Genomic DNA, 55795 nt, shown 5'->3' with positions numbered 1-55795 from the left:
CACCAGGCGCACGGATTTCTTCTCGTCCCCGAGGAAGAACTCCACCGAGCCGCCTTGCACCACCGGGATTTCGAACTGGCTGATCTGGTAACCCTTGGGCAGGTCGGGGTAGAAATAATTCTTGCGCGCGAACACGCTGCGCGGCGCCACATGGGCGCCAATGGCCAGACCGAACTGGATGGCGCGCTCGACCGCGCCCAGGTTCATCACTGGCAGCGTGCCGGGCAGGGCCAGGTCCACCGCGCAGGCCTGGGTGTTGGGCTCGGCGCCGAAGGCGGTGGCGGCGCGGCTGAAGATCTTGGATTGCGTGGACAGCTGCGCATGGGTCTCGAAGCCGATGACGACTTCGTAGCCCTGCACCAGCGGCGCGTAAGGGGTGCTCTTTGCTTGGGATGACATGGTGTGACTCTGCCTGTCGCTCAAATGCCTGCGGGCTTTTGGGCGTGGAAATCGGTGGCTTGCTGGAAGCGGTGGGCCGCGTTCAGCAGCTTGGCCTCTTGTAGGTAGTTGCCCAGCAGTTGCATGCCCACGGGCATGCCGCCAACGCCCGCGCCGACCGGGATGCTCATGCCCGGCAGGCCGGCCAGCGAGCCGGGCAGCGTGAAGATGTCGGCCAGGTAGTTGGCCACCGGGTCGTCGGATTTTTCGCCCAGCTTCCAGGCCACCGTGGGCGCCACCGGGCCTGCTATCACGTCGCACTGCGTGAAGGCCTGCTGGAAGTCGTCGGCGATCATGCGGCGTATCTTCTGCGCCTGCAGGTAGTAGGCATCGTAGTAGCCGTGCGACAGCACGTAGGTGCCGATCATGATGCGGCGCTTGACCTCGTCGCCGAAGCCTTCGGCGCGCGTCTTCTTGTACATGTCCAGCAGGTCGGTGTACTTGTCGGCACGGTGGCCGAACTTGACGCCGTCAAAACGGCTCAGGTTGCTCGACGCTTCGGCCGGCGCAATGATGTAGTACACCGGGATGGACAGCTCGGTGCGCGGCAGGCTGATGTCCACCAGCTTGGCGCCCAACTTTTGGTACTCCTTCAGCGCGGCCTCTATCGCCGCACGCACGTCGCCCGCCAGGCCTTCGCCGAAGAACTCTTTCGGCACGCCGATGCGCAGGCCTTCCAACGAATCGTTCAGCTTGGCGGAGTAGTTCTCCGCCGGGATGTCGAGCGAGGTGGAGTCGCGGTCCAGATCCGGCCCGCACAGCGTGGACAGCAGCAGTGCGCAGTCCTCGGCGGTGCGCGCCATCGGGCCGGCCTGGTCCAGGCTGGAGGCGAAGGCGATCATGCCGTAGCGCGACGCGCGGCCATAGGTGGGCTTGATACCGGTGACGCCGCAAAACGCCGCCGGTTGGCGGATGGAGCCGCCGGTGTCGGTGCCGGTGCTGGCTGGTGCCAGGCGCGCCGCCACGGCAGCGGCGCTGCCACCCGAGGAGCCACCGGGAATGCGCGTGGCGTCCCACGGGTTCTTCACCGTGCCGAAGGCGGAGTTTTCATTCGACGAGCCCATGGCGAATTCGTCGCAATTGAGCTTGCCCAGCGTGACCGCGCCTTGCTCGGCCAGCTTGCGCACCACGGTGGCGTCAAACGGCGAGTGATAGCCCGCCAGCATCTTGGAGCCGGCGGTGCTGGCGTAGTCCTTGGTGACGAAGATATCCTTGTGCGCGATGGGCACGCCTGCCAGTGCACCGGCATTGCCCTGGGCCAGAAGCGCGTCGGCGGCGCGGGCCTGCGCCAGCGTGACGTCGTCGTTGATGTGCAGAAAGGCGCCCAGCTCGGCATGGGCCTTGGCACGGGTGAGGAAATGCTGCGCGGTCTCCACGGCGGAGATGTCGCGCGCGCGCAGGCGCTCGGCCAATTCGGTGACCGTCAGGTCATGCAATGCGGAAGGATGGCTCATAAAACTCTTACTCGATGACCTTGGGCACCAGGAACAGGCCGCGCTCCACGGCGGGTGCGCTTTGCTGGTTGGCTTCGCGTTGGTTGGGCTCGCTGGCGATGTCTTCGCGCAGGCGCAGCGCCACGTCTTGCACGGTGGCAAACGGGTGCGCCAGCGGCTCCACGCCGGTGGTGTCCACGGCGCTCATTTTTTCGACAATGTCAAAAAAGCCGTTGATTTGGGTGAGCATGCGCTCGCTCTCGGCCGGGGTCAGCTCCAGCCGGGCCAGGTTGGCAATGCGCGCAATGTCTGACGAGTTCAGGGACATGTGGGTTTCAGAAAAGGAAACCGGGTGTAAAACGCGCGGTTTAGGGCGCGCCCACTCGGGTTATGCACAGGGGATAGGGTATTATCCCGCCTTTGGTGCAACTTCCGCGATCAGGCGGTATTTGGCACCCAAAGTGCGGTTTTGACCTGAAGAATTGGGCGACGGCTGGTCGAAGTGCGAGCCGTGCCATGAGAGGATTTAGTAATGTTTGGAGCTTTCCGTCGGTATTTCTCCACCGACTTGGCCATTGACCTGGGCACCGCCAACACCCTGATTTTCGTCCGCGACAAGGGCATTGTGCTTGACGAGCCGTCAGTGGTAGCGATACGCCACGAGGGTGGCCCCCAGGGTAAAAAGACCATCCAGGCCGTGGGCCACGAGGCCAAGGCCATGTTGGGCAAGGTGCCCGGCAACATCGAGGCCATACGGCCCATGAAGGACGGCGTGATTGCCGACTTCACCGTCACCGAGCAGATGCTCAAGCAGTTCATCAAGATGGTCCATCCGCGCGGCGTGTTCAAGCCCAGCCCGCGCATCATCATCTGCGTGCCCTGCGGCTCCACCCAGGTGGAGCGCCGCGCGATTCGCGAGTCCGCCCTGGGCGCCGGTGCCAGTGATGTGTACCTGATCGAGGAGCCCATGGCAGCCGCGATCGGCGCCGGCCTGCCGGTGTCGGAAGCCAGCGGCTCCATGGTGGTGGACATTGGCGGCGGCACCACCGAGGTGGGCGTGATCTCGCTCGGCGGCATGGTCTACAAGGGCAGTGTGCGCGTGGGCGGCGACAAGTTCGACGAAGCCATCATCAACTACATCCGCCGTAACTACGGCATGCTGATCGGCGAGCCGACGGCCGAATCGATCAAGAAGAACATCGGCTCCGCCTTCCCCGGCAGCGAGGTGAAGGAAATGGAAGTGCGCGGGCGCAACCTGTCCGAAGGCGTGCCGCGCAGCTTCACTATCTCTTCCAACGAAATCCTGGAAGCGCTGACCGACCCGCTAAACAACATCGTCTCGGCGGTGAAGAACGCGCTGGAGCAGACGCCGCCGGAGCTGGGCGCCGACATTGCCGACCGCGGCATGATGCTGACCGGCGGTGGCGCGCTGCTGCGCGACCTCGACCGCCTGCTGGCCGAAGAAACCGGCCTGCCCGTGCTGGTGGCCGAAGACCCGCTGACCTGCGTGGTGCGCGGCTGCGGCATCGCGCTGGAGCGCATGGACCGGCTGGGCTCCATCTTCACCAGTGAATAAGAAGAACAAGTTCTAGGACACAGCGATGCCACTGGGTACGCTGGACCGATCCCCCCCTCCGTTCTTCCGCCAGGGGCCGTCGTCCCTGTCCAAACTGGCTGTCTTCAGCGCCCTGGCCATCTTCCTGATGGTGGCTGATACCCGTTTCAAGGTCACCGGCCCGCTGCGCGTGGCGCTGGCCGGCGTGCTGACGCCGGTGCGCTGGCTGGTGATGCAGCCGGTGGACGGCATCCTGTACGGCAGCCGCTTTTTCGGCTCGGTGTCCAGCTCCAAGAATGCCGAGGAAGAAGCGCGCCGCAAGCTGGGCCTGCAGTCCCTGCGCGCCAGCCAGGTGGAGCAGCTGCTGCTGGAAAACGAGCGCCTGCGCAAGCTGATGGCCCTGCGCGAGCGGGTGGGCGCGACCGGCCAGGCGGCCCAGGTGTTGTACGACGCCGGCGACCCCTACACGCGCAAGGTGATCGTGGACAAGGGCCTGTTGGACGGCGTCAGCGACGGCTCGCCGGTGCTGGACGAATCCGGCGTGCTGGGCCAGGTCACCCGCGCCTACCCCACGGTGAGTGAGGTGACGCTGGTGACCGACCGCGACCAATCCATCCCCGTGCTGAACACCCGCACCGGCGCGCGCAGCCTGGCCTTTGGCGACCAGGGCTCGCACGGTGGGCTGGAGCTGCGCTTCATGGCCGCCAATGCCGACGTGCAGACCGGCGACCTGCTGACCACCAGCGGTGTTGACGGCGTCTACCCGCCCGGCCTGCCGGTGGCCCGCGTGGACCAGGTGGACCGGCGGGTGGACACCGCGTTTGCCCGCATCCACTGCGTGCCGGTGGCGGCGGTGGCGGCAGCGCACCATGTGATGGTCTTGAAGCCCGTGTCGGCGCAGATTCCGCCGCGCCCGGTGCCAGACCCGGCACCGGTGACCAAAGAGAGCAAGCGGGCGGCGGCCAAGTCATGAACATCGAGCGAACCATGACGCAGCGAGGTGCCACATGATCATGCGCCCCGGCCAGCAGCTGTTGTTGCCGGCCAACCCCGGCTTCATCTGGGCCACGCTGCTGATGGCCTTGCTGGCCAACATGCTGCAAAACATGGGGCTGTGGGGCCGTGTGGCCTGGGCGCCCGATTTTCTGGTGCTGGTGCTGGCGTTCTGGAGCGTGCACCAGCCGCTGCGCGTGGGCATAGGCACGGCCTTTTTCTGCGGCATCCTGATGGACGTGCACCAGGGCGGCGTGTTGGGCCAGCACGCGTTGGCCTACACCGTGCTGTCCTACCTGTCCATCATGATCCACCGCCGGTTGCTGTGGTTCAGCGTGCCTTCGCAGGCCATGCAGGTGCTGCCTTTGTTCATGATTTCGCACATCATCGAGCTGGCGGCGCGCATGCTGTTGGGCGGTGGCGTGTTTCCGGGGCTGACGTTGCTGTTGGCGCCGGTGCTGGAGGCCGTGCTGTGGCCGCTGGTCAGCGTGGTGCTGTTGGCGCCGCAGCGCCGCGCCCCTGATCCGGACGCCAACCGTCCCCTGTGATGGTTTCCAGGTTAGTCGCATGACCGAACTGCGCAACGTCCAGGCCGACCTGTCGCGCTTTCGCGCGCGCATCCTGGTGGCCAGCCTGGTGGTGGTGGGTTGCCTGCTGGTGCTGGTGCTGCGCCTGGGCTACCTGCAGATTTACCGCCATGCCGACCTGCTGGAGCAGGCCGAGAACAACCGCACCGCCATCGTGCCCATCGTGCCCAACCGCGGGCTGATCCTGGACCGCAACGGCATCGTGCTGGCCAGCAACTATTCGGCCTACACGCTGGAGATCGCGCCGGCCAAGGTGGTCAGCCTGGAGCAGACCATCGATGCGCTGTCGCAGGTGATCGACATCGCGCCGCGCGACCGCCGCCGCTTCAAGAAGCTGCTGGATGAGACCAAGAACCTGGAATCGGTGCCCATCCGCACGCGGCTGACCGACGAGGAGGTGGCCAAGTTCGCCGCCCAGCGCTTCCGCTTTCCCGGTGTCGAGGTGAAGGCGCGCTTGTTTCGCAACTACCCCTACGGCGAGCTGGCCAGCCACGTGATCGGCTACATCGGCCGCATCAACCAGGCCGAGAAGGAAAGGCTGGACGATTCCGACGACGCGGCCAATTACCGCGGCACCGAATACATCGGCAAGCTGGGCGTGGAGCAGAGCTACGAGGCGCAGCTGCACGGCACCACCGGTGTGGAGTCGGTGGAGACCTCGGCCGGCGGGCGCGCGCGCCGCCGGCTGAAGAGCAGCCCGGCTACGCCCGGCAACACGGTGAAACTGTCGATAGACATCAAGCTGCAAAAGCTGGTGGAGGACCTGTTTGGCGAGCGTCGCGGCGCGCTGGTGGCCATCGAGCCCAGGACCGGCGAGATCCTGGCCTTCGTCAGCAAGCCCACCTTCGACCCCAACCTCTTTGTCGACGGCATTGACAGCGACAACTGGGCGGCGTTGAACGAGTCGGAGGACAAGCCGCTGCTGAACCGCGCGTTGCGCGGCACCTACCCGCCGGGTTCCACCTACAAGCCCTTCATGGCGCTGGCCGCGCTGGAGAGCGGCAAGCGCGCGGCCAACCAGGTGTTCGGCGACCCGGGCTTCTTCATGCTGGGCGGCCACCGCTTCAACGACGACAAGCAGGGCGGCCACGGCCCGGTGGACATGTACCGCTCCATAGTGGTGTCGTGCGACACCTACTACTACACACTGGCCAACGAGATGGGCGTGGACCTGATCCACGACCAGTTGCAACGCTTCGGCTTCGGCGAGTTGACCGGCATAGACATCGAGGGCGAGGTGCGCGGCCTGCTGCCCTCCACCGAATGGAAGCGCAAGGCTTTCAAGCGGCCGGAGGAGCAGAAATGGTATGCCGGCGAAACCGTGTCGCTGGGCATTGGCCAGGGCCGCAACCACTTCACCATGCTGCAATTGGCCTCGGCCGTGGCCACGCTGGTGAATGATGGCGTGCGCATGAAGCCGCACCTGGTGAAGGAGGTGGTGGACGTGGTCACGCGCACCAACAAGCTGACCGAGCACCAGGCGGCGCCGCAGCCCATCGCCAAGGCGGAAAACATCGCCATTGTCAAGAACGCCATGGTGGGCGTGAACATCGAAGGCACGTCGGCGGTGGCTTTCCGGGGCGCGCCCTACACCAACGGCGGCAAGACCGGCACCGCGCAGGTGGTGGGCCTGAAAGGCGAAAAATACAACGCCGCTGCCACGCCCGAGCGCTTGCGCGACCACGCGCTGTTCACCGCCTTCGCGCCGGCCGACCATCCCACCATCGCGCTGGCCATGATCGTGGAAAACGCCGGCTTCGGCGCCGCCAACTCGGCACCGATTGCGCGGCGCGTGTTCGACTACTGGTTGATGCACCAATACCCCAGTACGGAAGACATCGCCGCCGTGCAAAAAGCCCAGGCGCCCACACCCATCGGCAAACAGCGCATCGTCGATCAGATGGCGTGGCCGCCAGACGCTGCCACGCCGACCATTCCGGCCGCGCCAGCCTCTGCTGCGTCAGCGTCTGGCAACTCGCCGCATGCGATGGCTGTGGCGGCGCGAGGGGCTGCCAGTGCTGCTCGTGTTGCTGCTTCGACCGCCCGTCCGGTCGCTTCCTCAGCATCCGCTGCGCGCTGATTCGTCCTTCTCCGGCTGCGGCGTCGGATGCGCGGTGCTGGCCTGAACTGGGGTCGCTGGCAGTTGCCGACGCCGCTGGTGCGCGTGGCTACGCGAATGTCCCCCGGGCCTTCGGCCCTCCTCCTTGATTTCGCTCCGCCACACGCCCCAGCGACGCCGGCAGCGTGACCACGTTGGCACGCATGCAATCCATTCGCGCACCAAGCACGTTCGCTGGATCAGGTCGTCATGGCGTTCAGCGCAGCGGCATCAAGGAGGAGGGCCGCAGGCCCGGGGGACAGCCGCGGAGCTGAGCGCCGTGGCGGCCTGATCTCGCCAACCGACATTGCGTTACGTACCGCAGGGCGTCAGCGCAGGAACCCGTCGTAGCCTGTCTTCAGGATCAGCGCGCTGACCACCAGGATGAACACGCCGCGCACAAAGCCGGCGCCATGCTTCAAGGCCATGCGGGTGCCCAGCAGGCTGCCAATCACGTTGGCCACGGCCATGGTCAGCGCCACATGCCACCACACATGGCCCTTCAGCGTGAACAGGATCAGTGCCGCCAGGTTGGTGGCGGTGTTCATCAGCTTGGCCGAGGCCGAGGCGTTCAAAAAGTCGTAGCCCAGCAGGCGCACGAACAAAAAGACGAAGAAGCTGCCGGTGCCGGGGCCAAAGAAGCCGTCGTAAAAGCCCAGCACCACGCCAATGGCGCAGGCCACCCCCGTCTCATGGCGGCCGGCAAAGCGCGGCGCGTGGTGGCGGCCCAGTTCTTTCTTGGCCAGCGTGTAGCCCAGCACCGTCACCAGGATGAAGGGCAGGGCCTTGCGCAGGTAGTCCGGCGACACCATGGACACCGTCCAGGCACCCAGCAGCGAGGCGACAAAGCCGCAGGCCGCCGCTGGCGCCAGTGCCGCCCAGTGCAGTTGCACCTTGCGGCTGAACTGCACGGTGGCCATGGCTGTGCCCCACAGCGATGCGCCCTTGTTGTTGCCCAGCAGGGTGGCCGGGGGGGCGGTGGGGTAGGTGGCAAACAGGGCGGGCACCAGGATCAGACCGCCGCCGCCCACAATCGCATCCACAAAACCAGCCAGCAGCGAGGCCAGCGTGACAATCACGACATCCATGGCGGGCATTGTCGCATCGGCCCTAGGCGCCTTTGTTGTGTTGCTGAAGCCCCAATAAAAATGGCACCGGTGTGTGCCGGTGCCATCGAGGTTGAGTCCGCGCCAGCCGGTTAAGCGGGTCGCGGCTCAACATTTGATTTTTGTTGGAAGTAGAGCGTCTCCTGGGGCCTCTCAAGTTGGCCGGCGGGTGTTGAAGCCCGCCGCCGAGTCCCCGAGAATGTAACGATTTGTGCCTGCCCTGGCATCGGGATTTACCCTTCTGCCGCCGATTGCCAAGCCCTGTCCGGCGCGGACGCGGACAGTCAAGCGGACACTGCGGACACCCTGCAGTCTAAAAAATCCTTTACAAATCAATGACATAGAGCTGGCACGGCTTGTGCAAAGGGTATGGCTATTCATTTGGACCCTGCATGATCCGCGATACCTCGTCCCAAGACACCGCGCTGGCGGCCAACCCGGCTCAGCGGCTGAAAAAGCGCCTGGCCCTGGCGGCGGCGGGCGTGGCTGTCGTGGGGTTGGCGGTGTTCCTGTTGGCCGGCTGGCGCGGCAGCGAAGGCTCGGTGAACGCCGAGCGCCTGCGCATGGCACCGGTCACCACGGGCACGCTGGTGCGTGATGCCTCGGTCAATGGCCGGGTGGTGGCGGCCGTCAGTCCGACGCTGTTCGCCACCGCCACCGGCACTGTGGTGCTGAAGGTCAAGGCTGGCGACACGGTGAAGAAGGGTCAGGTGCTGGCGGTGGTGGATTCACCCGACCTGAACGAACTGTTCAAGCGTGAGCAGTCCAGCTTCGAGCAATTGCAGGCCGAGGTGTCGCGCCAGCACATCCTGGCCAAGAAACAAAAGCTGATCGCCCGGCGCGACGCCGACCAGGCCGAGATCGAACTGATCTCGGCCCAGCGCGCGGTGGAGCGGGTGGAGCCGGCCTACCAGGCCGGCGTCTACCCTAAGGTGGATTACCTGAAGGCGGTGGACACCCTGCGCTCGGCTGAAATCCGCAGCAAGCACGCCGGCCAGGCCGCCGAACTGGAAGGTGAGGACGTGGGCTTTGAGCTGCAGACCAAGATGGCCCAGCTGCAGCGCCAGCGCGTGACGCTGGCCAACGCCCAGCGCCGCGTCGACGAGTTGATGCTGCGCGCGCCGGTGGACGGCTTCATCGGCACGCTGTCGGTGTCCGATGGCACCGTGGTGGTGGCCAACGCGCCGCTCATGACGTTGGTGGACCTGTCGCGCCTGGAGGTGGAGCTGGAGGTGCCCGAATCGTATGTGTCCGACCTGGGCCTGGGCATGGCGGCCGAAATCCAGGTGGGCAGCGCCAAGGCCATGGGCAAGCTGTCGGCGCTGTCTCCCGAGGTGGTGAAGAACATGGTGCTGGCCCGGGTGCGCTTTGACGGCACGCAACCCGCCGGCCTGCGCCAGAGCCAGCGCGTGTCGGCCCGGCTGCTGATCGAGGACAAGCCCAATGTGCTGCTGCTGCCGCGCGGCCCGTTCGTGGAAAACGAGGGTGGGCGCTTTGCCTACGTGGTGGAGGGCGGCATCGCCCGCCGCCGGCCGATACAGATGGGTGCCACCAGCGTGACGGCGGTGGAGATCGTCTCCGGCCTGAAGCCGGGCGAGCAGGTGGTGATTTCTGGCACCGACACCTTCAACAACGCGGCCACCGTGGCCATCCACTGATTCCATTTTCAACAGGAGAGAACCCCATGTTGCGCATGCAGAACCTGAGCAAGGTCTACCGCACCCACATGATCGAGACGCACGCGCTGCGCGGCTTCGAGATCCACGTGAAGCAGGGCGAGTTCGTCACCGTCACCGGTCCCTCCGGTTCGGGCAAGACCACCTTCCTGAACATCGCTGGTCTGCTGGAGGAGTTTGACGGCGGCGAGTACCTGTTGGACGGTGTCTCGGTCAAGGGCCTGGACGACAACGCCCGCTCGCGCCTGCGCAACGAGAAGCTGGGCTTCATCTTCCAGGGCTTCAACCTGATTCCCGACCTGAACCTGTTTGACAACGTGGACGTGCCGCTGCGCTACCGCGGCTATGGCCGCGCCGAGCGCAAGCAGCGCATTGAAGAGGCGCTGGCCCAGGTGGGCCTGGCCTCGCGCATGAAGCACTACCCGGCCGAGTTGTCGGGCGGCCAGCAGCAGCGCGTGGCCATCGCCCGCGCGCTGGCCGGCAGCCCCAAACTCCTATTGGCCGACGAGCCCACCGGCAACCTGGACACGCAAATGGCGCGCGGCGTGATGGAGCTGCTGGAAGAGATCAACGCCCGCGGCACCACCATCCTGATGGTGACGCACGACCCCGAGCTGGCGGTGCGCGCGCAGCGCAACGTGCACATCATCGACGGCCAGGTCAGCGACCTGGTGCGCAAGACACCCAACCTGGCGGTTGCCGCCTGAGGCGAGGAGGCCACAGCCATGCTTTCGCATTACTTCCTGCTGGGGCTGCGCACGCTGCGCCGCAGTCCGATGCTGACCGGCTTGATGGTGCTGACGCTGGCCGTCGGCGTCGCCGCCAGCGTGTCCACGTTGACCATCCTGCACGTGATGGGCGGCAACCCCATTCCGCACAAGAGCAGCCGCCTGCTGTCGCCAGTGATCGACGTGGCCCCGGTCAAGGGCTGGGTGCCCGGCACGCCGCCTGGCGACCCGCAGGTCACCTACAAGGACGCGCAGGCTTTCCTGAAGAGCGGCCAGGGCGAGCGGCGCACCGCGTTGATCACCGTGGGCACCTCCATCCAACCCGAGCGTGCGGACCTGGGGATGGTGCGTGCCATGGGCCAGGCGCCCACGCGCGACTTCTTCGACATGTTCGAAGTGCCGTTCAAGTACGGCAGCGCCTGGTCGCCCGAAGCGGACGCCAGCGGCGTGGACGTGGTGGTGCTGGGCCACGCCATGGCGGAAAAGCTGTTCGGCGCGAACGTCAATCCCACGGGCAAGCGGGTGCGCATGTTCGACAGCGACTACCAGGTGGTCGGCGTGACCCAACCCTGGCGACCGATACCGAAATACTACCGGGTCATGAGTGGCAACGGCGGCGCCTTCGGCGACGAGGAGGCTTTCTACATTCCGTTGGCCTCGGCGATACGCCATGAGCAGAACAACAGCGGCAACACGCAGTGCACCGCCAGCGCCCAGCCGGGCTACCAGGGCAAGCTGGATTCCGAGTGCACCTGGCTGCAGTTCTGGTTCGAGACCGGCATCCTGGGCGGCCGCGGCAAGATCCAGGATTACCTGAACGCCTACCAGGCCGAGCAGCAAAAGCTGGGCCGCATGCAGCGCCACAGCCCGCCCAAGCTGTACGACGTGATGGAGTGGCTGGACTACCTGCGCGTGGTCGGCAACGACCGCAAGCTCACCGCCTGGCTGGCTTTCGGCTTCCTGCTGCTGTGCATGGTCAACACCGTGGGCCTGCTGCTGGCCAAGTTCTCCACGCGTGCGCCAGAAGTGGGCATACGCCGGGCGCTGGGTGCGTCGCGCGCCGAGATCTTCCGCCAGTTCCTGGTTGAAACCAGCGTCATTGGTCTGGTGGGTGGCATGCTGGGCCTGGTGCTGAGCTTCGGCGGTTTGTGGCTGATCGGCCGGCAGTCCCAGGATCTGGCTGCCGTCGCCCACATGGACTGGGTGATGCTGGGCGTGACCTTCGGGTTGTCGGTCGCCGCCAGTCTGTTGGCCGGCCTGTTTCCGACCTGGCGCGCCTGCCAGGTGACGCCCGCCATCCAATTGAAGTCACAGTAAACCGCAGGCTCACAACATGCCGACCATGGACGCCACCACCACACTGGCCAAGTTGTTGAGCCGCCGCGGCGCTGTGCTGGCCTCGGTGGTGCTGGCGCTGGCCAGCCTGGTGCTGGCGGCCTGGCTGCTGCCGCGCCTGCAGGTCAGCATCACGCCGGCCGGTCCGCAGGGCAGTTGGGTGGTGACGCTGGCGCTGCAACCGTCTTGCGCCGCCGGCCCGCTGACCGTGCTGCTGAAGTCCCTGACCTGATCGATTCCCCTGAACACGCCGAGCCAACGCCTTAGGAGCCCCGCCATGGAATTCCGCCCCATCATGTCCACCCTGCTGCGCAACAAGACCGGCGCGCTGCTGATCGCGCTGCAGGTGGCCATCAGCCTGGCCATCCTGGTCAACGCCTTGTACATCGTCAACATCCGCCTGGCCGTGGCCGACCGTCCCAGCGGTGTCACGGACGAGAGCACGCTGTTCACCATCCTGGCCGTGCCGATGAGGAAGCAGGACCATGCCGCGCAGATGACGCAGCAGCGCGCGCTGCGCGAGGCGCTGCTGGGCGTGTCGGGGGTCAAATCGGTGGCGTTTACCAATCAAATGCCGCTGGCCCGCAATGGCAGCACGAGCGGTGTGGCCACCGACCGCAAGCAGTTGAACAGCACCGCCGAGGTGGCCAACTACTTCTCGCCCGAGGATATCGTTGGCACGCTGGGCCTGAAGATCGTCGACGGGCGCAACTTCACGCCGGCCGACATCGACGAGATCGATGCCATGAACAGCAACGCCGATGGCCGCACCGTCATCATCACGCAGGCGCTGGCGCAACTGATGTACCCCGGTGCCGCCAGTGTGATCGGCAAGCCGCTGCTGCTGGGCACCGGCGACGATGCCAACGAGTTGCGCATCATCGGTGTGGTCGAACGCTTGCAAACCTACTCGGCCCAGGCCGGTCCGAAAGCCGAGTACTCGATGATCCGCGGTACGCGCGAGAGCTACGGTGCCGCCATGTATGCGGTGCGCACCGCCCCCGGCGAACGGGAGCGGGTGATGCGCGACGCCGAGGCGGCTGTGCAAAAGGCCGCGTCGGGGCCGGTGATCATCATCAAGAAAAGCATGGTGGAAGACCGTGAAAGCCGCTACCGCAATGACCGTGGCCTGGCCTGGATGTTGATCACCGTGTGCGTGCTGTTGCTGATGGTCACCGCCAGCGGCATCGTCGGCATGACCTCGCTGTGGGTGTCGCAGCGGCGCAAGCAGATCGGCGTGCGCCGTGCCCTGGGCGGCCGGCGCCTGGACATCATGCGCTACTTCATCACCGAGAACTTCATCATCATCAGCATCGGCGTGACGCTGGGCCTGCTGCTGTCGCTGGCGCTGAACCAGCTGTTGGTCAGCCAGCTGGAGCTGCCGCGCCTGCCGGTGGCCTACATGTTGGGCGGTGTGGGGGTGTTCTGGGTGCTGGGGCTGCTGGCGGTGTATGGGCCGTCGTGGCGCGCAGCCAGCATTTCGCCCGCCATCGCAACGCGCAGCGCCTGATCAGGTTGCTGTTTGCCTGCCTGCGGGGTGCCGGGTCGGCGCCGCGCTATGCTAGCGGCTGCCCTTGTTTTGCAGCCGCGCCCAACACCCCATGTCCACCGTCCTGATCATCGACGACAACGCCGCCGTGGCGATGGCGCTGGAGGTGCTGTTCTCGCTGCGTGACATCGAGACGCTGCATGCGCCCACGCCGGCAGCGGGCCTGGCGCTGCTGGAGCGCGCCACGGTGGACCTGGTGATACAGGACATGAACTTCTCCGCCGACACCACTTCGGGCGAAGAGGGCATTGCGCTGTTTCGCGACATACGCCAGCGCCACCCCGATCTGCCGGTGATCCTGCTGACCGCCTGGACGCACCTGGACGCCGCGGTGGACCTGATCAAGGCCGGCGCCGCCGACTACCTGGCCAAGCCCTGGAGCGACCACCGGCTGCTGGCCAGCGTGACCAACCTGATCGAGCTCAGCCAGGCCAACCGTGCGCTGCGCCAGCGCGTCACGCGCGAACTGCGTCAGCGCCGCGAGCTGGAGCAGCGCTTCGACTTGCGCGGCCTGGTGTGGGAAGACCCGGCCACCGAGCGCCTGCTCAGCATGGCCTGCCAGGTGGCGCGCTCGGATGTGCCGGTGCTGCTGACCGGCCCTAACGGCGCCGGCAAGGAGCGGGTGGCCGAGATCATCCAGCGCAATTCGGCGGTGAAGGATGGCCCCTTCGTCATCCTGAACTGCGGCGCGCTGCCTTCCGAGCTGATCGAAGCCGAGCTGTTCGGCGCCGAGGCCGGTGCCTACACCGGCGCCAACAAGGCACGCGAGGGCAAGTTCGAGGCGGCCGATGGCGGCACGCTGTTTCTGGACGAGATCGGCAACCTGCCGGGGGCCGGCCAGATGAAGCTGTTGCGCGTGCTGGAGACCGGCCGCTTCGAGCGCCTGGGCTCCAACCGCGAGCGCCAAGTGAAGGTGCGGGTGATCAGCGCCACCAATGCCGACTTGCCGGCGATGATCCGCGCCGGCAGCTTTCGCGAAGATCTGTATTACCGGCTCAACGTCATCGAGCTGCGCCTGCCGCCGCTGGCCGACCGGCCGGGCGACATCCTGCCGCTGGCCGAGCATTTTCTGGGGGCCGGCAAGCGGCTGGACGCCTCGGCCCAGCGCGCGCTTCAGCAGCATGTGTGGCCCGGCAATGTGCGTGAGTTGAAAAACGTGATGCAACGCGCCGCCTTGCTGGCGCAAGGCGAGGTGATCCACGCCGCCGATCTGGGCCTGGCGACGGCCACTCTGCCGCGCAGCGCAGAGGCGGAGCCTGACCGCGAGGCCATCGAGGCCAGCCTGGCGCGCGCCGGGCGTGTGGTGGCACGCGCCGCCGCAGAACTGGGCCTGAGCCGACAGGCGCTCTACCGCCGCATGGAGCGGCTGGGCATAGGCAAGTGATGGATGCGCGCACGGGCGGCGCAAGGCGTTCGCTGGTGGCACGTTGGGCGGCGTGGGTGGCCCTGCTGGTGGCGCTGGCGGTGGGCTGTGCCCTGCTCCTGGCCTGGCTGCTGCCAGGCGAATGGCTGCTGGCCGCCGGCTTGAGCTTGGGCCTGCTGCTGCCGCTGGTGCTGCTGCTGGTGCGCCAGCAACTGCAGTCGCAGCTGTCGTTGTTCCGGGCGCTGACGGGCACCGTCACCAGCTACCGCGATGGTGACTTTTCCTTTGGCCTGCACTGGCCACGCAATGACGAACTGCGCGACCTGGTGGCGGCCCACAACGCGCTGGGCGACGTGTTACGTGAGCAGCGGCTGGAGCTGGTGCAGCGCGAGTTGCTGCTCGACACCATGGTGCAGAACACACCGGTGGCCATGCTGTTGGTGGTCGAGGACGGCCCGGTGGTGTATGCCAACATTGCTGCGCGCCAACTGCTGAACCAGGGCCGCAAGCTCGAAGGCCACGCGTTGGCAGACATCCTGCAGCGTGCCGCGCCGCCATTGCGCGAAGCGGTGGAACGCGGTGGCGACGGCCTGTTTTCCGTCACGCTGGAGCAGGAGGAGGAAACCTTCCACTTGGCGCGGCGCAGCTTCACGCTGAACGGCCGCAGCCACGAGCTGCTGTTGCTGCGCCAGCTGACGCTAGAGATGCGCCGCCAGGAGGTGCAGACCTGGAAGAAGGTGATACGCGTGATTAGCCACGAGCTGAACAACTCGCTGGCACCCATGGCCTCGCTGGCCAACTCAGGTGCCGAGCTGGTGCGCCGGGGGCAGACCGAGCGCCTGCCGCACATCCTGCAGACCATCGAAGAGCGCGCCCGGCACTTGGACAGCTTCATTCAGGGCTATGCGCGCTTTGCCAAGCTGCCCACGCCGCGGCTGGAGCTGACCGACTGGCCCAGCTTCGTCGCCCGGCTGGCCGCGCAACTGAATTTCAAGCTTGGCGGGCCGCTGCCGGCCGAGGCGGCGTGTTTTGATCTGGCGCAGATGGAGCAGGCGCTGCTGAACCTGATCAAGAACGCACACGAATCCGGCTCGCCACCGCAAGAGGTGGGCCTGGGTGTGCGCCGCATTGCCGGTGGTTTTCGCGTCGAGGTGTGGGACCGCGGCAGCGGCATGAACGACACCGTGTTGACCAATGCGCTGGTGCCGTTCTATTCCACCAAGCGCAGCGGCACCGGCCTGGGCCTGGCGCTGACGCGCGAGATCGTGGAGGCGCATGGCGGCTCCATCACGCTGAGCAACCGCGAGGGTGGCGGGCTGGTGGTGGCGCTGACGCTGCCGGTGAGCCCGGGCACACAGCGCTAGGCTGCCTGGCGCTACCGGGTTTCCTTGCCGGCCAGCGGCACGGCCAGCCCCACCTTGACGCGGTCCAGCACCACCAGCGAGCGGAAGCGCTTGATGTTGGTGTTGTCGAAAAACAGGCGGCGCGTCAGCGCCTCGTAGTCGGCCATCGTGGGCACGGTGACCACCAGCACAAAGTCGGCGTCCCCGGTGACGTAATAGCACTGCTGCACATTCGGTGCGGCCGCGAAGCTGGCCTTGATGGCGTCGATCAGGTCGATGCGCTCATTCTCGACCTGCACTTCCACCAGGATGGTGATGGCCTGCCCCACGGCGGCCGGCTCGACCACTGCCACCTGCGCCGCGATCACGCCCGCCGCCTGCATACGCTTGATGCGGCGCTGCACCGACGGGGCCGACAAATTCACCGCCTCACCGATCTCGCGCTGCGGGGTGGCATTGTTTTTTTGAAGGATGGCGAGGATGGCCAGGTCAAAGCCGTCCAGCGCTGCAACGTCTTGGCTCATTGGTATCCGAGAACGAAACAAAAATTCATTTTAGGCAGCGAATCAGGGCGGATCGCTCGGGCACTGCAAACTAATATTTCACCTCTATTCGTTACGGAGACCGGCTTGTTCTTACTGAATACCCATGCGCTGCATGGCCAACCGCTGGAGGCCGTGGACGCCGAACCGCTGGGGCGCCAAGGCGCGCTGCAAGCGCAGCGCTTTTTCCAGGGGCTGGCGCAGTTTCAGCCTTCGCCGCTGCGTTCGCTGGCCGATTTGGCGCGCGCCAACGGGCTGGCGGCGCTGCATGTGAAAGACGAGAGTGACCGTCTGGGCCTGCAAAGCTTCAAGGCGCTGGGCGGTTTGTACGCCGTCATGCGGCTGGTGCTGGAGCAGGCCGAGCGCGCGCTGGGGCGCACGTTGGCGCCAGCAGACCTGCAATTGCCCGAGGTGCGGGCCGTTGCCGCTGCCATGACCTTCGGCTGTGCCACCGATGGCAACCACGGGCGCTCGGTGGCGGCCGGTGCGCAGCGGGTGGGTGCCCGGGCGCAGATCTTTGTGCATGCCGGTGTCAGCGCCCAGCGGGTGACGGCCATCGCCCGCCTTGGCGCGCAGATTGTCCGGGTGCCCGGCTGCTACGACGACGCGGTGGCACAGGCCACCCAGGTGTGTGCGCAGCAGGGCTGGCATCTGCTGTCGGACACCGCCTGGCAGGGTTATGAGCGGGTGCCCGCCATCGTCATGCAGGGCTACACGGTGCTGATGCACGAGGCGCTGGCGCAGTTGCCGCAAGCGCCCACGCATGTGTTTGTGCAGGCGGGGGTGGGCGGCCTGGCGGCGGCGCTGGCCGCCTACCTGCACATGGCCCTGGGTGCGCAACGCCCCAAGCTGGTGGTGGTCGAACCCCGCCGCGCTGCTTGCGTGTTCGAGAGTGCACGCGCTGGCCGGCTGGTGCAACTGACGCCCGGCGAGCCCACGCTGATGTCTATGCTGGAGTGTTTCACGCCTTCGTCGGTGGCCTGGCGGATTCTGGTGCGCACCGCGGACGCCTTTGTCACAGTGGATGAGGATGATGCCGTGGCCGCCATGCGCCAGTTGGCCTGGCCGCAGGCCGCAGACCCCGCCATCGTGGCGGGTGAAAGCGGCGCTGCCGGGCTGGCTGGTTTGCTGCGGGTGGCCGGCGACGCCGGCCTGCGTGCACAGCTTGGCCTGGGCCCACAAGCGCGGGTGCTGGTGATCAACACCGAAGGCGCCACCGACCCGGCGCGCTACCGCGATCTGCTGGGCCCCGAACCGCAAGGGCCGCAAGAACGGCCTCTTTATTCCACCGCAACTTTGAAAGGCTTGACGTGAACACCATGATTGACCACGTATCCATTGGCTCCCACGACAGCGATGCTGCCGTGGCGTTTTACACCCGCTGCTTTGACACGCTGGGCTACAGCCTGCAGCACCGCGACGCCACGCAGGCGATCTTTGGCGTCGACGGCCAGTGGATCTTTTGCATTTACCCGGCTGAGGCCGGCAGCGCGCTGGTGGGGCACCGTTCGCACTTGGCCTTCAGCGCACCTTCAAGGGAGGCCACCCAGGCCTTCTTTGACGCCGCCACTGCGCTGGGTGCCGCGCCGTTGCGCGCGCCCGGCCTGCGGCCAGACATCAATGCCGAGTACTACGGCACCATGGTCAAGGACCTGGACGGGCACACGCTGGAGGTGGTGTTCTGGGACCGGTGAAGGGTCGCCATTCGTGGCTTTTAGATGGCAGTCGCCCATTGGCTGCAAGGTCTGCGAGGCGCCCTACGGCGGTTGGGGGGCTGGTTTCAGGTATTGAAATCGACTTCACGAACTTCGCATTTCGACCAATAGCTGATATTGGGTTTACGGTCAACTTCCCCGCCCGAGGCTCAGAGCAGTTCTTCAGATTCAAATACTGGGCATCTGCTTCCGACCACTGCCGTCTGTCGGAGTTCGGCAAAGCGGACGCTTATGCCACTGGCAATTGCTAGATCACAGATCGAAGTTTACGGCGGCAAATTGGTTCACCAAGGCGGCGAATTCAGCGCTTCGAAGTATGCTGACGCCGTGACCGCATTTCTCGAAACGATGCGCGTGGCCCCGCCTGGCCAAAGCGAGAAATGTAGGCTCTCCCCGCACCATGCCCGCGTCCTGGTCACCATTGACGAACAGCATAGGGGCAGAGATCGCTGCCAAATTGCCTAGTGCGTCGAAACTGCGGATGCCAGCCACCGCTGGGCCAAAGACGCGCAGGGTCAGGCCAGCGTTCACAAGGGACTGTATGTCTCGCGGGGCAATGCCTTGGCGCCGCAATGACCGGGGAACCCACTTGCGGACAAGCTGCGGTTCGCCGAAACAGGCCATCAATAACCGAAACAGCCCGACCGTTGCCAGATAGGGCAGGGCGTGGACGCCCTTCAAGATGGCGGTCGACCCACCGAGCACCAAGCCCTTGAGCTGTGCCTCGGGGATCCACGGCGCGGCCGCCTGCGCGACATAGCCCCCGAGCGAGTCCCCCACCAGAATGACGGGGGCGTCCTCAGTGCTGGCAACGCTCGCCCGCACAGTTTCGATCGAGGCCGCGAAACTGAACGGCTCCGCGCGCCGGGAGCCATGCCCCGGCAGATCCGGTGCGATGATTCGGAAGCTGGGCCTCAAGTGGCGGCGCACGGCATCCCAGGCGTGGGCGTTCATCGTCGCGCCGTGCAGTAGAACCAGGGTGGGGACGGTGGGGGTTGTCATTGGGCGCGTTGAAACCCGGCGACATAGTCGTCCCGGGCGACTGCCCAGGCCGTCTCCACCTCGCTGCGTTCCCATCCGAGCGCAATCTGCACGCCCAGCCCTCGCACGGTTGCCAGCACCGCATCCACGCGGCGGGAAAAATCCGGTGATTGGCCTATGCGGCCGCCGCAGGCATCGGCGATCAGCTGGTATTGGCGCTCCCGGACACGATGTTCCAGCGGCAGCAGCATGGCACGCAGTTCGGCGTCGGTGCGCGCGGCCATTCGAATGTCGGCAATGGCGGACATGGCCCCGGTTTGCGTTGCGAGCCAGATCTGGTCGAGTACGAAGGCGGTCCTGCTCGGGCCTTGTGACATTCCCACTGCCTGGGGCAAGAAGTCTTCAAGCACCCGCTTGCTGAGTATTTCTAGAGCCGCGGCAATCACGTAGTTCTTCTCTGGGTAGTGATGCTGCAGCGCGCCCCGAGAAACGCCCGCCAGACTGGCGATGGTGGAAAAGCTGGTGCCCGCGTAACCCAATGTTGTCAGGCTCTCCAATGTGGCCTCAAGCAGGCGGCCGCGCATGTCAGAGCTGCGCTCATCTTGCGTCTTTTTACCGCGTCGCCGACGCGCGGCAATGGCTGCTGCAGTGATGGGGGAGTTGTGTGCCGAGGTGTCGATGCCGGTCACGTCGATGTGAGCGTCAAGGTTGGCTGTGCGTGGAGCTGGCATTGGTTCGGTATGGCATTTACAAGATATTCGTATTGTAGTTGTGTCAACCCGTGCTGGGCGTCTGTGCAGTGCTCTGCCCCCGGGTTTCCACGTAGATCAAAGGTTGGAAATTTTTTCATCTCAGCATATACAATCTTATCATATTGTAATTGGCATCCAATAATAACGTAACAGCGGTGGACACCAGGCAATCACGCAAACAGACCAACTATATGGAGACAAGTCATGAACCGGATCAACTTCGCATCGCGCTCTCTGGGCTCTCAAAGCTTAGCGGGCAGGCAAACTGTAGTGGCGCTGGCTGTCACCGCCACCATCCTTAGCCTCCAAGCAGCGCCGGCGCTGGCGGCTGATCCAGTGCCAGCAGTCGCTGCCGCGGCCATGCCGGCTGCCGCGGCATCTGACGCTGCTAATGACAGTGTGCAACTGGGCCGAGTCACCGTTTCAGCGCAAAAGCGCGAGCAGGCGTCCATCGACGTGCCTGCGTCCGTGACTGCCATCAATACGGCCCGCTTTGTCAGCGGGGGCTTCAAGCGGATCGAGGACTATGCGGCCGAGATTCCCGGGATGTCGTTTTCCTCTCAGCGACAGGGCATGACGCAGGTCACCTTGCGCGGCATCACCACCGGGGTGACACAGGCAGCTCCGACGACCTCGTTCTATATCGATGAAGCGCCGATCGGATCAATGAATGCCTACGCTGCCGGCAGCACGATCACGCCGGACATTGACCCCGCGGACCTGCGCCAGATTGAGGTGCTGAAAGGTCCGCAGGGGACGCTCTACGGCGCAGGCGCGCTGGGTGGCATTGTGCGCTATGTCACGCAGCCGGTTGACTTCGAGAAGTTCGGTGGCAGCATCACCTTGGGGAGCAATGCCGTCGAGCACGGTGGCAATGGCTACGTGGGCCGCGTGTCGATGAACATTCCGCTGGACGGCAAGTCCATGGCGCTGCGTGTCAGCGCGTTCGGACGCGATGACGCGGGCTTCATTGACAACCCGACCACTGGCCAAAGAGAGGTGAACAAGGCTCACGCGGAAGGAGGGCGGGTTGCGTTTGGCTGGAAGCTGTCAAACGACTGGTCATTGCAGGCCTCCGCGCTGGCCCAGAAAATCAAGTCTGACGGAGCGAGCGAAGTCGATGTCGACCATGCCACATTGGCACCGCTCAGCGGCGCCTTGAGTCATTCAAGTTACGTGCMCGAGGCCGGGTTGGTGGACATGAAGGTCTACAACGTGACGCTCAAGGGCAATGTCGGCAACTACAGCCTGGTCTCGTCAACCACCTACGAGACGATCAATTCCTCCAATGGGCTGGACGGCACGCCGTTTTATGGCGCGCTGCTCGGTCCGTCGCTGCACATTCCGACGCTGGGCGTGAGTGCCACTACGCTGATTGACACCAAGCGGTGGACGCAGGAGTTCCGGCTCCGTTCGTCGGCATTCAGCGACAAGTTAGAGTATGAGGGCGGCTTGTTCCTGACAAAGGAGAAAAGCTCCTTCCTCATACCGGGCTTCATGGCGTTCGATACGGCCACGGGCGCCGCTCTGCCGTTGCCGCCAATTGTGAAGGCGTCCATCGTGTCAGAGTACCGCGAAGCTTCGCTGTTCGCCAACGCGTCGTACGCCATCACGCCGTCCATCGACATCCAGGCCGGCGTGCGCTATGGCCAGGACAGCCAGACCTACGGACAGGTCTATGAAGGCCTGCTCGTCGGCCCGGTGCCGGTGACGCTCAACAAGACCTCGGACGACAGAAAGGCGACCTGGCTGCTCAGTGCACGCTGGAAGCCCACAGCGGATGACTCGGTCTATGTGCGCGCGGCGAACGGCTACCGGCCTGGCGGCCCTAATGCAGTTCCGCCCGCGGGCGTGACGGGTGCCCAGCAAACGTTTGAGCCTGATTCGCTGGTCAGCTACGAGCTTGGCTTCAAGTCGATTTTCGCTGGCGGGCACGCATCGTTCGAGGCTGCCGTGTTTTACACGGACTGGGAGAACATTCAGATTCTGACCGGTGCGCAGGGCTACAACTTCTATGTCAATGGGGGCACGGCACGCAGCCGCGGCGCTGAAGCAACTCTCTACTGGGTGCCGATTGCCGGCTTGAACCTGCGCGCAAGCGCCGCCTATACCGATGCCACGCTGACTTCTGCCGCACCGGCGGCCGGCGGCTTGAATGGTGACCGGCTGCCGTTTGTGCCTAAGCTCACGTCCTCTGTGACCGCGGACTACCGCTGGGGCCTGTCCAGCGGCTGGAGCGCAACGCTGGGCGGGTCCATCAACTTCACCGGCAGCCGGATCTCCACCTTCAGTCAGTTGTTTCCCGTCGAAGCCCCGTCGTACACGACCTTCAACCTCTATGCGGGCCTGGAAAGCGCCAGCTGGCGGTTGTCGCTGTATGGCAAGAACCTGGGCGATGCGCGTGGCGTGACCTCGGTCGCAGCCCTGGGCTTCAGCCCCGCATTCAATCCGTATGTGAAGGGCGTAATCGTGCCGCGCACCATCGGCGTCGAAGGCACCTACAAGTTCTAACAAATCAACAGCACGTTTCAAGAGAAAAGCAATGAGTGGTACTTCGGCAAAGGGTATGGCTCACGACGCCTATGGCAGTGTCCGGAGCTTGTTTGAGTCCAATCTGTCCAGTGGGCTGGATCTGGGGGCAAGCTTCTCGGCAACTGTCGAGGGGGAGACGGTGATTGATCTGTGGGGCGGTTGGGCGGACGCCGAGCAGTCGCGCCCGTGGGACGAAGACACGATCGTCAATGTCTATTCCACGACCAAGACCATGACCGCCCTGTGCGCGCTCATCCTGATGGATCGAGGTGACCTGGATCCTGACGCGCCCGTTGCCCGCTATTGGCCTGAGTTTGCCGCCAATGGCAAGTCACAGCTCAAGATTCGCCACGTGATGAGCCACACGGCGGGGCTTCCGAGTTGGCCCAGCGGCATCACCATAGAGGATCTGTACGACTGGCACAAAGTCACCAGCCTGCTGGCGCAGCAGATGCCGCTTTGGACACCAGGCACAGCATGGGGTTACCACGCCAACACTCAGGGGTTCGTGATTGGCGAGGTGGTTCGGCGCATCACCGGCCGCACACTGGGAACTTTTTTTTGCGATGAAGTAGCGGAACCGCTGGGCGCAGACTTCCACTTCACGCTGCCGGCGTCTGAAGACGCCCGGGTCGCCGACCTGTTGCCCCCAAGCTACCCCCCACGGCGGGCGTTTGAACCCACGGAGTTTGCCATGCGGCTCTTTGCCGACCCGGCAAGTAACCCGGCGCTGACCAAGACCCGTGAATGGCGCTCAGCCGAGATGCCGGCAGTGGCCGGTTTCAGCAATGCCCAGGCGGTGACGCTGGTGCATTCCCTGCTCGTCAACGGTGGGGTCATGAACGGCAAGCGCATCATGTCCGAGCAGGGTTGCCGCCGAACGCTCGGCATCGAGTTTGAAGGTCGTGAAATCATCACCGGGGCCAACACGCGCCACGGTTTGGGCTTCTACTTGCTGGCTGGCCACCATGTCATCCCCGGGCCGAACATCATTTACGGCGGCGGCTTTGGCGGGTCGCTGGTGGTGATGGATTTTGATTCGCGCTCGGTCTGCTCGTACGTGATGAACAAGCTGATTGCCGGGCCACACATCCGCGGCATGGCATTGACGATGGCATTTTGGAACGTGCTTGCCGGCAGGCCGGTCGCGACCTGAGCCGAACGCCAGCGTGCCGCTGCGGCCCTGTCGTCGCGCCGAGCGCCGCTGAGCCGCGAACTTGACCCATAACAAAGGAGACGATCGTGAACCCTTTCTTTTCAAGGCTGCTGTTGGCCCTTTTTGCCCGCCGCCTTGTTATGCGCCTGCGGTGGCAGTAACGGCAACGCCCCCACAGTGCAGCCAGCCACTCCGCCAATGGCGCAACCCATGTCATGCGACAGCCTGAATGGCCTGGTGATCCCGGCGGCGGCCATCGGTCTCTCCACCACCGGCGCCGCCGTCACCAGCACGTCCGTGGTGCCCGCCGCAGGCAGCGGCGCGGCGGCCGTCGGCGAATACTGCAAAGTGCTGGGTGACATCAACCCGGTGGACGTCAACGCGCCCAAGATCAAGTTCCAGGTCAATCTGCCGACCACCTGGAACAACAAGGCCATGATGTTCGGCGGCGGCGGCAACAACGGCACGGTGCCCAACGTGGTCGGCAATGTGCCGGCTGGCCCCACCGACCAACTGGTGCCGCTCGGCCGAGGCTATGCCACGTTTGCCAGCGATTCCGGCCACCAGGGCAAGGCCGACGCCACCATTGATGCGCTGCGCGATGGCTCGTTCGGCGTCAACGACGAGGCCGCCCGGAACTACGGCGGCGACGCCTTGAAAAAGACCCGCGATGTGGCGTTCGCCATCATCAACGCACGTTACGCTGCTGCACCGCAAAAGACCTACTTTGCCGGCGGCTCGACCGGCGGTCGAGAAGCACTGGTGGCGATCAGCAGATGGCCGCAAGACTTTGATGGTGCAATTGCCGTTTACCCAGCCTGGGATGCTGTCAATCTGTACCTGTTCTGGGGCAATGCCACGCGGGAGCTGGCCAAGGCAGGCGCCTACCCAAGCCGGGCCAAGCGCCAGGCGCTGTATGACGCAGCGGTGCAAACCTGTGACGGGCTGGACGGTGTGCTGGACGGCGTGATCAGCAACCAGGCGGCTTGCAATGTCACGTTCAATCCCGCAAGTGCGATGCTGAACGGAGCTCCGCTGCGCTGCGCAGCCGGGGCCGATATCGGGGACAGCTGCCTTTCCGATGCGCAGATCAACGTTTTCAAGACCCTGAATGCTCCGTTGAACCTGAACTACGCGCTGGCCAGCGGCGAGATGAGCTACCCCGGCTTCAACGTGTGGGGCGGCGACTATGGCATGCCAGGTGCCCCGACTGCAGTGCAGTCCACCGCTCTGATCATGGGCTTGGGCACCCTGGCCCCGGCTTACCCGATGCCCCCGGTGACCGCCAGCGCCTTCCCCATTTCAGGCAGCGTGTTCTGGGACCAGTTCATCAAGTTCTTTGTCACTCGCGATGCCAACTTCAATTCGCTGGCAGTTGACCCCGTCAACCCTGGTGCGCTGCAGGCGCGCATTGTCGACCTGTCGGCGACCCAGGCGGCCACCAAGGCGGACTTGTCAGCCTTTCAGGCGAAAGGCGGCAAGCTGCTGATACTGCACGGCACCCAGGACGTGTTGGTCAGCCCCCGGGCCACGCAGGTTTACATGACGCGATTGCGCACCGTGATGGGCCTGGACAAGGTGACCAGCTTCGCCCGCCACTACGAAGTTCCCGGCTACTCGCACGTGACCGGCAGCGCGTTCTATGCCTCCTGGGACTCGGTGTCCGCGCTGGAGGCCTGGGTCGAGAAAGGCACCGCGCCGGCGAACCCGGTGGTCACCGACCGGCTGGTGGTTCCAGGCCGCACCCGCCCGCTGTGTGAGTTCCCAAGCTGGCCTAAGTACAAGGGCAGTGGCGACATCAACCTGGCGGCGAATTTTGCCTGCGCCACGCAGTGAGACCCGTGTCAACATGTTTTCGGAGCGTCGTTTGTGATTAGCAGACCCTGGTTGACAGCCTACGCCGGCATTCCAGCCGAGATAGATCCCGACCGGCACGGCTCCGTGCGTGAACTGCTGCAGGGCGCGATGCACACGTATGGCTCCAGCACCGCGTTCCGGTCCGCCGAGGGCGTGCTCACCTACGCGGAGGTGGATCGGCTTTCGGATGCGCTGGCGGCCTACCTGTACCACGTGGCGAGCATCAAGAAAGGGGATAGGGTGGCCGTGATGCTGCCGAATGTGCTGGCTTTTCCTGTCGCGTTGATTGCCATCGCCAAACTCGGGGCCGTGCAGGTCAGCGTCAACCCGTTGTACACGGCGCGAGAACTTGAGCACCAACTGCGCGACGCCGGCGCCGAGGTGATCATTGCGCACGCCGCTGCCACACCCACGGTGGCCCAGGTGCTGGCGAAGACCCGTGTTCGCAGCATCATCACGATTGGCCCGGGGGAGCTGGGCCAGGCCGGAGGCCCCGGGCCCGATGCGGACGCGCGGCTCGCCGCCGGCGTGGCGCTGACAGATGCGTTGGCTGCAGGCAGGAAGATGCAGTTGGTCCTGCCCGAGGTGTGCGGCAGTGACATGCTGCTGCTGCAGTACACCGGCGGCACCACCGGGCCCTCGAAAGGGGCTGCGCTGTCGCATCGCAACCTCGTTGCCAACATCGAGCAGTTCAAGGCATTGATGGGCAGCGCGTTGCGTCCGGGCCAGGAGGTCGTGGTCACGGCGATTCCGATGTACCACATCTTCGCGCTGATGGTGAACTTCCTCACCTGCTTCTCACTCGGTGCCGAGAATTGGCTGGTGGCCGATGCCCGCGACACGCGGTCCCTGGTGGCGATGCTCAACGCGGCACGGCCGACGGTGTTTGTCGGCGTCAACACACTGTATTCGGCGCTGTGCGTGCAACCTGGCATCCAGCATGTCGACTGGTCGGCGCTGCGTCTGTGCCTGGGTGGTGGCGCACCGGTGTTGCGGACGACTTCGCAGCGCTGGGCTGCCATCACCGGATGCTTTATCCACGAAGGATATGGCCTGTCGGAAACTTCACCGGTGGTGTCTTTCAACCCGCCCTCTGTCCGTGAGTTCAATGGCAGTGTCGGACTGCCGGCACCGTCCACCTGGGTAAAGTTGCTGAATGCCGACAATCAGGACGTCACCCACAGCGGCGCCTCCGGCGAAATTTGCGTTAAAGGCCCGCAGGTGATGCAGGGTTACTGGGAGAAGCCCGAAGCCAACGCTGCAGCGTTCACTGATGATGGCTACCTGCGCACCGGTGATATCGGCCTGTTCGATGGCAATGGCTACCTCAAAATCGTTGACCGCAAGAAAGACATGTTGCTGGTCTCGGGCTTCAACGTCTATCCCAACGAGATTGAGGCCGTTGCCTCTGAGCACCCTGGCGTGGCAGAGTGCGCCTGCGTTGGCGTGCCCAGCGATAAAACAGGGGAGGCCGTCAAGCTCTTCGTGGTGAAGCGGCCCGGTGCTGACATCACCGAGGCGGCGGTCATGTCGCATTGCCGGGGGAGCATGGCGGCGTACAAAGTGCCCAAGGAAGTGGTCTTTGTCGAAGCGCTGCCGAAGTCCACTGTCGGAAAGATTCTCCGCCGGGACCTTCGGAGCCTGGTTTGATCTGCCGAGCACTGGCACGCGGCTTGCGCAGCGTGCCTGTGCGCTAGCTCGTGTACTGGTAAAACCCGCGCCCGCTCTTGCGTCCCAGCCAGCCTGCGGCCACCATTTCCTTCAGCAACGGTGCCGGACGGTATTTGGGATCGTTGAAGCCCTCGTAGAAAACGTTCATGACTGCCAGCAAGGTGTCCAGCCCGACCAGATCCGCCAGCGCCAGCGGGCCGATTGGGTGGTTGCAGCCCAGTTTCATGCCTGTGTCGATCTCCTCGGCACTGGCCAGATTTTCTTGCAGCGCGAAGACGGCCTCATTGAGCATGGTGCACAGGATGCGGTTGACCACAAAGCCTGGCGCATTTTTCACAGTGATCGGCGTCTTGCCTACATTCTGAACATAAGCCAGGCACCTGGCGTGGGTGTCGTCACTGGTTTGCAGGCCGCGTATCAGTTCTACCAACGCCATCACCGGCACCGGGTTGAAGAAATGCACGCCGATGAAGCGATCTGGGTACTTGAGCACCGCAGCCAGTTGGGTGATCGAGATTGACGAGGTGTTGGTGGCAATGACCGTATCCGGGCGGACAATACCCTCTACCTGCTGGAGAATCTTGAACTTGATGGCCGGGTTCTCGGTAGCGGTCTCAATCACCAGGTCCACATTTGCCAGTTCGGCGTAGTCGGTGGACGCCGTAATGCGAGCAAGTGTGGCGGTCTTATCAGATGCGGTTAGCTTGTCTTTGGTAACCAGCCGGTCCAAACTGCCTGAAATTGCTGACAGGCCCTTTTGCACCGCCACTTCAGTTACGTCGATCAAGACGACAGGCACTCCGGCCTGGGCACTGACTTGAGCGATGCCGCGGCCCATGAGGCCGGCGCCGATGACGCCTATCCGTTGGATGTTCATGCTGCAGTTTTCGTGGTTTGTTGGTGACACGGTCAAATCCGCTCGAAGATGGCGGCGATACCCTGACCGCCCCCTATGCACATGGTGACCAGCGCGTATCGCCCGCCAGTGCGCTGCAATTCGTACAGCGCCTTGGTGGTGATGATGGCGCCGGTTGCCCCGAGGGGATGACCGAGCGAGATGCCGGAGCCGTTTGGGTTGACTTTGGCGGGGTCTAAGTCGAGCGAGCGTGTCACCGCGCAGGCTTGAGCGGCAAAGGCCTCGTTGGCCTCTATCAAGTCAAGGTCTTTCACCGTGAGGCCAGCGCGTTGCAGCGCAATTCTTGACGCTGGGACTGGGCCAAGTCCCATGATCCTTGGGTCCAGTCCGGCGTGGCCATGGCTGACCAGCCGCGCCATCGGTGTCAAGTTGTGAGCCTTCACGGCCGCCTCGGTCGCCAACACCAGCGCACACGCTCCGTCGTTGAGACCGGAAGCATTGCCGGCTGTCACGGTGCCCTCAGCTTTGAAAGCCGGCTTCATCTTGGCCAGCACCTCCAGGGTGGTACCTGGCTTGACGTGTTCGTCAGTGTCGAAGTGGGCCGTTCCCTTGCGCGTGGCAATTTCCACTGGCACGATCTGACTCCTGAAGTGTCCCTCTGCCAGGGCTTTCGCAGCGCGCCGCTGACTTTCCAGCGCCAGCGCGTCTTGCATGTCGCGGGTGATGCCCTCCTGCGCTGCGACGTTTTCTGCGGTAATACCCATGTGGATCTGATGGAATGGGTCATGCAATGCGGTCATCACATAGTCAACCATAGGCGTATTGCCCATGCGCGCGCCCCAACGTGCCGCCGGCATCAGGTAAGGGCCTCGGCTCATGGCTTCAGCTCCGCCCCCCACCGCGATTTCGGCATCACCGCTGCGCAGGGTTTGAGCAGCCAGCAGGATTGCCTGTAGGCCTGAACCGCACAGTAGGTTGACGTTGTAGGCAGGAGTCTCTTGCGGCACACCGGCCTCGACGGCGGCTACGCGTGCAAGGTAGGCATCGCGTGGCTCGGTGGGGATCACGTTGCCCATCACCACATGACCAACCCGATTTGGCTCTACGCCGCTGCGGTTGATCGCCTCTCGCACCACGGTTGTGGCCAACTGGGACAGCGGCACGTCCTTCAAACTACCGCCAAAGGTGCCGATCGCGGTGCGCGCTGCGGAAACAACAAAGATACTCTGCGTCAAAGCTTGCTCCTGGTGAACATGTATGGGTACGGCGTCTTCACGCCATCGCAATTGCCAATTGCATTCATAACAGATGTCAATTGCAATACAAATGGATTGTATCTTGATTGCTTTGGGCCTAGGCGGGGTTCGAAATACTGAACCGCGCACGCCGCTGCACGAAGGTCAAGCTGATCATTGGATTGAGCGAATAAAACGCTAAGCGTCTCCCAAAGAGTGGATGCGACCGGAGGAATTGCCATCTTCGGAGCCTTAGCGGCTCCATGGGGCTGGGATGTCAGGGAAACCTGCCGTTCGCGGAGGTCGGCTTACGCTGCATAGCTGACCGTCAGCTGCATGTGACCGAAGGTCAGCTCAGGGCATCAAGCCGCCCTAGCCGAGCGTCAGGTTCAGGGTCCTTTGATTGAGTTGCCAAGAGGCACGTGGAATCATTTGGGCAACAGCTACCTGATAGCGCAGCCAAACTAAAGCCCCGCTGGGCCGCGCCAGCGGGCCTAACGTCCTTGAGGGGCAGCGGGGACACGCAGTGCCGAGCGTTGGGGGCTAAGTTCCGGCGTCGCGCTTGATCCACTCGGCGGCCTTCTCGGCCATCATCAGCGTGGGCGAATTGGTGTTGCCGCTGGTGATGGTGGGCATGGCGCCGGCATCCACCACGCGCAGGCCGGCAATGCGGCTGCCGTTCTTGCCGCGCACGCGCATGTGCGCATCCAACACCGCCATCGGGTCGCCGTCGCTGCCCATCTTGGTGGTGCCCACGGGGTGGAAGATGGTGGTGGCAATGTCGCCGGCCAGCTTGGCCAACTCGTCATCGGTTTGGTACTGCACACCGGGCTTCCATTCCTGCGGCTGGTATTTGGCCAGCGCCGGCTGGGCCACGATGCGCCGTGTCACCCGCAGCGAATCGGCCGCCACCTTGCGGTCGATCTCGGTGCTCAGGTAATTGGGGGCGATGGCCGGTGCGTCCTCGAAGCGGTTGCTCTTGATGCGCACGCTGCCCCGGCTGGTCGGGTTCAGGTTGCACACGCTGGCGGTGAAGGCGTTGAAGCCGTGCAGCGGCTCGCCAAAGGCATCCAGGCTCAGCGGCTGCACGTGGTATTCCAAATTGGGGTGGGGCTGCGTGGCGTCGCTGCGGGTGAAGGCACCCAGCTGCGACGGCGCCATGCTCATCGGGCCGCTGCGCTTGAGCGCGTATTCCAGCCCGATCTTGGCCTTGCCCCACAGCGAGCTGGCCAGCGTGTTCAGTGTGCTGACGCCGTTGACCTTGAACACCGCGCGTATCTGCAAATGGTCTTGCAGGTTGGCGCCGACGCCTGGCGCGTCATGTGCCACGGTGATGCCGTGCTGTTGCAGCAACTCGCCCGGGCCAATTCCTGATAGCTGCAGGATCTGCGGCGAGCCTATGCTGCCGGCGCTCAGGATGACTTCACGGCTGGCGGTGGCCGTGGTCAACTCCTGACCACCCCACACCCGCACGCCGGTGCAGCGCTGGCTGCCGTCGTCTAGCGTCTCCAGCACCAGGCTGTGCACCTGTGCGCCGGTCCACATCTCGAAATTCGGCCGGCCGTAGCAGGTGGGGCGCAGGAAAGCTTTGGCGGTGTTCCAGCGCCAGCCGGCCTTCTGGTTGACCTCGAAATAGCCCACGCCCTCGTTGTCGCCCCGGTTGAAGTCGTCGGTGGCGGGAATGCCGGCCTGCTGTGCGGCTGAAGCGAAGGCGTCCAGCACGTCCCAGCGCAGGCGCTGCTTTTCCACCCGCCATTCGCCGCCGACACCGCGCGCGCGCAGCAGTTTGCGATAAGCATCGTCCGGGCCGGCAGTTTGCGTCAGCAGTTCGGCCGGCTGGCCTTTGGCGCCATGCAGCGCGTCGCCGCCCTTGTAATGGTCTTCGTGCAGCTTGAAGTAGGGCAGCGCGTTGGACCAGGCCCAGTCGCCGTCGCCGGTCAATTGCGCCCAATGGTCGTAGTCGCGCGCCTGGCCGCGCATGTAGATCATGCCGTTGATGCTGCTGCAGCCGCCCAGCGTCTTGCCGCGCGGGTAGCGCAGTTGGCGGCCATTCAGGCCGGCATCGGGCTCGGTGTTGTAAAGCCAGTCGGTGCGCGGGTTGCCAATGCAATACAGGTAGCCCACCGGAATGTGGATCCAGTGGTAATCGTCCCTGCGTCCGGCCTCGATCAGCAGCACGCGCTTGCTGGCATCGGCGCTGAGGCGGTTGGCCAACAGGCAGCCGGCGGTGCCGGCGCCTACGATGATGTAGTCGAAGTGGGTCTCGGACACGTCTTACTTCGCGGTCGGCATCACGAACTCGGCACCCTTGCCAATGCTCTCCGGCCAGCGCTGCATGATGCTCTTTTGCTTGGTGTAGAAGCGCACACCCTCTTCGCCATAGGCATGCATGTCGCCAAACAGCGAGCGCTTCCAGCCGCCAAAGCCGTGCCAGGCCATGGGCACGGGGATGGGCACATTGATGCCCACCATGCCCACCTGGATGCGCCGGCCGAACTCGCGCGCCACGTTGCCGTCGCGCGTGAAGCACGACACGCCATTGCCGAACTCGTGGTCGTTGACCAGCTTCACCGCTTCGGCAAAGTCCTTCACCCGCACGCAGGACAGCACCGGGCCGAAGATCTCTTCCTTGTAGATGCGCATGTCGGCCGTCACGTGGTCAAACAGCGTGCCGCCCATCCAGAAGCCGCCGTCGCAACCGGCGCCAGCCTCGGCGGCCTTGAAGCCACGGCCGTCCACCAGCAGCTGTGCGCCTTCCTTCACACCCTGTTCGATGTAACCGGTGATGCGCGCATGCGCCGCCGGCGTCACGATGGGGCCCATCTCGGCGGCCAGATTGGTGCCGTTCAACACCTTCAGCGTCTTGGCGCGCTCGGTCAGCTTGGGGATGATCTTGTCGGCCACGTCGCCCACCAGCACCGCCACCGAAATGGCCATGCAGCGTTCGCCGGCCGAGCCGTAGCCGGAGCCGATCAGCGCGTCCACCGTCTGCTCGATGTCGGCGTCCGGCATCACCACCATGTGGTTCTTGGCGCCACCCAGCGCCTGCACGCGCTTGCCGTGGTGGGCGCCGGTCTCGTAGATGTAGTTGGCAATCGGCGTGGAGCCGACAAAGGAGATGGCGCGCACGTCCGGGTGTTCCAGCAGCGCGTCCACGGCTGCCTTGTCGCCTTGCACCACGTTGAACACGCCATCGGGCAGACCGGCTTCCTTCAGCAACGCGGCCATGTACAAGGCGGGGCTGGGGTCGATGGGGCTGGGCTTCAGCACGAAGCTGTTGCCGGCGGCAATGGCCACCGGGAACATCCACAGCGGCACCATGCAGGGGAAGTTGAACGGCGTGATGCCGGCCACCACGCCCAGCGGCTGGCGCAGCGTCCAGTTGTCGATGCCGGTGGAGACCTGGTCGGTGAACTGGCCCTTCAGCAGTTGCGGAATGCCGCAGGCGAATTCCACGATGTCGATGCCGCGCGACACCTCGCCCTGGGCGTCGGTGAAGACCTTGCCATGCTCGGCGGTGATCAGGCGGGCCAGGTCGTCCTTGTGCTTGTTCAGCAGCTCCAGGAACTTGAACATCACGCGGGCGCGGCGTATCGGCGGCATGTCGGCCCAGGCGGGGAAGGCGGCCTGGGCGGCGGCCACGGCGGCGTTCACTTCCTCGGCGTTGGCCAGTGCCACTTTGCCGGTGACGGCGCCGGTGGCGGGGTTGTACACGTCCTGGCTGCGGCCTGAGGTGGCGGCGGTCACGCGGCCTGAAATGAAGTGGTCGATATTGGCAATGCTCATGGTGGAATCCTCTTTGTTGTCCCCAGTGTCCCGGTTTTGTGGCCGAATTTCCAATGAATTCGCCAAAACGGGTTTATAAGTATGGCTTATATGGCTTGGTCTACCGATCCCCAAACTTTGCGCGCTTTCGTGGCGGTGGCGCGTGAGGGGAATGTATCGCGTGCCGCGCAGCGGCTCAATCGGAGCCAACCCGCGGTCAGCCTGCAGTTGAAGAGCCTGGCGGCGGCCACCGGCCTCGTGCTGTTCACCCGCACGCCGCAGGGTTTGGCGCTGACGCGCGACGGCGCCTTGCTGCTGCCGCAAGCCGAAAAGGCGCTGGCCGCGCTGGCCGACTTCGGCCACGCCGCGCAAAGCCTGCACAGCACGGTGCGCGGCACGCTGCGCATCGGCACCATCCTGGACCCGGAATTCACCCGCCTGGGCGCCTTCCTGAAGCAGCTGGTGGAGTCGGCACCGCAAATCGACACCGAGTTGCGACAGGGCATGAGCGGCCAGGTGCTGGACCAGGTGCAGCGCGGTGCGTTGGACGTCGGTTTTTACCTGGGCCTGCCCGATGGGGGCGTGCCAGGCGCCAAGCCCGCCAAAAAAGCAGCGGCCACATCCGAGCTGGCCGCGCGTTCATTGACGCCCTTCACCTACCGTGTGATTGCCCCCGCCGGTTGGGGTCCGCAGGTGCAGGGCCGCGACTGGAAGGCGCTGGCCGCCTTGCCCTGGTTGGCCACGCCGCCGGCCAGCGCGCACCATCGGCTGCTGGCCAGCGTGTTCGGCCCCGGCTCCTTGACCGGTGTGGAGCCGCGCCGCGTGGCGCTGGTGGACCAGGAGGCCTCGATGCTGGACCTGGTCAAGTCCGGTGTGGGCCTGAGCCTTGCGCGCGATTCCGTCGCCATCCGCGAGAGCCAGTCGCATGGACTGGTGGTGGCGGACCGCGTCAGCCTGGATTGCGCGTTGAGCTTTGTGTGCCTGCGCGCGCGGCGCGACGAGCCGGTGGTGGCCAGCGCCTGGGCCGCACTCGATGCGGTGTGGGGACAGATTTAGCCCCTGGTTTGCTCACTGCGCACAGCGTGCTGGACAGGCGGAAATGTCCAGCTACTTTACGTTGTTTTACACACGACGACGCGTGACATAGAAGTCGGCGCAGCGGTGTGCGCGCATGACATTGGAACCGCACCCCAATCGATCGAGACTACGTTGCCCTTGTCGCCTTGCGCATTCAAGCCAAGCCCGACGGCAGTGTGCTACCGATACAACCTGAAGAGTGAGACATGAACATTTGCAAAATCAAGTCGGTTACCGCGGCGTTGGCCGCGTCGGCCATCCTGGGTATTGGGCTGGCGGGATGTGGTGGTGACAGCACAGACTCAGCCGGCTCGGGTGGCACCACCACCCCACCGCCGCCAGCCCCACCCAGCCTGGTTCGCGCCACCGCCTATGGGCAGGTTGAAGGTGTCACGGATGGCAAGACCCTGTCCTGGTACGGCGTGCCGTTTGCCAAGCCGCCGGTGGGCAAGCTGCGCTGGCAGCCCACGCAGGCACCGGACCCATGGACAGGCACCCGCCCGGCCAAGGAATACGCCGAGGCCTGCGCGCAGATCGGCGGCCTGTTCGGCCCGGCGCCCAAAGGCAAGGACTACAACTCGGTCTACGAGACGTTCTACAAGCAGATCGGCTCGGAAGACTGCCTGTACCTGAACATCCAGCGGCCGTCCAGCAACGACGCCAACCTGCCGGTGCTGGTTTACATCCACGGCGGCAGCAACGTGGTGGGCGCCTCCTACGACCCGCTGTACATCAACGGCAACCTGGCGACCAATGGCAATGTGATCGTCGTGACGGTGGCCTACCGGCTGGGCCTGTTTGGCTGGTTCGCCCACCCGGCCCTCAACACCGGCGACGCCCTGCGGGACTCGGGCAACTTCGCATTGCTGGACCTGATCCAGGCGCTGAAGTTCGTCAAGGGCAGCATCACCAACTTCGGCGGCGATCCCAGCAATGTGACCATTGCCGGCCAGTCCGCCGGCTCCACCAACGTCAACGCGCTGGTGGTCTCGCCGCTGGCCGCAGGCCTGTTCCACAAGGCCATCTCGATGAGCGGCGGCCTGGGCGGCAGCTCGATGACGGCGGCGGTGAACAAATCCAACGCCATCATCAACGCACTGCTGATCAAGGACAAGCTGGCCACCGACAAGGCCTCGGCCGACGCCTACCGCAGCGCGGCCACCAACGACTGGATACGCAACTACCTGGCGACCAAGACCGCCGCCGACCTGTACGGTATCCAGGTCGATCCCACCGGCGGCAAGTGGGGCACAGGTTCGCGCACCTTCGAGCCCGGCTCCACCACTGCCACGCTGTGGTCCACGGTGGCGCCCATCACGGATGGCACCGTGCAGCCGGCTAACCCCACCAACGCCGTCAAGGCCGGCACCTTCAACAAGGTGCCCATGCTGGTTGGCAACACGTCGGAGGAGGGCAAGCTGTTCTCATCCGCCTTCAAGGTGGACGACTACACGCGCGTGAAGTGGATGAACGGCACCTACACCGGCATCATCAGCGGGCTGAAGCTGGAAGACGTGATCGACGGCAGCATCGTCACCCCGCTGACGGTGGAGAACTACAACACCTACACCTTCAACAACGCCAACCGCGTGACGCCGGCGCCCAGCATCACCACTGCCACCTTCCTGGGGCTGGGGGTGACGTCCAACACCAACTACTACGGGCAGGTGCCGATTTACATGTACAACTTCAAGTGGAACAAGGAACCGGCGCCGTGGAACGACGTGTACGGCGCCTGGCACACCGAAGACATCTCCTTCATGTTCGGCAGCTTCAGCGGCCCCAGCTTGAACGCCTTCGGCTGGAGTGCGGCCAACGAGCCCGGCCGCGTGGCGATGTCCAACATCCTGCAAAAGAGCGTGGCCGCCTTCATGCGCACCGGCAACCCCAACAATGCCAGCCTGAACGCGAACTGGGAGCAGTGGGCGCCGACGGCGCCGCACAAGATGGCCTTTGACGCCAGCCTGACGTCGGCGGTGATCACGCCGGAGTAACCCGCTACGGCCTGTGACCCGAAGGCGCCGCACCGTCGTGTGCGGCGCTTTCTTTTTTTGTCAGGCTTGCTCAGCGCCCCAGCCAATTCGGCTTGCGCTTCTCCACAAAGGCCGAGATGCCCTCCTTGGCATCCTCGGTCAGCGTGAACAGCGCGATCTGGCTTTCGGTGAAGGCCACGGACTCCTCAAACGGCATGGCCTCGGCCTTCTTCAGCGTGTACAGGCCGCGGCGGATCGCGGCGGGGGATTTGTCCAGCAGGCGCTCCAGCAGCCATTGCAGCTTGGCGTCCACGTCGTCGTCCACGTAGTTGACCAGGCCCATGGCCTGGGCCTGCTGCGCGGTGATGGGTTCGCCCGTCAGGCACAGCTCCACCAGGTTGCGCCGCGGGATCAGGTGCTGCAGCACGCTCAGCACCTGGGCCGGGAACACGCCCACCTTCACCTCGGGCAGGCCAAACACCGCGTGGCTGGCCGCCACCGCCATGTCGCACATGGACATCAGCCCCATGCCGCCGGCCATGCAGGCGCCGTTCACGCGGGCGATCAGCGGCACGTTGCTGGCCTTGGCGCGGCGCAGCAGCTTGGCCAGGTGGCCCAGCGGGTCTGAGTAGTCGGTGGTGAAGGCGTTGGCCGATTGCAGGTCGGCGCCGGCGCAAAAGGCCTTGCTGCCGGCGCCTGTCACCACGATGGCGCGCAGGTCGCGGTTGTCCTGAGCGGCGTCGATGGCGCGGGCCATGCCGGCCAGCACGTCGTGGCTCATGGCATTGCGGCGTGCTTCGCGGTTGATGGTCAGCCACAGCACCGGGCCGCGCTGCTCCACCAGCAGGTCGGCGCCAGAGGGGGTGGTTTCGGACATTCGGGTCTCCTGGTGTGGAATCAGAGTTTTCTCTGCGCTATTTTGCCCCGCCAACGGGTACGATGGCGCACACCGCCACTTCGTTTCGCACACGCCCGCCCCATGGAGGACGCCTCGCCCCGCATTGCCCGCACGCAGACCTCCGAAGAGGCCAGCGCGACCGTGCTGGGCCGCTGGACGGCGGCGCGGCTGGCTGCGGACCCGGAGCAGTGGGCGGCCTTGCAGCGTGAGTTGTCCCAATTGCAGGCGCGACCCGGTGCCGACCTGGTGTGGGACCTGCGCCGCATGCAGCGGATGGACCACACCGGCGCCCAATTGCTGTGGAACACCTGGCGCCGCCAGTGGCCTACCCAATTGCATGCCGATGCGGTCCAGCGCGCCATGCTGCAGCGGGTGGCGCAATACTCGGTGGTGCCGCCACCGGTGGAGCACACCACGCTGTGGCAGCTGTACCTGCGGCTGGGCCGGCGCGTGCTGCGTTCGCTGGAGCATGTGCGCGATGTCACGCGGCTGATTGGCCAGCTGGTGCTGGACGGTCTGCGCCTGCTGCGCGCGCCGCGCCAGGGCCCCTGGCGCGACGTCTCCGGCCACCTGTACCAGGTGGGTGCCACTGCGCTGCCGATCACGGCACTGGTGGGTTTCTTGATTGGCGTGGTGCTGGCCTATCTGATGTCGCAGCAGCTGCGCCAGTTTGGCGCCGATGTCTTCATCGTCAACATCCTGGGGCTGGCGCTGATACGCGAGCTGGGCCCGGCGTTGGCGGCCATCCTGGTGGCGGGGCGCTCCGGCTCGGCCATGACGGCGCAGATCGGCGTGATGCGCGTCACCGAAGAGCTGGATGCCATGCGCGTGATGGGCATTCCGCACGGCTTTCGCCTTGTGCTGCCGCGTGTGCTGGCGATGTCGCTGGCCATGCCGCTGGTGTCGGTGTGGACCACGTTGTGGGCGCTGCTGGGCGGCATGCTGGCAGCCGACGTGGCCATGAACCTGAGCCCGTCTTACTTCATCCAGGCGCTGCCGGGTGCGGTCAAGCTGTCCAACCTCAGCCTGGCCAGCGGCAAGGCCGTCGTCTTCGGCGCCCTGATCGGGCTGCTCGCATGCCACTTCGGCCTGCGCGTCAAGCCCAACACCGAAAGCTTGGGGCGCGGCACCACCTCATCGGTGGTGGCGTCCATCACGATGGTGATCCTGGTGGACGCGCTGTTCGCCGTGGTGTTCCAGCGCACGGGGTTGTGAATGAGCGACGCTAACCCCAGCCTGCCCAGCACCCGCTCCAGCCCGGGGCCGGTGGTGGACATCCGAGGCCTGTGGACGGCGTTTCGCGCCGAGGGCCGCGAAGCGGTGATCCACAAGGACTTGAACCTTCAGATAGAAGCCGGCGAACTGGTGTCGCTGGTGGGGGGCTCGGGCAGCGGCAAGACGGTGCTGCTGCGCCAGATCCTGGGGCTGGAGCACCCGCAGCGCGGCAGCGTCACGGTGCTGGGCCGGCCGGCCGAGCGCCTGGGCGACGCCGGCGCCTCCAGCCGGGTGGGCATGCTGTTCCAGCACGGCGCACTGTATTCGTCGTTCAATGTGTTGGACAACATCGGCTTCGCGCTGCGTGAGTTGAAGACCTTGCCGGATGACCTGATCCGCGACGTTGCCATGGTCAAGCTGCAGATGGTGGGCCTGAGCCCGGCGCAGGCGCACAAGATGCCCTCAGACCTGTCGGGCGGCATGATCAAGCGGGTGGCGCTGGCGCGCGCGCTCATCATGGACCCCCCGCTGCTGCTGCTGGACGAGCCCACCGCCGGGCTGGACCCCGACAGCGCCGACGCCTTTTGCGCGCTGCTGCGCTCGCTGCACCGCGAACTGGGGCTGACGGTGGTGATGGTCACGCACGATCTGGACACGCTGTTCGAGCTCAGCACCCAGGTGGCGGTGCTGGCTGAGCAGCAGGTGGTGGTGCACGGCGCGCCCAAGGAGGTGATTGCCTTCCCGCACCCCTTCATCAGCGACTTCTTCCTGGGCGAGCGCGGCCAGCGCGCAATGGAATTGTTGCGCGAATACCCGTTTGCGGTGTAGAAAGAGCGAGGAACAACGATTTATGGAAAACAAAGCCCACGCCATGGCCGCCGGCCTGTTCGTGCTGGTCGTGTCGGCGCTGCTGGTGGCGTTGGCCGCCTGGCTGACGCGCGACGTGGGCCTGCGCCGCGATTACGAACTGTCTACCCACGAGGCTGTCACCGGCCTGCAGTCGCAGGCAGCGGTGCGTTACCGTGGTGTGGCAGTGGGCAAGGTGACGTCGATTGGTTTCGATCCGCAAACGCCTGGCAACGTGCTGCTGCGCATCGCGGTGGACGTGGGCGCGCCCATCACCAAGGCCACCTACGGCAGCCTGGGTTTTCAGGGCGTCACCGGACTGGCCTTCGTGCAGCTGGACGACGCTGCCGGCGCGCCACGCGAGCCGCTGGCGGCCGGGGGTGACGGGCCGCCGCGCATTCCCATGCGCCCTGGCCTGATGTCCAACCTGCAAACAAGGGGCGTCGCCATCCTGGCGCAGCTGGAAGAGAGCAGCCTGCGCATCAACCAACTGCTGCAACCCGACAACCAGAAGGCCCTGCTGGGCGCCATCAACAACCTGTCGGCCGCCGCCGGCAGCCTGCAGCAGTTGGCTGGCCGGGTGGATACCCAGATGCAAGGCCCGGTGCCAGAGCTGGTGGGCAAGGCCAGTGAGAGTTTTGCCACCATGAAATCCGCCGCCGAGCGCATGTCCACCAGTGCCGAGGAGGTGCGGGCGTCCGCGCGTGAATTCCGCCGCACCAATGAGCGCATGAACCAGCCCGGCGGCACGCTGGACCAATTGGCCGACAGCGGCGCCGCTTTGCAGGCCACCGGTCGCAGCCTGACCGGGGCCACGCTGCCGCGCCTGAACCGCACGGTGGATGATGCCGGGCGCACCGTGCGCCAGGCCGGCCGCGTGGTGGAAAACCTGCAAGACAACCCGCAGATGCTGCTGTTCGGCGGCGGTGCCGCGCCACCTGGCCCCGGCGAGCCGGGCTTCAGCGCGCCGGGAGGCAGCCGATGAGCCGCCACCTGTTGCTGGGCCTGGCCCTGTTGCTCACGCTGGCCGCTTGTGCGTCGGCCGACAAGGGCCAGCGCCCCTTGGTCTACGATTTCGGTCCCGGGCCCCGGGTGGCGGCCGCGCCGGCCGTTGCGGCCGGCCAGCCGCCGCTGGTGCTGGCGCCGCTGGAGTCGGCCAACGCGCTGGACAGCAATGCCGTGCTGTATCGCCTGGCCTATGCCGATGCCCAGCAGTTGCGCCCGTATGCACTGGCGCGCTGGAGCGCCACGCCGGCCCAGCTGCTGCAGCAGCGCCTGCGCGAGCACCTGGGCGCACAGCGCGTGGTGCTGGCGGTGAGCGATGCGCTGGCACCGGCGCGCGGCGTCGAACCGGGGCCGCGCACGCTGCGCATCACGTTGGAAGAGTTCAGCCAGGTGTTCGACTCGCCGGGCAGCAGCAGTGGCCTGTTGCGCTTGCGAGCCACGCTGTTGCAGTCCACGCCCACCGGCGAGCGCCTGCTGGCGCAACGCGCTTTTGTGGTGCAGCAGACGGCACCCAGCAGTGACGCACCGGGCGGCGTGCGCGCGCTGACCGCAGCCGCTGACGCCAGCGCCCAGCAACTGGCGGAGTGGCTGGCGCAGCAGCCCTGATGGCCAGGGAAAAGCGCCATGATGGACAGCCCCGTGCTCACCTCTGCCGAAGCGCTGCTGCGTGGCCGCGGGCTGGCGTTGTTGGGTCATTGTCAGGACTTGTCCAACCGCTTCCCACAATGGAAGCACGACGCCATGCTGCTGGAAGACCTGGACCATGCCGAGGTGGACACGCTGGGCGGTTTCATGCCGCTGGTGTGCGCCAGCAGCCGCCAGTCGCTGATCGTGGAAGGCGAGGTGGGTGACTGGATGCTGCTGCTGCTCAGCGGCACGGTAGACGTCACCAAGCGTGCCGACAGCGGTGTGGTGTCGCGCCTGGCCGTCATCAAGGCCGGCGCTTCAGTGGGCGAGATGTCCATGATGGACGGCGCGCCGCGCTACGCCAGCTGCGTGGCCATCGAGGAGGTGCACGCCGGGCTGTTGACGCGTGCCGCCATCAAGCAGCTGATCCATGACCACCCGGCGATTGGCGCCAAGCTGCTGGTCAAGCTGACGCAAATGCTGGCCCAGCGCCTGCGCAACACCAGCAACCAGCTGGTGCGCACGCTGGGCAAACAGGCATAGGGCTTCCAGAGCGTTAGGTCAAATCCCCGCCGGGCCGCCCCAAGGGGATTTGCGGCCCCCTCGGGGGCAGCGAGCTACACGCAGTGAGCGAGCGCGGGGGCCAGTTATCGCCCCAGGGCCGGAAAAAGCTTGATCAGCCCGTCCGACATCACTTCGACGGCCAGCGCTGCCAATATCAACCCCATCAGCCGTGTCATCACATTGATGCCGGTCTTGCCCAGAAAGCGGGCAATCGGCTGGGCGGCAGAAAAGCAGGCCACGGTGGCCGCGGCGATCACCACGCCATAGCCCACCAGCGACAGCAGTTGCCAGAAGGTCTTGGCCTTTTCGGCGTAGATCACCACGGTGGACATGGTGGCCGGCCCGGTCAGAAGCGGGATCGTCAACGGCACCACGGCAATGCTGGCACGCGCTGACGCGTCGTCCGCTTCCGCGGCGTTGGTGGAGCGGGCTTCGGCCGGCTGCGCGTTCAGCATGGACAGCGCCGAGGTCAGCAGCAGCATGCCGCCGCCGACCTGGAAGCTGGCCAGCGTGATGCCGAAGAACTCGAGGATCTGCAGGCCCAGCAGTGCGCTGGTGGCAATGACCGAGAACGCGCTGAAGGCGGCGATCCAGATGGTGCGCTGGCGTTGCGCAGCGCTGAAGCCGGCGGTGTAGTGGATGAAGAACGGCACCACCGCCAGCGGGTTGACGATGGCCAGCAGTGTGACCAGGGGTTTGAAGTCCATGTGCGAGTACCGCGGTTGTGGGTGTCAGCGTCCGCCGGCCACGTCCAGCAGCGCGCCGGTGGTGTAGCTGGCGTCGTCCGTCATCAAGAACACAATCGCCTGCGCCACCTCCATGGCCGTGCCGGCACGCTGCACCGGCACCTGCGGCGCCAGTTGCTTGGCGCGGTCGGGCTGGCCGCCGGAGGCGTGGATGTCGGTCTCAATGATGCCGGGGCGCACCGCGTTCACGCGTATGCCCTCGGCCGCCACCTCCTTGGCCAGGCCCAGCGTGAAGGTGTCTATGGCCCCTTTGCTGGCGGCATAGTCCACATACTGGCCCGGCCCGCCCAGCCGCGCGGCGGCGCTGGACAGGTTGACGATGCTGCCGCCGCTGCCGCCGTGCCGCGTGCTCATGCGCCGCACCGCTTCGCGCGCGCACAGGAAGCTGCCGATGATGTTGATGTCGAACATGCGGCGCAGGCGCTCCACGCTCATCTCGTCCACCCGCGCGGCGCGGTCCACCACGCCGGCGTTGTTGACCAGCGCGTTCAGCCGCCCCAGCTTGGCGTCCACCTTGGCGAACATGGCCAGCACGTCCGCCTCTTGCGCCACGTCGCCCTGCACGGTGATGGCGTTGCCGCCTGCGGCACGAATCTGGCGCACCACCTCGTCGGCCGCCAGCGAGTTGCTGGTGTAGTTGACCGCCACCGCGTAGCCGCGCCGCGCTGCCAGCAGGGCGGTGGCCGCACCTATGCCACGCGAGCCGCCGGTGATCAATGCAACTTTGTCCAAGGGTTTTCCTTTCGCAGCACAATCGCTGTCACAACAAGGCATGACAATACACCAGCGACCGGGTTTGCGGGTGAGTTCAGGCCAGCCTCTGGACGCGCAAGAACAACAAGGAGACGCAGCTTGGCCACGGTCATTGACTACTACTTTGCGCCGCAAAGCCCCTGGACCTACCTGGGGCACGCGCGGTTTTCGTCCCTGGTGCAGGCCAGCGGCGCGCAGGTGCGGGTGCTGCCGGTGGACCTGGGCAAGGTGTTTCCCGTCTCGGGTGGCCTGCCCTTGGCCAAGCGCTCGCCGCAACGCCAGGCCTACCGGCTGCTGGAGTTGGCGCGCTTTCGTGACCACCTGAAATTGCCGCTGAATGTGCAGCCCCAGTTCTTCCCGGTGGCCAGCGATGACGCGGCCCGCCTGATCATCGCCGTGGACCAGCAGGATGGCGCGACAGCGGCCATGCGGCTGTGCGGCGCGGTGTTTGCCGCCGTCTGGGTGCAGCAGCGCGACATTGCCAGCGCCGCCGTGCTGGGTGAACTGCTGGCAGAGTGCGGGCTGGACGCCGCCCGGCTGGACCAGTCGCGCACGCCGGCCGTGCAGCAGCAGTACGATGCCAACAGCCAGGCCGCCATCGACGTCGGGGTGTTTGGTGCCCCCAGCTTTGTCATTGACGGTGAAATGTTCTGGGGCCAGGACCGGCTGGACTTTGTGCAGCGGCGCCTGGGCCTGTGACGCCCATTGTTGTTGTTTCTTTCTGTCTGGATTGAAGGAGTAGTAAGCCATGTCGCCATTCACGGAGCTGGTCAGTGCTGACGGTTTCAAGTTTCCCGCCTACGTGGCCCAGCCTGCGGGCACGCCCAAGGGCGGCATCGTGGTGCTGCAGGAGATCTTCGGCGTCAACTCGCATATCCGCTCGGTGGCCGACGGCTATGCCGCGCAGGGTTACCTGGCGGTTGCGCCGTCCACCTTCCACCGCGTGCAGCAAGGCGTGGAGCTGGGCTACACCGAAGACGACATGAAGGCCGGCTTTGGCCTGAAGACGGCTGTCGATGCCTTGCCAGCGCCGGGCGTGCTGCAGGACATCCAGGCCGCCATCAGCCATGCGGCGCAGGCCGGAAAGGTGGGCATTGTGGGCTATTGCTGGGGCGGCTTGCTGACCTGGCGCAGCGCCTGCCTGCTGCCGGGTTTGAGTGCAGCCGTGCCTTACTACGGTGGCGGCATGACCACGCCAGAAGAGGCCGCACGCGTGCCCAACTGCCCGGTGCTGGCGCACTTCGGCGACCAGGACCACTGGATCCCGCTGGACACCGTGGAAGCCTTCAAAGCCAGGCATCCTGAAGTGGAGGTGCAAATCTACAAAGCCAACCACGGCTTCAATTGCGACCAGCGCGGTTCGTACAACGCCGAAGCGGCCAGGCTGGCGCGTGAGCGCAGCCTGGCGTTTTTCGCCAAGCATGTGGGCTGAACATGGTGACGGCCATGCGACACGGTCTTCGCGCTGCACTGCGTGCCACGGCGCTGGCGTTGGCCAGTTTGGCCACCACGGCCGCCTGCCAGGCGGCCGACTACACCGGCCCCATCTTTGACGCCCACCTGCACTACAACGTGGAGGCCTGGGACGGCAAGCAAGGCCCTTACCCGCCCGCCGAGGTGCTGGCGCTGTTGAAACGCAACGGTGTCAAAGCCGTGCTGGCCAACTCGCGGCCCAACGACGGCAGCAAACTGCTGGCCAGCTTGCAATCGAAAGGCGAGCTGGCCGATGTGAAGGTGGTGCCTTTCATTCGGTTGTACCGCAACCGTGCGGACTACACCGGCTGGCCCACCGACGAGAGCATCTACACCATGGTGCAGGCCGAGTTCGCGCGCGGCGCGCCCAATGGCCCGTTCAAAGGCATAGGCGAGTTCCACCTGTACGACAGTGCGAACGCCAATGGCGCGGTGGCGAAGAAGCTGATGCAGTTCGCCGAGCAGAACAAGCTGGTGGCCATGGCCCATGTGGACGATGCGGCCATCGACCTGTTGATGGCCAACACGCCCAGCGGCGGCAAGGCCATGCGGCTGATCTGGGCGCACAGCGGCATTGGCGGTGCGCCGGCATCACGGGTGGACCAGCTGATGGCGCGCTACCCGCTGCTGATGGGCGAGTTGTCCTACCGGCCTGGTCTGGTGTGCAACAGCGGCAAGCTGTGTCCCGAGTGGCGTGCACTGTTCCTCAAGTACCCCGATCGCTTCGTGCTGGGCTCCGACACCTGGGTCAACCAGCGCTGGGCCTCGTACGACGACACCATGCGGGAATACCGGGCGTGGTTGGGTGACTTGCCGGCCGAGGTGGCCAGCCGCATTGCCTGGCGCAACGCAGCGTCGGCGTTTGGCTTGGAGTGATTTGATCGCGAAGCTTGGTTGGCGCTGACCAGCCTCCTGCGCGGGCCACTTCTCTGTTGATCAAGGAACGCTGGCGCGCCCCAGCCCTTTCGTTGTCGGGGTAGCGCTGGTGGGCGACTCTTCCTTGATCGACAGTGCGCGCCGCATACCCAGCCCGGCAGCCGGAGGAAGTAGGCCTACCCCCCGCTGCGTGTCAAATAGCGTTTGCGCCAGAAAAATATCGCCAGCAACGCCGCGATCAACAGCATGGCGGAGATGGCCAGCCAGAAGCCGTCCTGCACATGCAGCAGCGGGATGAATTCGAAGTTCATGCCGAAGATGCCGGCGATCAGGTTCAGCGGCAGGAAGATGGCGGTCAGCACCGTCAGCGTGCGCATGATGTCATTGGTGCGGTGGCTCTGCGCGCTGAAGTGCATCTGCACCGCTGTCTCGGCGTTTTGCTCCAGCCGGCGCACGTGGCTGACCACCCGCTCAATGTGTTCCTGCACGTCGCGGCTGCGCACATGCAACAGGTCACGCTCGCGCTGGCCGGCCGGCGTGCCGGCGTCGGGCCAGGTTTTCAACGCCTCTATCCAGTCTTGAACGGCGGCGCGCTGGTCTTCGCACACTTGGTCCAGCTGGTGCAGCGCCAGGCGTGCATCCAGCAGCGCGCCCCAGTTGGTGAAGCGGGTGCGCGGGTTGATCAGCTCGGTCTGCCAGTGGTCGAGCTGGCTGGTCAGTTCGCGGCGCAGTTCCAGGAAACCGTCCACCATCAGGTTGATGATGCGCAGCATCAGGTCGGCCGGGCTGGCCGGCGCGCGGGCGCCGCCGGCGCGCGAATCGGGCGACACCGCGTGCAGCAGCTTGTGCGCGTAGGCGTCGCGCACCGCGCAGTCGGCTGGGTGCACCGTCAGCAGCACCTGGTCGAAGACGGCGAAGCCCACCGGGCTGGTGTCGATGTGCCGCAATATCGGTGGGCCGCTGCCGCGTGCCGCTGGTGCGGGCGCGGCGTCGCTGCCGCTGGGGCTCGCGCCGGCTTGTGCGTCCGCACGGGTGGCCAAGCGGCGGAACACCATCAGGTCGTACTGCGAGGTGTAGTCGTAATGCGAGGGCAGTTGCGCATTCAGCAGGTCGCTGATGTGCAGGTCCACCAGTTGCAGGCCGCACAGCGACTGCAGGCTGGCCTGGATCTTTGCCTGTTGCGCCGGTGTACCGAATTCATGGCGGGTGCAGGAAATCCAAACAAAGCCGTGCGGTGGCAGTTGCAGGCCGTCCAGCGCACCGGTTTCGGTGACACCCTGGGGCTGGATGGTGAAGACGCGCATTCGCTGTGGGTCCTATGACGGTGGAACAGCCTAGCGTTGCGCCTGCAGCAGCCGGGCCGCGTCCAGCGCGAAATAGGTCAGCACACCATCGGCACCGGCGCGCTTGAAGGCCAGCAGGGCTTCCATCATCACGGCGTCGTGGTCCAGCCAGCCGTTCTGCGCGGCGGCTTTCAGCATCGCGTATTCGCCGCTGACCTGGTAGGCGAAGGTGGGCACCTTGAACTCGTCCTTGACCCGGCGCACCACGTCCAGGTAGGGCATGCCGGGCTTCACCATCACCATGTCGGCGCCTTCGGCAATGTCCATCCCCACCTCGCGCAGCGCCTCGTCGCTGTTGCCGGGGTCCATCTGGTAAACCTTCTTGTTGCTCTTGCCCAGGTTGGCGGCCGAGCCCACAGCATCGCGGAACGGGCCGTAAAAGGCGCTGGCGTACTTGGCGCTGTAGGCCATGATGCGGGTGTGGATGAAGTGGTGGGCTTCCAACGCCCGCCGTATCGCGCCGATGCGCCCGTCCATCATGTCGCTGGGGGCCACGATGTCCACACCGGCCTCAGCCTGGGTGAGCGCCTGCTTCACCAGCACTTCCACGGTTTCATCGTTCAAGATGTAACCGTTGGCGTCGGGCAGGCCATCCTGGCCATGGGTGGTGAACGGGTCCAGCGCCACGTCGGTCATCACGCCCAGGTCCGGAAAATTCTTTTTCAGCTCGCGCACCACGCGCGGCACCAGGCCTTCGGGGTTGGTGGCTTCCTTGCCGTCATGGGTCTTCAGCGCCGGGTCCACCACCGGGAACAAGGCCATCACCGGAATGCCCAGTTTCACGCACTCTTCCGCCACTGGCAGCAGCAGGTCCAGGCTCAGTCGCTCTACGCCGGGCATGGAGGCCACGGCCTGGCGCTGGCGTTGTCCGTCAACCACAAACACCGGGTAGATCAGGTCATGGGCGGTGACGGCGTTTTCCCGCACCAGGTTGCGCGTGAAGGCGTCGCGGCGCAGGCGCCGGGGCCGCCCCAGAGGGTAGGAGGCAAAGGTTGTCATGGCGAAAATTGTGCCTGATTTACATCTTGGGGGCTTGAAAGGGCTGTCCGGATTTGTTAAATTACACATCGGGCGGCTTGCCGCCTCCCGCTTTTCCTCCCTGAGCGGGGCCTTGATGTGTGACAGCAAAAAAGGCTTACCACCCCAGCCATGTGCTGGGGTTTTTTTTAGTTTCAGCACATTTCATTTAACTTTGCTGCGCAAAGTTAGCTTCCACTGAAACCTGCTGCGCAGGTTTTGCCTACTCTTTGGCTGGCGTCGGTGGCTCTAGGGCTAAACTGCTCCCATGCTCTGGGTCAAATCCTTCCACATCGTCTTCGTGGCTAGCTGGTTCGCCGGCCTGTTTTACCTGCCGCGCATTTTCGTCAATCTGGCCATGGTGCCGGCCGGCTCTGTGGCTGAGCGTGAGCGCTTGCTACTGATGGCGACCAAGCTGATGCGCTTCAGCCACATCCTGGCTGTTGTGGCGCTGGCGTTGGGGCTGTGGCTGTGGGCCGGTTACGGCATCGGTTGGGGGCCGGGCAATGGCTGGATGCATGCCAAGCTGTTCGTGGTGGCGCTGGTCATCGGATATCACCATGCCTGCGCGCGCATCCTGAAGAAGTTCCAGGTCGGCCAGGAGCCGCAGCGCAGCCATGTGTGGTACCGCTGGTTCAACGAGGCGCCGGTGCTGCTGCTGCTGGCGGCGGTGATCCTGGTGGTGGTCAAACCTTTTTGACATGACCTGACGCCGGATGCACAAGACATCAGCCTGGCCGCTGTCGCTTCTTTATATAGGGCTGATCATTTATGCCAGCCTGTACCCGTTCTTTGACGTCCGCGACCAGGGCATCGCGCCCTGGGCTTTCCTGTATGCACCCTTTCCCAAATACTGGACCTGGTTTGACCTGGTTTCCAACTTCCTGGGTTATGTGCCGCTGGGCGCGCTGCTGGCACTGAGCGCCTTGCGCACCGGGCGCGGCCGCTACGCGGTGCCGATGGCGGCGTTGGCCGGTGCCGCCCTGTCGCTGCTGATGGAGTCGTTTCAAAGCTACCTGCCGCAGCGCGTGCCCTCCAATGTGGATCTGGCGCTGAACGCTGCCGGCACCTTCAGCGGCGCGGTGTTTGCCGCCTTGCTGGAGCGCTTTGGCGCCATTGACCATTGGAGCCGCTTCCGTGCCCGCTGGTTTGTGCGTGAGGCGCGCGGCGGTCTGGTGCTGCTGGCGCTGTGGCCGGTGGCATTGCTGTTCCCACCGGCCGTGCCCTTGGGGCTGGGCCAGGTGTTCGAGCGGCTGGAGTCCACGCTGGCCAACGCCCTGCAGGGCACGCCTTTCCTGGAACTGCTGCCGGTGCGGGACATTGAGCTGCAGCCGCTGCTGCCTATTTCTGAACTGGTCTGCGTGATGCTGGGTGCGCTGGTTCCCTGCCTGGTGGGCTATTGCATCATCTCGTCACGGGTGCGCCGGGTGGTGTTCGCGCCGGTGGCGCTGGGGGTGGGGGTGGCCACCAGCGCGCTGTCGGCCGCGCTCAGCTACGGGCCTTCCCACGCCTGGGCCTGGTTTGATCTGCCCGTGCAAGTGGGGTTGATGGGGGCATTCATTCTGGCGCTGGTCCTGGTGCCGGTGCCACGCCGCGCCGCCGCCGGCCTGGTGCTGCTGGCCTTGGGCATCAACCTGAGTCTGCTGAACCAGGCGCCGGCCAACGCCTATTTCGCGCAGGCCCTGCAGGCCTGGGAGCAGGGGCGTTTCATCCGCTTCCATGGCCTGGCGCAGTGGGTGGGTTGGTTATGGCCTTACGCCACCCTGGTGTACGTGCTGCTGGAAGTCTCTTCCTCCGAGGCGAAAAACTAAAATATGGCCATGAGCGACACCCTGCAGACAGCCGCCGCGACTGGTGGCGAGGGTGCCCCGGCGGGCACCAGCTATTACAAGCACCACATCTTCTTCTGCCTGAACGAGCGCAAGAACGGCGAGGCCAGTTGCGCCCAGCACAATGCGCAGGAAGGCTTTGACCGCTGCAAGGCGCAGGTGCGCGCCGCCGGCCTGGCCGGCCCGGGCGGCGTGCGCGTCAACAAGGCGGGTTGCCTGGACCGCTGCGCCGCCGGCCCGGTGGCGGTGGTCTATCCCGAGGCGGTCTGGTACACCTATGTGGACCAGACGGACATTGACGAGATTGTCGAGTCCCACCTGAAAAACGGCCAGGTGGTGGAGCGTCTGCTGACGCCGCCGCACCTGGGCCGCTGAGCCCTTGAATGGCATCTTGAACAGGCCTCGCCGGTGAACTTGAAAACCGAACGCCTGGTGCTGCAAGGCCCGGCCGGCGCGCTGGAAGCCCTGCGCGACGAGCCGGAGCTGGCGCCGGGCCAGGCCGCGCGTGGCCACGCCGTCATTGCCCACCCGCACCCGCAGTTCGGCGGCACCATGGACAACAAGGTGGTGCAGACACTGGCGCGCGCCTTTGTGCAGTGCGGCTGGGTGGCGCTGCGCTTCAATTTCCGCGGCGTCGGCGCCAGCGCCGGCACGTTTGACGAAGGCCAGGGTGAGCGCGACGACTTTCTGGCCGTGGTGCGGCAGGCCGCGCCAGACGGCCGGCTGGCATTGGCCGGTTTCAGCTTTGGCTCCTTTGTCATGAGCCACGCGTTGACCACGCTGTGGGCCGAGGGCCGGGACATTCCCAAGCTGGTGTTTGTGGGCACGGCGGCCGCGCGCTTCACCGTGGCCCCGCTGCCTGCGCCCGAGGCGCACGAGCGTGCGCTGGTGGTGCATGGCGAGCTGGACGACACCGTGCCGCTGGCCGCCGTGATGGACTGGGCCCGGCCCCAGACCCTGCCGGTGACCGTGGTTCCCGGAGGCGGGCACTTCTTTCATGGACAATTGCCCCTTTTGAAGAGCCTGGTGGTGCGCCACCTGCAGTCCTGAGCGCTTCGGCACTGGGCCTGGGGCTGCCGCCAGCCCACTCATCAGTTTCAACAGTTTTCTTGCACCCCCCATCCCCTATGAACCGTTTCTCGTCAGTGCTGTGCGCTGTTGTCCTGTCCTCCCTGAGCTGGGTGGCCGCCGCGCAAGCGCCGCAGGCGCCCGAAATCGCCGCCCGCTCCTACCTGCTGCTGGACGTCACCGCCAACCAGATCCTGGCCGAGAAGGACATCGACTCGCCGGTGGAGCCGGCCTCGCTGACCAAGCTGATGAGTGCCTATCTGGTGTTTGACGCGCTGCGCAGCAAGAAGCTCACGCTGACGCAGACCCTGCCGGTCAGCGAACGGGCCTGGAAGATGCCGGGTTCGCGCATGTTCATCGACCCCAAGATGCAGGTGCCGGTGGAGGATTTGATCAAGGGCCTGATCGTGCAGTCCGGCAACGACGCCACCATGGCGCTGGCCGAAGGCGTGGGCGGCACGGCGGAGCGCTTTGTGCAACTGATGAACGAGCAGGCCAAGGCCCTGGGCATGAAGGCCACCAGCTACAAAAACCCCGAAGGCCTGACCGAGCCGGGCCACACCACCACCGCGCGCGACCTGAGCATCCTGGCCACGCGGCTGATGCGCGATTTCCCGGAATACATCGGCTACTACGCCATCAAGAAATACCGCTACGCCGGCACACCCGCCGCCAACGACAGCAACCGCAACCTGCTGCTGTTCCGCGATCCCACGGTGGACGGCCTGAAGACCGGCCACACCGATGCCGCCGGCTACTGCATGATCGCCACCGCCAAGCGCGACTTTCCCAACCTGGGCGCCGGCAGCGCCCCGGGCAGCCGCCGCCTGCTGTCCATCGTGCTGGGCACGGTCAGTGAGAACGTGCGCGCCAATGAATCGCAAAAGCTGCTCAACTGGGGCTTCACCGCCTATGAAGCCGTCAAGCTGTTCGATGCCGGCCAGGCGGTGGTGACGCCGGCCATCTGGAAGGGCAAGGAAGCCACTGTCAAGCTGGGCCGACCCCAGGCCATCGTGGTGGCGGTGCCTGCCGGCGAAGCCGCCAAGCTGAAAACCCAGGTGGTCCGCCCCGACCCCTTGGTCGCCCCGCTGACCAAGGGCCAGCAAGTGGGTTCGCTGAAAGTGCTCAGCGGCACCCAGACCGTGGCCGAAGTGCCGCTGGTGGCGCTGGACACGGTGGAGCAGGCCGGTGTGTTTGGCCGGGCTTGGGATGCGATTCGGCTGTGGATCAAGTAGGTTCTGGGCTGGCGAGGCGTTTGAACAGCCGAACAGCCGTCACCAAGGGGTTGAATTGCTGCGCCTGTAGCTAAAGTTGGTGCCCACCAACTTGCGGTAGCCTTAAAGCCATTGCGGGGAAACCCTCTAACGGCTATACTCGAAGGCTTTTCGGAAATTCCGAAGGGATTCACGTTTTCGTTTTTGTTTCAAACGTTTAGGGACGTTTTCAATGCCAACCATCAATCAACTGGTGCGTCAGGGGCGCGAGGTCGAAACGACCAAGTCCAAAAGCCCCGCGATGCAAAACTCGCCGCAGCGCCGCGGTGTGTGCACCCGTGTGTACACCACGACGCCTAAAAAGCCGAACTCGGCGTTGCGTAAGGTCGCCAAGGTGCGCCTGACCAACGGTTTCGAGGTCATTTCCTACATCGGTGGCGAAGGCCACAACCTGCAAGAGCACTCGGTGGTGCTGGTGCGCGGCGGCCGGGTCAAGGATCTGCCTGGCGTGCGCTACCACATCGTGCGCGGTTCGCTGGATCTGCAAGGCGTGAAAGACCGCAAGCAGTCGCGTTCCAAGTACGGCGCCAAGCGTCCGAAGAAGGCCTGATCTCCAGGTTTTTGTCGGTCAAAGTCAGTATTTAGTTGTTCGGTGTTTGATTCGCCCTGGCCGGCGGCTCAAACGAAGTGACCCGAAACCGGGGATTGTCCTGGTGGGTCGAGTAAGTGAGGGTCTGTATGGCTCTCGCGGTGCCTGAAAAGGTGCCAACTGAAGCAAAGAGGTGAAAAAATGCCACGTCGTCGCGAAGTCCCTAAACGTGAAATCCTGCCGGATCCCAAGTTCGGCAATGTCGAGCTGTCCAAATTCATGAACGTGATCATGGAAGGCGGCAAGAAGGCTGTTGCAGAGCGCATCATTTATGGCGCGCTGGAGCAGATCGAGAAGAAGAACCCCGGCAAAGACCCGGTGGAAGCATTCACCATGGCGATCAACAACGTCAAGCCCATGGTGGAAGTGAAGTCCCGCCGCGTCGGTGGTGCTAACTACCAGGTGCCGGTGGAAGTGCGCCCGGTGCGCCGTCTGGCCTTGTCCATGCGCTGGATCAAGGAGGCCGCCCGCAAGCGTGGCGAAAAGTCCATGGCGCTGCGCCTGGCCAACGAGCTGATGGAAGCCACCGAAGGCCGTGGCGGCGCCATGAAGAAGCGTGACGAAGTTCACCGCATGGCTGAGGCCAACAAGGCCTTCTCGCACTTCCGCTTCTAAGAGTAGCAGCAGGCGCCCGGGCGGGCGCCGGGTGCCGTTGAATTTGCCAGCCCTGGCCCGCATATTGGTGCGGGCCGGTGCCGCGGTAAGTATCCGGCCCCTTTTCCGCTCGCAACCCCGCTGCGGGGGCCGCCCACCAGGTGGCTGCAGGCTGGAACTGAAATTTTATTTACCGAGCAAACCAAGGATCCATCATGGCTCGCCATACACCCATTGAGCGTTATCGCAACATTGGTATTTCAGCGCACATCGACGCTGGTAAGACCACGACCACCGAGCGTATTTTGTTTTACACCGGTGTGAATCACAAGATTGGCGAAGTGCACGATGGCGCGGCGACCATGGACTGGATGGAGCAAGAGCAGGAGCGTGGTATCACCATCACGTCCGCTGCCACGACCTGCTTCTGGAAGGGCATGGAGACCAATTTCGACGAGCACCGCATCAACATCATCGACACCCCCGGCCACGTGGACTTCACCATTGAGGTGGAGCGTTCCATGCGCGTGCTGGACGGTGCTTGCATGGTGTACTGTGCCGTGGGCGGCGTGCAGCCGCAGTCGGAAACCGTCTGGCGCCAAGCCAACAAGTACAAGGTGCCGCGTCTGGCCTTTGTCAACAAGATGGACCGCACCGGTGCCAACTTCTTCAAGGTCGTGGACCAGATGAAGCTGCGCCTGAAGGCCAACCCCGTGCCCATCGTGATCCCGATCGGCGCCGAAGAAAACTTCACCGGCGTGATCGACCTGATCAAGATGAAGGCCATCATCTGGGATGAGGCTTCGCAAGGCATGAAGTTCAAGTACGAAGAAATTCCCGCGGAGCTGCTGGCCAGCGCCAAGGAATGGCGCGAAAAGATGGTGGAAGCCGCGGCCGAAGCTTCTGAAGAGTTCATGAACAAGTACCTGGAAGAAGGTGACTTGACCGAGGCTGAAATCAAGCTGGGCATCCGCACGCGTACCATCGCCAGCGAAATCCAGCCGATGCTGTGCGGCACCGCCTTCAAGAACAAGGGTGTGCAGCGCATGCTGGACGCCGTGATCGAGTTCATGCCCTCGCCGATCGACATTCCGCCCGTGGGTGGCACCGATGACGACGAAAAGCCCGTCACCCGCAAGGCTGACGACAGCGAGAAGTTCTCGGCGCTGGCTTTCAAGCTGATGACTGACCCGTTCGTGGGCCAGCTGACCTTCGTGCGCGTCTATTCCGGCGTGCTGACCAAGGGCGACAGCGTTTACAACCCGATCCGCGGCAAGAAAGAGCGTATCGGCCGTATCGTGCAGATGCACGCCAACAACCGCGAAGAAGTGGGCGAAATCCGCGCCGGCGACATTGCTGCCTGCGTGGGGCTGAAGGACGTCACCACGGGTGAAACCCTGTGCGATCCCGCAGCCATCATCATGCTGGAGCGCATGGTGTTCCCCGAGCCCGTGATCACCCAGGCCGTGGAACCCAAGACCAAAGCCGACCAGGAAAAGATGGGCATCGCGCTGCAACGCCTGGCCCAGGAAGACCCGTCGTTCCGCGTCAAGACCGACGAAGAGTCCGGCCAGACGCTGATCGCCGGCATGGGCGAGTTGCACCTGGAAATCATTGTCGACCGCATGAAGCGCGAATTCGGTGTTGAAGCCAACGTCGGCAAGCCGCAGGTGGCTTACCGCGAAACCATCCGCAAGACGGTGGAAGACGCTGAAGGCAAGTTCGTGCGCCAGTCCGGCGGCAAGGGCCAGTACGGTCACGTGGTCTTGAAGATCGAACCCAACGAGATGGGCAAGGGCTTTGAGTTCGTCGACGCCATCAAGGGCGGCGTGGTGCCGCGCGAGTACATCCCCGCGGTGGAAAAGGGCGTGGTCGAAGCGCTGACGCAAGGCGTGCTGGCCGGCTACCCGGTGGTGGACGTCAAGGTGACGCTGCACTTCGGTTCGTACCACGACGTGGACTCGAACGAACTGGCGTTCAAGATGGCCGCCATCTTCGGTTTCAAGGAAGGTTGCCGCAAGGCCAACCCCGTGATCCTGGAGCCCATGATGGCCGTGGAAGTGGAAACTCCGGAAGACTACGCCGGCAACGTGATGGGCGACCTGTCCTCACGCCGCGGCATGGTGCAGGGCATGGAAGACATGGTCGGTGGCGGCAAGGCCATCAAGGCCGAAGTGCCGCTGTCTGAAATGTTTGGCTACTCCACGACCCTGCGCTCCATGTCGCAAGGCCGTGCCACCTACACGATGGAATTCAAGCACTACACGGAAGCGCCGCGTAACGTGTCTGAAGCCATCATGGCTGCGCGCGCCAAGTAATTGACGCGTGGTCAGCGGGCCGGCGCTTGCCGTTGGTCCGCTGGCAAAGATTTTGAAGTGTCTGCGACGGTGTGCCGCCTTGTTTCCCGTGCGGGGCGATCAAGCAACACCGTGCAGACGTAAAACCAATACACGGGTATTGCTCTTTGGAGAATTGAAATGGGTAAAGAGAAATTCGAGCGGACCAAGCCGCACGTCAACGTTGGCACCATTGGTCACGTTGACCACGGCAAGACCACGCTGACCGCAGCCATCACCACCGTGCTGGCAGCCAAGTTCGGCGGCCAAGCCAAGGCCTACGACCAGATCGACGCCGCCCCGGAAGAAAAAGCCCGCGGCATCACGATCAACACCGCCCACGTCGAGTATGAGACGGCCAACCGTCACTACGCCCACGTCGACTGCCCCGGCCACGCTGACTATGTGAAAAACATGATCACCGGT

Annotated in this window: 53 protein-coding genes (1 of these 53 cut by a window edge); 37 read left to right on the top strand and 16 right to left on the bottom strand. The window is 64.9% G+C overall.

Features of this window, described 5'->3' with window-relative positions:
* The 3 genes in view from gatB to gatC are tightly spaced (at most 20 nt apart) and all read right to left on the bottom strand, a layout consistent with a single transcriptional unit that may run on beyond the window.
* Positions 1 to 399 carry the start of an Asp-tRNA(Asn)/Glu-tRNA(Gln) amidotransferase subunit GatB gene (gene gatB, locus AC1DX2_RS21420; RefSeq protein WP_477198444.1) on the bottom strand. It extends 1071 nt beyond the left edge of the window, so 399 of the gene's 1470 nt are visible here — the first part of the coding sequence; its start codon is at positions 397 to 399; its stop codon lies beyond the left edge, outside the window.
* Positions 400 to 419: 20 nt separating this feature from the next.
* A complete protein-coding gene (gene gatA / locus AC1DX2_RS21415; RefSeq protein WP_477198443.1) occupies positions 420 to 1892 on the bottom strand; it encodes an Asp-tRNA(Asn)/Glu-tRNA(Gln) amidotransferase subunit GatA in 1473 nt (490 codons plus the stop codon).
* A 7-nt stretch (positions 1893 to 1899) separates the two neighbouring features.
* Positions 1900 to 2199, bottom strand: a complete 300-nt coding sequence (gene gatC, locus AC1DX2_RS21410) for an Asp-tRNA(Asn)/Glu-tRNA(Gln) amidotransferase subunit GatC (RefSeq protein ID WP_477198442.1) — start codon at positions 2197 to 2199, stop codon at positions 1900 to 1902.
* Between the two features lie 204 nt (positions 2200 to 2403).
* Here gatC and AC1DX2_RS21405 point away from each other — a divergent pair, with 204 nt between their 5' ends.
* The 4 genes from AC1DX2_RS21405 to mrdA are packed head-to-tail and all read left to right on the top strand — an operon-like array spanning position 2404 to position 7086.
* On the top strand, positions 2404 to 3447 hold the full coding sequence (locus tag AC1DX2_RS21405; protein ID WP_477198441.1) for a rod shape-determining protein: 1044 nt from the start codon (positions 2404 to 2406) through the stop codon (positions 3445 to 3447).
* 25 nt (positions 3448 to 3472) lie between these two features.
* Entirely contained in the window at positions 3473 to 4399 is a 927-nt protein-coding gene (gene mreC / locus AC1DX2_RS21400; protein WP_477198440.1) for a rod shape-determining protein MreC, read from the top strand.
* A gap of 34 nt (positions 4400 to 4433) precedes the next feature.
* On the top strand, positions 4434 to 4967 hold the full coding sequence (gene mreD, locus AC1DX2_RS21395; RefSeq protein ID WP_477198439.1) for a rod shape-determining protein MreD: 534 nt from the start codon (positions 4434 to 4436) through the stop codon (positions 4965 to 4967).
* A gap of 19 nt (positions 4968 to 4986) precedes the next feature.
* Positions 4987 to 7086 (top strand): penicillin-binding protein 2, encoded by a 2100-nt coding sequence (gene mrdA, locus AC1DX2_RS21390; protein ID WP_477198438.1) that lies wholly within the window; start codon positions 4987 to 4989, stop codon positions 7084 to 7086.
* 347 nt (positions 7087 to 7433) lie between these two features.
* On the opposite strand, the gene AC1DX2_RS21385 is transcribed toward mrdA, so the two are convergent.
* Positions 7434 to 8192 carry a TSUP family transporter gene (locus tag AC1DX2_RS21385; RefSeq protein WP_477198437.1) on the bottom strand — a complete coding sequence of 253 codons (759 nt, stop codon included), beginning with the start codon at positions 8190 to 8192 and terminating at the stop codon, positions 7434 to 7436.
* 410 nt (positions 8193 to 8602) lie between these two features.
* On the opposite strand from AC1DX2_RS21385, the gene AC1DX2_RS21380 reads away from it, so the two are divergent.
* The 7 genes from AC1DX2_RS21380 to AC1DX2_RS21350 all read left to right on the top strand — a co-directional run bounded on the left by AC1DX2_RS21380 (position 8603) and on the right by AC1DX2_RS21350 (position 16225).
* Positions 8603 to 9868, top strand: a complete 1266-nt coding sequence (locus tag AC1DX2_RS21380; protein ID WP_477198436.1) for an efflux RND transporter periplasmic adaptor subunit — start codon at positions 8603 to 8605, stop codon at positions 9866 to 9868.
* 26 nt (positions 9869 to 9894) lie between these two features.
* Positions 9895 to 10593, top strand: coding sequence for an ABC transporter ATP-binding protein (locus tag AC1DX2_RS21375; RefSeq protein WP_477198435.1), 699 nt, complete (start codon positions 9895 to 9897; stop codon positions 10591 to 10593).
* 18 nt (positions 10594 to 10611) lie between these two features.
* On the top strand, positions 10612 to 11931 hold the full coding sequence (locus AC1DX2_RS21370) for an ABC transporter permease (RefSeq protein WP_477198434.1): 1320 nt from the start codon (positions 10612 to 10614) through the stop codon (positions 11929 to 11931).
* 25 nt (positions 11932 to 11956) lie between these two features.
* Complete coding sequence (locus tag AC1DX2_RS21365; protein ID WP_477198433.1) at positions 11957 to 12181, top strand: hypothetical protein; 225 nt, start codon at positions 11957 to 11959, stop codon at positions 12179 to 12181.
* A 45-nt stretch (positions 12182 to 12226) separates the two neighbouring features.
* Complete coding sequence (locus AC1DX2_RS21360; protein ID WP_477198432.1) at positions 12227 to 13459, top strand: ABC transporter permease; 1233 nt, start codon at positions 12227 to 12229, stop codon at positions 13457 to 13459.
* A 91-nt stretch (positions 13460 to 13550) separates the two neighbouring features.
* Positions 13551 to 14882: a sigma-54-dependent transcriptional regulator gene (locus AC1DX2_RS21355; protein ID WP_477198431.1), complete on the top strand. Its 1332-nt coding sequence runs from the start codon at positions 13551 to 13553 to the stop codon at positions 14880 to 14882.
* Complete coding sequence (locus tag AC1DX2_RS21350; RefSeq protein WP_477198430.1) at positions 14882 to 16225, top strand: sensor histidine kinase; 1344 nt, start codon at positions 14882 to 14884, stop codon at positions 16223 to 16225. Before AC1DX2_RS21355 ends, AC1DX2_RS21350 begins: the two co-directional genes overlap by 1 nt.
* Before the next feature lie 11 nt (positions 16226 to 16236).
* On the opposite strand, the gene AC1DX2_RS21345 is transcribed toward AC1DX2_RS21350, so the two are convergent.
* The gene (locus AC1DX2_RS21345) at positions 16237 to 16728 is read right to left on the bottom strand and encodes an Lrp/AsnC family transcriptional regulator (protein ID WP_477198429.1); all 492 of its coding nucleotides are present in this window, start codon (positions 16726 to 16728) and stop codon (positions 16237 to 16239) included.
* Between the two features lie 105 nt (positions 16729 to 16833).
* Here AC1DX2_RS21345 and AC1DX2_RS21340 point away from each other — a divergent pair, with 105 nt between their 5' ends.
* Complete coding sequence (locus tag AC1DX2_RS21340; RefSeq protein WP_477198428.1) at positions 16834 to 18060, top strand: diaminopropionate ammonia-lyase; 1227 nt, start codon at positions 16834 to 16836, stop codon at positions 18058 to 18060.
* A gap of 5 nt (positions 18061 to 18065) precedes the next feature.
* Complete coding sequence (locus tag AC1DX2_RS21335; RefSeq protein WP_477198427.1) at positions 18066 to 18440, top strand: VOC family protein; 375 nt, start codon at positions 18066 to 18068, stop codon at positions 18438 to 18440.
* A gap of 273 nt (positions 18441 to 18713) precedes the next feature.
* Here AC1DX2_RS21335 and AC1DX2_RS21330 read toward each other — a convergent pair whose 3' ends face one another.
* Together AC1DX2_RS21330 and AC1DX2_RS21325 are read right to left on the bottom strand one after the other, a co-directional pair.
* On the bottom strand, positions 18714 to 19463 hold the full coding sequence (locus AC1DX2_RS21330; RefSeq protein WP_477198426.1) for an alpha/beta fold hydrolase: 750 nt from the start codon (positions 19461 to 19463) through the stop codon (positions 18714 to 18716).
* The gene (locus AC1DX2_RS21325) at positions 19460 to 20131 is read right to left on the bottom strand and encodes a TetR family transcriptional regulator (protein ID WP_477198425.1); all 672 of its coding nucleotides are present in this window, start codon (positions 20129 to 20131) and stop codon (positions 19460 to 19462) included. The genes AC1DX2_RS21330 and AC1DX2_RS21325 overlap by 4 nt, the downstream gene beginning before the upstream one ends.
* Positions 20132 to 20398: 267 nt before the next feature.
* Here AC1DX2_RS21325 and AC1DX2_RS21320 point away from each other — a divergent pair, with 267 nt between their 5' ends.
* The 4 genes from AC1DX2_RS21320 to AC1DX2_RS21305 all read left to right on the top strand — a co-directional run bounded on the left by AC1DX2_RS21320 (position 20399) and on the right by AC1DX2_RS21305 (position 27389).
* Positions 20399 to 22705: a TonB-dependent receptor gene (locus tag AC1DX2_RS21320; RefSeq protein WP_477198424.1), complete on the top strand. Its 2307-nt coding sequence runs from the start codon at positions 20399 to 20401 to the stop codon at positions 22703 to 22705.
* A 55-nt stretch (positions 22706 to 22760) separates the two neighbouring features.
* Complete coding sequence (locus AC1DX2_RS21315) at positions 22761 to 23882, top strand: serine hydrolase domain-containing protein (protein WP_477198423.1); 1122 nt, start codon at positions 22761 to 22763, stop codon at positions 23880 to 23882.
* A gap of 210 nt (positions 23883 to 24092) precedes the next feature.
* On the top strand, positions 24093 to 25718 hold the full coding sequence (locus AC1DX2_RS21310) for a tannase/feruloyl esterase family alpha/beta hydrolase (RefSeq protein WP_477198422.1): 1626 nt from the start codon (positions 24093 to 24095) through the stop codon (positions 25716 to 25718).
* Between the two features lie 33 nt (positions 25719 to 25751).
* A complete protein-coding gene (locus tag AC1DX2_RS21305; protein ID WP_477198421.1) occupies positions 25752 to 27389 on the top strand; it encodes an AMP-binding protein in 1638 nt (545 codons plus the stop codon).
* 43 nt (positions 27390 to 27432) lie between these two features.
* On the opposite strand, the gene AC1DX2_RS21300 is transcribed toward AC1DX2_RS21305, so the two are convergent.
* From AC1DX2_RS21300 to AC1DX2_RS21285, 4 genes are all read right to left on the bottom strand, one after another.
* Positions 27433 to 28287, bottom strand: a complete 855-nt coding sequence (locus tag AC1DX2_RS21300; RefSeq protein ID WP_477198420.1) for a 3-hydroxybutyryl-CoA dehydrogenase — start codon at positions 28285 to 28287, stop codon at positions 27433 to 27435.
* A gap of 32 nt (positions 28288 to 28319) precedes the next feature.
* The gene (locus AC1DX2_RS21295; protein ID WP_477198419.1) at positions 28320 to 29501 is read right to left on the bottom strand and encodes an acetyl-CoA C-acyltransferase family protein; all 1182 of its coding nucleotides are present in this window, start codon (positions 29499 to 29501) and stop codon (positions 28320 to 28322) included.
* A gap of 543 nt (positions 29502 to 30044) precedes the next feature.
* Positions 30045 to 31772, bottom strand: coding sequence for a GMC family oxidoreductase (locus AC1DX2_RS21290; RefSeq protein WP_477198418.1), 1728 nt, complete (start codon positions 31770 to 31772; stop codon positions 30045 to 30047).
* Between the two features lie 3 nt (positions 31773 to 31775).
* Positions 31776 to 33287, bottom strand: coding sequence for a CoA-acylating methylmalonate-semialdehyde dehydrogenase (locus tag AC1DX2_RS21285; protein WP_477198417.1), 1512 nt, complete (start codon positions 33285 to 33287; stop codon positions 31776 to 31778).
* A 90-nt stretch (positions 33288 to 33377) separates the two neighbouring features.
* Between AC1DX2_RS21285 and AC1DX2_RS21280 the strand changes: the two genes are divergently transcribed.
* Positions 33378 to 34322 (top strand): LysR family transcriptional regulator, encoded by a 945-nt coding sequence (locus AC1DX2_RS21280; protein ID WP_477198416.1) that lies wholly within the window; start codon positions 33378 to 33380, stop codon positions 34320 to 34322.
* 227 nt (positions 34323 to 34549) lie between these two features.
* A complete protein-coding gene (locus AC1DX2_RS21275) occupies positions 34550 to 36337 on the top strand; it encodes a carboxylesterase/lipase family protein (RefSeq protein WP_477198415.1) in 1788 nt (595 codons plus the stop codon).
* 70 nt (positions 36338 to 36407) lie between these two features.
* Here the strand turns inward: AC1DX2_RS21275 and AC1DX2_RS21270 are convergent, their stop codons facing one another.
* Entirely contained in the window at positions 36408 to 37193 is a 786-nt protein-coding gene (locus AC1DX2_RS21270) for an enoyl-CoA hydratase/isomerase family protein (RefSeq protein ID WP_477198414.1), read from the bottom strand.
* A 102-nt stretch (positions 37194 to 37295) separates the two neighbouring features.
* Between AC1DX2_RS21270 and AC1DX2_RS21265 the strand changes: the two genes are divergently transcribed.
* Genes AC1DX2_RS21265 through AC1DX2_RS21245 form a run of 5 tightly spaced genes read left to right on the top strand, consistent with a single transcriptional unit; the run spans position 37296 to position 41450 of the window.
* Positions 37296 to 38429 carry an MlaE family ABC transporter permease gene (locus tag AC1DX2_RS21265; protein WP_477198413.1) on the top strand — a complete coding sequence of 378 codons (1134 nt, stop codon included), beginning with the start codon at positions 37296 to 37298 and terminating at the stop codon, positions 38427 to 38429.
* A complete protein-coding gene (locus AC1DX2_RS21260) occupies positions 38430 to 39257 on the top strand; it encodes an ABC transporter ATP-binding protein (protein WP_477198412.1) in 828 nt (275 codons plus the stop codon).
* Between the two features lie 22 nt (positions 39258 to 39279).
* A complete protein-coding gene (locus AC1DX2_RS21255) occupies positions 39280 to 40260 on the top strand; it encodes an MlaD family protein (RefSeq protein ID WP_477198411.1) in 981 nt (326 codons plus the stop codon).
* Positions 40257 to 40886, top strand: a complete 630-nt coding sequence (locus AC1DX2_RS21250; RefSeq protein WP_477198410.1) for an ABC-type transport auxiliary lipoprotein family protein — start codon at positions 40257 to 40259, stop codon at positions 40884 to 40886. Before AC1DX2_RS21255 ends, AC1DX2_RS21250 begins: the two co-directional genes overlap by 4 nt.
* A gap of 18 nt (positions 40887 to 40904) precedes the next feature.
* Positions 40905 to 41450, top strand: a complete 546-nt coding sequence (locus tag AC1DX2_RS21245; protein ID WP_477198409.1) for a cyclic nucleotide-binding domain-containing protein — start codon at positions 40905 to 40907, stop codon at positions 41448 to 41450.
* A 104-nt stretch (positions 41451 to 41554) separates the two neighbouring features.
* On the opposite strand, the gene AC1DX2_RS21240 is transcribed toward AC1DX2_RS21245, so the two are convergent.
* Positions 41555 to 42178 (bottom strand): MarC family protein, encoded by a 624-nt coding sequence (locus tag AC1DX2_RS21240; RefSeq protein ID WP_477198408.1) that lies wholly within the window; start codon positions 42176 to 42178, stop codon positions 41555 to 41557.
* 24 nt (positions 42179 to 42202) lie between these two features.
* A complete protein-coding gene (locus AC1DX2_RS21235) occupies positions 42203 to 42949 on the bottom strand; it encodes an SDR family oxidoreductase (protein WP_477198407.1) in 747 nt (248 codons plus the stop codon).
* Positions 42950 to 43069: 120 nt separating this feature from the next.
* Here AC1DX2_RS21235 and AC1DX2_RS21230 point away from each other — a divergent pair, with 120 nt between their 5' ends.
* Genes AC1DX2_RS21230 through AC1DX2_RS21220 form a run of 3 tightly spaced genes read left to right on the top strand, consistent with a single transcriptional unit; the run spans position 43070 to position 45319 of the window.
* Positions 43070 to 43669 carry a DsbA family protein gene (locus AC1DX2_RS21230; protein WP_477198406.1) on the top strand — a complete coding sequence of 200 codons (600 nt, stop codon included), beginning with the start codon at positions 43070 to 43072 and terminating at the stop codon, positions 43667 to 43669.
* A gap of 49 nt (positions 43670 to 43718) precedes the next feature.
* Entirely contained in the window at positions 43719 to 44402 is a 684-nt protein-coding gene (locus AC1DX2_RS21225; RefSeq protein ID WP_477198405.1) for a dienelactone hydrolase family protein, read from the top strand.
* Positions 44403 to 44416: 14 nt separating this feature from the next.
* On the top strand, positions 44417 to 45319 hold the full coding sequence (locus AC1DX2_RS21220) for an amidohydrolase (protein ID WP_477198404.1): 903 nt from the start codon (positions 44417 to 44419) through the stop codon (positions 45317 to 45319).
* Between the two features lie 176 nt (positions 45320 to 45495).
* Here AC1DX2_RS21220 and AC1DX2_RS21215 read toward each other — a convergent pair whose 3' ends face one another.
* Positions 45496 to 46623: a magnesium transporter CorA family protein gene (locus AC1DX2_RS21215; RefSeq protein WP_477198403.1), complete on the bottom strand. Its 1128-nt coding sequence runs from the start codon at positions 46621 to 46623 to the stop codon at positions 45496 to 45498.
* A gap of 30 nt (positions 46624 to 46653) precedes the next feature.
* Positions 46654 to 47661, bottom strand: coding sequence for a porphobilinogen synthase (gene hemB, locus AC1DX2_RS21210; protein WP_477198402.1), 1008 nt, complete (start codon positions 47659 to 47661; stop codon positions 46654 to 46656).
* Here hemB and AC1DX2_RS21205 point away from each other — a divergent pair.
* From AC1DX2_RS21205 to AC1DX2_RS21160, 10 genes are all read left to right on the top strand, one after another.
* The gene (locus tag AC1DX2_RS21205) at positions 47660 to 47881 is read left to right on the top strand and encodes a hypothetical protein (RefSeq protein ID WP_477198401.1); all 222 of its coding nucleotides are present in this window, start codon (positions 47660 to 47662) and stop codon (positions 47879 to 47881) included. The genes hemB and AC1DX2_RS21205 overlap by 2 nt on opposite strands.
* A gap of 66 nt (positions 47882 to 47947) precedes the next feature.
* Positions 47948 to 48379, top strand: coding sequence for a CopD family protein (locus AC1DX2_RS21200; RefSeq protein WP_477198400.1), 432 nt, complete (start codon positions 47948 to 47950; stop codon positions 48377 to 48379).
* 16 nt (positions 48380 to 48395) lie between these two features.
* Positions 48396 to 49490 (top strand): VanZ family protein, encoded by a 1095-nt coding sequence (locus AC1DX2_RS21195; RefSeq protein WP_477198399.1) that lies wholly within the window; start codon positions 48396 to 48398, stop codon positions 49488 to 49490.
* 9 nt (positions 49491 to 49499) lie between these two features.
* Positions 49500 to 49883, top strand: a complete 384-nt coding sequence (locus AC1DX2_RS21190) for a (2Fe-2S) ferredoxin domain-containing protein (protein ID WP_477198398.1) — start codon at positions 49500 to 49502, stop codon at positions 49881 to 49883.
* Between the two features lie 33 nt (positions 49884 to 49916).
* A complete protein-coding gene (locus AC1DX2_RS21185) occupies positions 49917 to 50558 on the top strand; it encodes an alpha/beta hydrolase (RefSeq protein WP_477198397.1) in 642 nt (213 codons plus the stop codon).
* A gap of 77 nt (positions 50559 to 50635) precedes the next feature.
* Positions 50636 to 51811: a D-alanyl-D-alanine carboxypeptidase family protein gene (locus AC1DX2_RS21180; protein ID WP_477198396.1), complete on the top strand. Its 1176-nt coding sequence runs from the start codon at positions 50636 to 50638 to the stop codon at positions 51809 to 51811.
* A 211-nt stretch (positions 51812 to 52022) separates the two neighbouring features.
* Positions 52023 to 52400 carry a 30S ribosomal protein S12 gene (rpsL, locus tag AC1DX2_RS21175; protein WP_066122869.1) on the top strand — a complete coding sequence of 126 codons (378 nt, stop codon included), beginning with the start codon at positions 52023 to 52025 and terminating at the stop codon, positions 52398 to 52400.
* A gap of 180 nt (positions 52401 to 52580) precedes the next feature.
* On the top strand, positions 52581 to 53054 hold the full coding sequence (gene rpsG, locus AC1DX2_RS21170; protein WP_114968651.1) for a 30S ribosomal protein S7: 474 nt from the start codon (positions 52581 to 52583) through the stop codon (positions 53052 to 53054).
* A 194-nt stretch (positions 53055 to 53248) separates the two neighbouring features.
* Positions 53249 to 55351: an elongation factor G gene (gene fusA, locus AC1DX2_RS21165; RefSeq protein WP_477198395.1), complete on the top strand. Its 2103-nt coding sequence runs from the start codon at positions 53249 to 53251 to the stop codon at positions 55349 to 55351.
* Between the two features lie 159 nt (positions 55352 to 55510).
* A partial coding sequence (locus tag AC1DX2_RS21160; RefSeq protein WP_477198394.1) for a GTP-binding protein occupies positions 55511 to 55795 on the top strand: 285 nt, incomplete at its 3' end.

This window comes from Hylemonella sp. P2_B10 (assembly GCF_056404875.1).
Note: the sequence above shows the minus strand (reverse complement) of the source record. Positions and strands in the feature narration are given on the sequence as shown.

What these genes read in the sequence shown, in the direction of transcription:
- AC1DX2_RS21360 (WP_477198432.1), top strand. Translation starts at nt 12,227, where the DNA reads ATGGAATTCCGCCCCATCATGTCCACCCTGCTGCGCAACAAGACCGGC.
- AC1DX2_RS21245 (WP_477198409.1), top strand. Translation starts at nt 40,905, where the DNA reads ATGATGGACAGCCCCGTGCTCACCTCTGCCGAAGCGCTGCTGCGTGGC.
- mreD (WP_477198439.1), top strand. Translation starts at nt 4,434, where the DNA reads ATGATCATGCGCCCCGGCCAGCAGCTGTTGTTGCCGGCCAACCCCGGC.
- AC1DX2_RS21240 (WP_477198408.1), bottom strand. Translation starts at nt 42,178, where the DNA reads ATGGACTTCAAACCCCTGGTCACACTGCTGGCCATCGTCAACCCGCTG.
- AC1DX2_RS21405 (WP_477198441.1), top strand. Translation starts at nt 2,404, where the DNA reads ATGTTTGGAGCTTTCCGTCGGTATTTCTCCACCGACTTGGCCATTGAC.
- AC1DX2_RS21190 (WP_477198398.1), top strand. Translation starts at nt 49,500, where the DNA reads ATGAGCGACACCCTGCAGACAGCCGCCGCGACTGGTGGCGAGGGTGCC.
- AC1DX2_RS21335 (WP_477198427.1), top strand. Translation starts at nt 18,066, where the DNA reads ATGATTGACCACGTATCCATTGGCTCCCACGACAGCGATGCTGCCGTG.
- AC1DX2_RS21315 (WP_477198423.1), top strand. Translation starts at nt 22,761, where the DNA reads ATGGCTCACGACGCCTATGGCAGTGTCCGGAGCTTGTTTGAGTCCAAT.
- AC1DX2_RS21370 (WP_477198434.1), top strand. Translation starts at nt 10,612, where the DNA reads ATGCTTTCGCATTACTTCCTGCTGGGGCTGCGCACGCTGCGCCGCAGT.
- gatA (WP_477198443.1), bottom strand. Translation starts at nt 1,892, where the DNA reads ATGAGCCATCCTTCCGCATTGCATGACCTGACGGTCACCGAATTGGCC.
- mreC (WP_477198440.1), top strand. Translation starts at nt 3,473, where the DNA reads ATGCCACTGGGTACGCTGGACCGATCCCCCCCTCCGTTCTTCCGCCAG.
- rpsG (WP_114968651.1), top strand. Translation starts at nt 52,581, where the DNA reads ATGCCACGTCGTCGCGAAGTCCCTAAACGTGAAATCCTGCCGGATCCC.
- AC1DX2_RS21220 (WP_477198404.1), top strand. Translation starts at nt 44,417, where the DNA reads ATGCGACACGGTCTTCGCGCTGCACTGCGTGCCACGGCGCTGGCGTTG.
- AC1DX2_RS21260 (WP_477198412.1), top strand. Translation starts at nt 38,430, where the DNA reads ATGAGCGACGCTAACCCCAGCCTGCCCAGCACCCGCTCCAGCCCGGGG.
- AC1DX2_RS21255 (WP_477198411.1), top strand. Translation starts at nt 39,280, where the DNA reads ATGGAAAACAAAGCCCACGCCATGGCCGCCGGCCTGTTCGTGCTGGTC.
- AC1DX2_RS21385 (WP_477198437.1), bottom strand. Translation starts at nt 8,192, where the DNA reads ATGGATGTCGTGATTGTCACGCTGGCCTCGCTGCTGGCTGGTTTTGTG.
- hemB (WP_477198402.1), bottom strand. Translation starts at nt 47,661, where the DNA reads ATGACAACCTTTGCCTCCTACCCTCTGGGGCGGCCCCGGCGCCTGCGC.
- AC1DX2_RS21195 (WP_477198399.1), top strand. Translation starts at nt 48,396, where the DNA reads ATGCACAAGACATCAGCCTGGCCGCTGTCGCTTCTTTATATAGGGCTG.
- AC1DX2_RS21310 (WP_477198422.1), top strand. Translation starts at nt 24,093, where the DNA reads ATGTCATGCGACAGCCTGAATGGCCTGGTGATCCCGGCGGCGGCCATC.
- AC1DX2_RS21280 (WP_477198416.1), top strand. Translation starts at nt 33,378, where the DNA reads ATGGCTTGGTCTACCGATCCCCAAACTTTGCGCGCTTTCGTGGCGGTG.
- AC1DX2_RS21375 (WP_477198435.1), top strand. Translation starts at nt 9,895, where the DNA reads ATGTTGCGCATGCAGAACCTGAGCAAGGTCTACCGCACCCACATGATC.
- AC1DX2_RS21180 (WP_477198396.1), top strand. Translation starts at nt 50,636, where the DNA reads ATGAACCGTTTCTCGTCAGTGCTGTGCGCTGTTGTCCTGTCCTCCCTG.
- AC1DX2_RS21205 (WP_477198401.1), top strand. Translation starts at nt 47,660, where the DNA reads ATGGCGAAAATTGTGCCTGATTTACATCTTGGGGGCTTGAAAGGGCTG.
- AC1DX2_RS21250 (WP_477198410.1), top strand. Translation starts at nt 40,257, where the DNA reads ATGAGCCGCCACCTGTTGCTGGGCCTGGCCCTGTTGCTCACGCTGGCC.
- AC1DX2_RS21265 (WP_477198413.1), top strand. Translation starts at nt 37,296, where the DNA reads ATGGAGGACGCCTCGCCCCGCATTGCCCGCACGCAGACCTCCGAAGAG.
- AC1DX2_RS21345 (WP_477198429.1), bottom strand. Translation starts at nt 16,728, where the DNA reads ATGAGCCAAGACGTTGCAGCGCTGGACGGCTTTGACCTGGCCATCCTC.
- AC1DX2_RS21300 (WP_477198420.1), bottom strand. Translation starts at nt 28,287, where the DNA reads ATGAACATCCAACGGATAGGCGTCATCGGCGCCGGCCTCATGGGCCGC.
- AC1DX2_RS21285 (WP_477198417.1), bottom strand. Translation starts at nt 33,287, where the DNA reads ATGAGCATTGCCAATATCGACCACTTCATTTCAGGCCGCGTGACCGCC.
- fusA (WP_477198395.1), top strand. Translation starts at nt 53,249, where the DNA reads ATGGCTCGCCATACACCCATTGAGCGTTATCGCAACATTGGTATTTCA.
- AC1DX2_RS21330 (WP_477198426.1), bottom strand. Translation starts at nt 19,463, where the DNA reads ATGACAACCCCCACCGTCCCCACCCTGGTTCTACTGCACGGCGCGACG.
- AC1DX2_RS21225 (WP_477198405.1), top strand. Translation starts at nt 43,719, where the DNA reads ATGTCGCCATTCACGGAGCTGGTCAGTGCTGACGGTTTCAAGTTTCCC.
- AC1DX2_RS21215 (WP_477198403.1), bottom strand. Translation starts at nt 46,623, where the DNA reads ATGCGCGTCTTCACCATCCAGCCCCAGGGTGTCACCGAAACCGGTGCG.
- AC1DX2_RS21270 (WP_477198414.1), bottom strand. Translation starts at nt 37,193, where the DNA reads ATGTCCGAAACCACCCCCTCTGGCGCCGACCTGCTGGTGGAGCAGCGC.
- gatC (WP_477198442.1), bottom strand. Translation starts at nt 2,199, where the DNA reads ATGTCCCTGAACTCGTCAGACATTGCGCGCATTGCCAACCTGGCCCGG.
- AC1DX2_RS21380 (WP_477198436.1), top strand. Translation starts at nt 8,603, where the DNA reads ATGATCCGCGATACCTCGTCCCAAGACACCGCGCTGGCGGCCAACCCG.
- mrdA (WP_477198438.1), top strand. Translation starts at nt 4,987, where the DNA reads ATGACCGAACTGCGCAACGTCCAGGCCGACCTGTCGCGCTTTCGCGCG.
- AC1DX2_RS21275 (WP_477198415.1), top strand. Translation starts at nt 34,550, where the DNA reads ATGAACATTTGCAAAATCAAGTCGGTTACCGCGGCGTTGGCCGCGTCG.
- AC1DX2_RS21200 (WP_477198400.1), top strand. Translation starts at nt 47,948, where the DNA reads ATGCTCTGGGTCAAATCCTTCCACATCGTCTTCGTGGCTAGCTGGTTC.
- AC1DX2_RS21355 (WP_477198431.1), top strand. Translation starts at nt 13,551, where the DNA reads ATGTCCACCGTCCTGATCATCGACGACAACGCCGCCGTGGCGATGGCG.
- AC1DX2_RS21365 (WP_477198433.1), top strand. Translation starts at nt 11,957, where the DNA reads ATGGACGCCACCACCACACTGGCCAAGTTGTTGAGCCGCCGCGGCGCT.
- AC1DX2_RS21350 (WP_477198430.1), top strand. Translation starts at nt 14,882, where the DNA reads ATGGATGCGCGCACGGGCGGCGCAAGGCGTTCGCTGGTGGCACGTTGG.
- rpsL (WP_066122869.1), top strand. Translation starts at nt 52,023, where the DNA reads ATGCCAACCATCAATCAACTGGTGCGTCAGGGGCGCGAGGTCGAAACG.